The 57,671-nt window shown below is 54.1% G+C and carries 49 protein-coding genes (1 of these 49 running past the window's edge); 14 read left to right on the top strand and 35 right to left on the bottom strand.

Annotated features, from left to right (window positions below):
* The 4 genes from EDC30_RS05670 to EDC30_RS05655 form a co-directional block, all read right to left on the bottom strand.
* Nucleotides 1–747 carry the beginning of a helicase HerA-like C-terminal domain-containing protein gene (locus tag EDC30_RS05670; protein ID WP_132257838.1) on the bottom strand. Its footprint begins 798 nt before the window's first position, so only the first 747 of its 1,545 coding nucleotides appear in the window; it begins with the start codon at nt 745–747; its stop codon lies off the left edge, out of view.
* 87 nt (nt 748–834) lie between these two features.
* Nucleotides 835–1,536 (bottom strand): 7-cyano-7-deazaguanine synthase QueC, encoded by a 702-nt coding sequence (gene queC, locus EDC30_RS05665; protein ID WP_132257837.1) that lies wholly within the window; start codon nt 1,534–1,536, stop codon nt 835–837.
* A 54-nt stretch (nt 1,537–1,590) separates the two neighbouring features.
* A complete protein-coding gene (locus tag EDC30_RS05660; protein WP_132257836.1) occupies nt 1,591–2,352 on the bottom strand; it encodes a DUF3108 domain-containing protein in 762 nt (253 codons plus the stop codon).
* Between the two features lie 67 nt (nt 2,353–2,419).
* Nucleotides 2,420–3,571 carry a DUF3108 domain-containing protein gene (locus tag EDC30_RS05655; RefSeq protein ID WP_132257835.1) on the bottom strand — a complete coding sequence of 384 codons (1,152 nt, stop codon included), beginning with the start codon at nt 3,569–3,571 and terminating at the stop codon, nt 2,420–2,422.
* A 126-nt stretch (nt 3,572–3,697) separates the two neighbouring features.
* Here EDC30_RS05655 and EDC30_RS05650 point away from each other — a divergent pair, with 126 nt between their 5' ends.
* Both EDC30_RS05650 and EDC30_RS05645 read left to right on the top strand, forming a co-directional pair.
* Complete coding sequence (locus tag EDC30_RS05650) at nt 3,698–5,002, top strand: branched-chain amino acid ABC transporter substrate-binding protein (protein ID WP_132257834.1); 1,305 nt, start codon at nt 3,698–3,700, stop codon at nt 5,000–5,002.
* 112 nt (nt 5,003–5,114) lie between these two features.
* Complete coding sequence (locus EDC30_RS05645) at nt 5,115–6,518, top strand: cytochrome P450 (RefSeq protein WP_132257833.1); 1,404 nt, start codon at nt 5,115–5,117, stop codon at nt 6,516–6,518.
* 49 nt (nt 6,519–6,567) lie between these two features.
* Here the strand turns inward: EDC30_RS05645 and EDC30_RS05640 are convergent, their stop codons facing one another.
* The 3 genes from EDC30_RS05640 to EDC30_RS05630 all read right to left on the bottom strand — a co-directional run bounded on the left by EDC30_RS05640 (nt 6,568) and on the right by EDC30_RS05630 (nt 8,275).
* Nucleotides 6,568–6,933: a hypothetical protein gene (locus tag EDC30_RS05640; protein WP_132257832.1), complete on the bottom strand. Its 366-nt coding sequence runs from the start codon at nt 6,931–6,933 to the stop codon at nt 6,568–6,570.
* An 86-nt stretch (nt 6,934–7,019) separates the two neighbouring features.
* The gene (locus EDC30_RS05635) at nt 7,020–7,514 is read right to left on the bottom strand and encodes a hypothetical protein (protein ID WP_132257831.1); all 495 of its coding nucleotides are present in this window, start codon (nt 7,512–7,514) and stop codon (nt 7,020–7,022) included.
* 146 nt (nt 7,515–7,660) lie between these two features.
* Nucleotides 7,661–8,275 carry a PEP-CTERM sorting domain-containing protein gene (locus EDC30_RS05630; RefSeq protein WP_132257830.1) on the bottom strand — a complete coding sequence of 205 codons (615 nt, stop codon included), beginning with the start codon at nt 8,273–8,275 and terminating at the stop codon, nt 7,661–7,663.
* Nucleotides 8,276–8,788: 513 nt separating this feature from the next.
* Between EDC30_RS05630 and EDC30_RS05625 the strand changes: the two genes are divergently transcribed.
* The 5 genes from EDC30_RS05625 (at nt 8,789) to EDC30_RS05605 (ending at nt 30,470) form a co-directional block, all read left to right on the top strand.
* Nucleotides 8,789–26,173 carry an endonuclease toxin domain-containing protein gene (locus EDC30_RS05625; protein ID WP_132257829.1) on the top strand — a complete coding sequence of 5,795 codons (17,385 nt, stop codon included), beginning with the start codon at nt 8,789–8,791 and terminating at the stop codon, nt 26,171–26,173.
* Between the two features lie 3 nt (nt 26,174–26,176).
* Nucleotides 26,177–26,677, top strand: coding sequence for a contact-dependent growth inhibition system immunity protein (locus EDC30_RS05620; RefSeq protein ID WP_132257828.1), 501 nt, complete (start codon nt 26,177–26,179; stop codon nt 26,675–26,677).
* A gap of 593 nt (nt 26,678–27,270) precedes the next feature.
* Nucleotides 27,271–28,383 carry a site-specific tyrosine recombinase XerC gene (gene xerC, locus EDC30_RS05615; RefSeq protein ID WP_132257827.1) on the top strand — a complete coding sequence of 371 codons (1,113 nt, stop codon included), beginning with the start codon at nt 27,271–27,273 and terminating at the stop codon, nt 28,381–28,383.
* Between the two features lie 183 nt (nt 28,384–28,566).
* On the top strand, nt 28,567–29,970 hold the full coding sequence (locus EDC30_RS05610) for a hypothetical protein (RefSeq protein WP_132257826.1): 1,404 nt from the start codon (nt 28,567–28,569) through the stop codon (nt 29,968–29,970).
* Between the two features lie 11 nt (nt 29,971–29,981).
* Nucleotides 29,982–30,470, top strand: a complete 489-nt coding sequence (locus EDC30_RS05605; RefSeq protein ID WP_132257825.1) for a hypothetical protein — start codon at nt 29,982–29,984, stop codon at nt 30,468–30,470.
* Between the two features lie 128 nt (nt 30,471–30,598).
* On the opposite strand, the gene EDC30_RS05600 is transcribed toward EDC30_RS05605, so the two are convergent.
* A complete protein-coding gene (locus tag EDC30_RS05600) occupies nt 30,599–31,081 on the bottom strand; it encodes a helix-turn-helix domain-containing protein (RefSeq protein WP_132258140.1) in 483 nt (160 codons plus the stop codon).
* Between the two features lie 95 nt (nt 31,082–31,176).
* Between EDC30_RS05600 and EDC30_RS05595 the strand changes: the two genes are divergently transcribed.
* The 7 genes from EDC30_RS05595 (at nt 31,177) to EDC30_RS05565 (ending at nt 36,094) form a co-directional block, all read left to right on the top strand.
* A complete protein-coding gene (locus tag EDC30_RS05595; protein WP_341539865.1) occupies nt 31,177–31,416 on the top strand; it encodes a type II toxin-antitoxin system RelE/ParE family toxin in 240 nt (79 codons plus the stop codon).
* Complete coding sequence (locus EDC30_RS05590; protein WP_132257823.1) at nt 31,403–31,714, top strand: helix-turn-helix domain-containing protein; 312 nt, start codon at nt 31,403–31,405, stop codon at nt 31,712–31,714. The genes EDC30_RS05595 and EDC30_RS05590 overlap by 14 nt, the downstream gene beginning before the upstream one ends.
* A 252-nt stretch (nt 31,715–31,966) precedes the next feature.
* Nucleotides 31,967–33,004 carry a hypothetical protein gene (locus tag EDC30_RS05585; RefSeq protein WP_132257822.1) on the top strand — a complete coding sequence of 346 codons (1,038 nt, stop codon included), beginning with the start codon at nt 31,967–31,969 and terminating at the stop codon, nt 33,002–33,004.
* 316 nt (nt 33,005–33,320) lie between these two features.
* Complete coding sequence (locus EDC30_RS05580; RefSeq protein WP_132257821.1) at nt 33,321–33,851, top strand: tetratricopeptide repeat protein; 531 nt, start codon at nt 33,321–33,323, stop codon at nt 33,849–33,851.
* A gap of 38 nt (nt 33,852–33,889) precedes the next feature.
* The gene (locus EDC30_RS05575) at nt 33,890–35,068 is read left to right on the top strand and encodes a tetratricopeptide repeat protein (RefSeq protein WP_132257820.1); all 1,179 of its coding nucleotides are present in this window, start codon (nt 33,890–33,892) and stop codon (nt 35,066–35,068) included.
* A 19-nt stretch (nt 35,069–35,087) separates the two neighbouring features.
* Nucleotides 35,088–35,675: a tetratricopeptide repeat protein gene (locus EDC30_RS05570; protein WP_132257819.1), complete on the top strand. Its 588-nt coding sequence runs from the start codon at nt 35,088–35,090 to the stop codon at nt 35,673–35,675.
* A 38-nt stretch (nt 35,676–35,713) separates the two neighbouring features.
* Nucleotides 35,714–36,094 (top strand): hypothetical protein, encoded by a 381-nt coding sequence (locus EDC30_RS05565; RefSeq protein ID WP_132257818.1) that lies wholly within the window; start codon nt 35,714–35,716, stop codon nt 36,092–36,094.
* Here EDC30_RS05565 and EDC30_RS05560 read toward each other — a convergent pair.
* The 27 genes from EDC30_RS05560 to EDC30_RS05430 are packed head-to-tail and all read right to left on the bottom strand — an operon-like array spanning nt 36,078 to nt 57,186.
* A complete protein-coding gene (locus EDC30_RS05560; RefSeq protein WP_132257817.1) occupies nt 36,078–36,851 on the bottom strand; it encodes a sigma-70 family RNA polymerase sigma factor in 774 nt (257 codons plus the stop codon). The genes EDC30_RS05565 and EDC30_RS05560 overlap by 17 nt on opposite strands.
* Nucleotides 36,852–37,616, bottom strand: coding sequence for a flagellar type III secretion system pore protein FliP (gene fliP / locus EDC30_RS05555; RefSeq protein WP_132257816.1), 765 nt, complete (start codon nt 37,614–37,616; stop codon nt 36,852–36,854). It abuts the gene before it with no gap.
* 2 nt (nt 37,617–37,618) lie between these two features.
* Nucleotides 37,619–38,077, bottom strand: coding sequence for a hypothetical protein (locus EDC30_RS05550; RefSeq protein WP_132257815.1), 459 nt, complete (start codon nt 38,075–38,077; stop codon nt 37,619–37,621).
* On the bottom strand, nt 38,064–38,420 hold the full coding sequence (locus tag EDC30_RS05545; protein WP_132257814.1) for a FliM/FliN family flagellar motor switch protein: 357 nt from the start codon (nt 38,418–38,420) through the stop codon (nt 38,064–38,066). The genes EDC30_RS05550 and EDC30_RS05545 overlap by 14 nt, the downstream gene beginning before the upstream one ends.
* A gap of 13 nt (nt 38,421–38,433) precedes the next feature.
* Nucleotides 38,434–39,219, bottom strand: a complete 786-nt coding sequence (locus tag EDC30_RS05540; RefSeq protein ID WP_132257813.1) for a FliM/FliN family flagellar motor switch protein — start codon at nt 39,217–39,219, stop codon at nt 38,434–38,436.
* On the bottom strand, nt 39,219–40,436 hold the full coding sequence (flgF, locus tag EDC30_RS05535) for a flagellar basal-body rod protein FlgF (RefSeq protein ID WP_132257812.1): 1,218 nt from the start codon (nt 40,434–40,436) through the stop codon (nt 39,219–39,221). Before flgF ends, EDC30_RS05540 begins: the two co-directional genes overlap by 1 nt.
* A 13-nt stretch (nt 40,437–40,449) precedes the next feature.
* Nucleotides 40,450–40,857, bottom strand: coding sequence for a flagellar hook assembly protein FlgD (locus tag EDC30_RS05530; RefSeq protein ID WP_132257811.1), 408 nt, complete (start codon nt 40,855–40,857; stop codon nt 40,450–40,452).
* 15 nt (nt 40,858–40,872) lie between these two features.
* Complete coding sequence (locus tag EDC30_RS05525) at nt 40,873–41,577, bottom strand: hypothetical protein (RefSeq protein WP_132257810.1); 705 nt, start codon at nt 41,575–41,577, stop codon at nt 40,873–40,875.
* On the bottom strand, nt 41,543–41,989 hold the full coding sequence (locus EDC30_RS05520) for a hypothetical protein (protein WP_132257809.1): 447 nt from the start codon (nt 41,987–41,989) through the stop codon (nt 41,543–41,545). The genes EDC30_RS05525 and EDC30_RS05520 overlap by 35 nt, the downstream gene beginning before the upstream one ends.
* Entirely contained in the window at nt 41,986–43,320 is a 1,335-nt protein-coding gene (locus tag EDC30_RS05515) for a FliI/YscN family ATPase (protein WP_207907216.1), read from the bottom strand. The genes EDC30_RS05520 and EDC30_RS05515 overlap by 4 nt, the downstream gene beginning before the upstream one ends.
* On the bottom strand, nt 43,307–44,152 hold the full coding sequence (locus EDC30_RS05510) for a FliH/SctL family protein (protein WP_132257808.1): 846 nt from the start codon (nt 44,150–44,152) through the stop codon (nt 43,307–43,309). The genes EDC30_RS05515 and EDC30_RS05510 overlap by 14 nt, the downstream gene beginning before the upstream one ends.
* A 20-nt stretch (nt 44,153–44,172) precedes the next feature.
* Nucleotides 44,173–44,679: a hypothetical protein gene (locus EDC30_RS05505; RefSeq protein ID WP_165973738.1), complete on the bottom strand. Its 507-nt coding sequence runs from the start codon at nt 44,677–44,679 to the stop codon at nt 44,173–44,175.
* Nucleotides 44,676–46,151, bottom strand: a complete 1,476-nt coding sequence (fliF, locus tag EDC30_RS05500; RefSeq protein WP_165973737.1) for a flagellar basal-body MS-ring/collar protein FliF — start codon at nt 46,149–46,151, stop codon at nt 44,676–44,678. The genes EDC30_RS05505 and fliF overlap by 4 nt, the downstream gene beginning before the upstream one ends.
* Nucleotides 46,152–46,163: 12 nt before the next feature.
* Nucleotides 46,164–46,463, bottom strand: coding sequence for a flagellar hook-basal body complex protein FliE (gene fliE / locus EDC30_RS05495; RefSeq protein WP_132257805.1), 300 nt, complete (start codon nt 46,461–46,463; stop codon nt 46,164–46,166).
* Nucleotides 46,463–46,900 carry a flagellar basal body rod protein FlgC gene (flgC, locus tag EDC30_RS05490; RefSeq protein ID WP_132257804.1) on the bottom strand — a complete coding sequence of 146 codons (438 nt, stop codon included), beginning with the start codon at nt 46,898–46,900 and terminating at the stop codon, nt 46,463–46,465. The genes fliE and flgC overlap by 1 nt, the downstream gene beginning before the upstream one ends.
* A 2-nt stretch (nt 46,901–46,902) precedes the next feature.
* Nucleotides 46,903–47,274 carry a flagellar basal body rod protein FlgB gene (locus tag EDC30_RS05485; protein ID WP_132257803.1) on the bottom strand — a complete coding sequence of 124 codons (372 nt, stop codon included), beginning with the start codon at nt 47,272–47,274 and terminating at the stop codon, nt 46,903–46,905.
* 21 nt (nt 47,275–47,295) lie between these two features.
* A complete protein-coding gene (locus tag EDC30_RS05480) occupies nt 47,296–48,426 on the bottom strand; it encodes a flagellar basal body P-ring protein FlgI (RefSeq protein ID WP_132257802.1) in 1,131 nt (376 codons plus the stop codon).
* A complete protein-coding gene (locus EDC30_RS05475; protein ID WP_132257801.1) occupies nt 48,423–49,004 on the bottom strand; it encodes a flagellar basal body L-ring protein FlgH in 582 nt (193 codons plus the stop codon). Before EDC30_RS05475 ends, EDC30_RS05480 begins: the two co-directional genes overlap by 4 nt.
* A 1-nt stretch (nt 49,005) precedes the next feature.
* Nucleotides 49,006–49,974, bottom strand: coding sequence for a flagellar basal body P-ring formation chaperone FlgA (gene flgA, locus EDC30_RS05470; protein WP_165973736.1), 969 nt, complete (start codon nt 49,972–49,974; stop codon nt 49,006–49,008).
* A 7-nt stretch (nt 49,975–49,981) separates the two neighbouring features.
* Entirely contained in the window at nt 49,982–50,761 is a 780-nt protein-coding gene (flgG, locus tag EDC30_RS05465) for a flagellar basal-body rod protein FlgG (RefSeq protein ID WP_132257799.1), read from the bottom strand.
* Between the two features lie 9 nt (nt 50,762–50,770).
* Nucleotides 50,771–51,484: a flagellar hook-basal body protein gene (locus EDC30_RS05460; RefSeq protein ID WP_132257798.1), complete on the bottom strand. Its 714-nt coding sequence runs from the start codon at nt 51,482–51,484 to the stop codon at nt 50,771–50,773.
* Nucleotides 51,477–51,764 carry an EscU/YscU/HrcU family type III secretion system export apparatus switch protein gene (locus EDC30_RS05455; protein WP_132257797.1) on the bottom strand — a complete coding sequence of 96 codons (288 nt, stop codon included), beginning with the start codon at nt 51,762–51,764 and terminating at the stop codon, nt 51,477–51,479. The genes EDC30_RS05460 and EDC30_RS05455 overlap by 8 nt, the downstream gene beginning before the upstream one ends.
* A complete protein-coding gene (fliK, locus tag EDC30_RS05450; RefSeq protein WP_132257796.1) occupies nt 51,765–52,997 on the bottom strand; it encodes a flagellar hook-length control protein FliK in 1,233 nt (410 codons plus the stop codon).
* Nucleotides 52,994–55,039: a flagellar biosynthesis protein FlhA gene (gene flhA / locus EDC30_RS05445; RefSeq protein WP_132257795.1), complete on the bottom strand. Its 2,046-nt coding sequence runs from the start codon at nt 55,037–55,039 to the stop codon at nt 52,994–52,996. Before flhA ends, fliK begins: the two co-directional genes overlap by 4 nt.
* Entirely contained in the window at nt 55,039–56,124 is a 1,086-nt protein-coding gene (flhB, locus tag EDC30_RS05440; protein ID WP_132257794.1) for a flagellar biosynthesis protein FlhB, read from the bottom strand. Before flhB ends, flhA begins: the two co-directional genes overlap by 1 nt.
* Nucleotides 56,125–56,126: 2 nt before the next feature.
* Nucleotides 56,127–56,903, bottom strand: a complete 777-nt coding sequence (locus EDC30_RS05435) for a flagellar biosynthetic protein FliR (RefSeq protein ID WP_132257793.1) — start codon at nt 56,901–56,903, stop codon at nt 56,127–56,129.
* Nucleotides 56,904–56,919: 16 nt separating this feature from the next.
* Nucleotides 56,920–57,186, bottom strand: a complete 267-nt coding sequence (locus tag EDC30_RS05430; protein ID WP_132257792.1) for a flagellar biosynthetic protein FliQ — start codon at nt 57,184–57,186, stop codon at nt 56,920–56,922.
* Nucleotides 57,187–57,671: the final 485 nt, after the last annotated feature.

Here is a 57,671-nt window from a genome sequence, read left to right as displayed (position 1 = left end):
CTCCGACAGCATCCACAACAGGAAGGTCGAATACAGGCGCGGCGCATTCAGCAGCTTGTCCGCTGCAAGGATATTGACGACGCCACGGCCGGAAGCATCGGTCTGCAACAGGTCGTCGATATTCAGCATCGGCTCGCCAAAGAACAGATCACCGCCTTGTTCCTCGATACCGATGATGCCGCGCTGGATCGCGCCGATGCTGGCAGCAGAGATGTTGCCGTAAGTCGTGCGGTAATCGGCCGCATTGTCGCCGACGTGCTGCAGCATGGCGCGCAAATCCTTGATATCGAGCAGCAGTAGGCCATTGTCGTCGGCGATCTTGAATACGAGTTGCAGCACGCCTTCCTGAGTATCGTTCAGGTTGAGCATGCGCGCCAGCAAGGTCGGGCCCAAGTCGGAAATGGTGGCGCGCACCGGATGGCCCTGTTCGGCGAATACATCCCAGAATGTCACCGGGCAGGCGCTCCACTGCGGCTCTTCCAGGCCAAGCGATTCCAGGCGTTTTGTCAGTTTTTCACTGGGCGCGCCAGACTTGGCCAAGCCTGATAAATCACCCTTGACGTCCGCCATGAACACCGGCACGCCGATATTCGACAAGGCTTGCGCCATGGTTTGCAGCGTCACGGTCTTGCCAGTGCCGGTCGCGCCCGTGATGCAGCCGTGGCGGTTGACCAGGTTGGATAACATTTCCAGCGTGACGGCGGGCTCCTGGCGAGTGTTCTTGGCGATTGGCAGTGGAGTGGACATGTGGGCGCCCTTGGTGAAAAAAATGGATAACGACAGTTAAATGGTGCAATTATTATAATCAAGCGCGCCTGACGGCAAGCAGATGATTTATTGCTGCATGAATTGCCGGTAGCCGCGTGCGCGCAGCTCGCAAGCCGGGCAATGCCCGCAGCCATGCCCCCAGTCGTGCAACTGGCCGCGTTCGCCCAGATAGCAGGTGTGGGTGCCGGTGCGGATCAATTCCACTAGCGCCGGCCCGCCGACCTCCTGCGCCAGGCGCCAGGTGTCAGCCTTGTCCAGCCACATCAACGGCGTTTCCACCTTGAGCCGCGTTGCCATGCCGAGATTCAGCGCCACCTGCAAGGCTTTCATGGTGTCGTCGCGGCAGTCCGGATAGCCGGAAAAATCGGTTTCGCACATGCCGCCCACCAGGACGTCGAGCCCGCGCCGGTAGGCCACGGTCGCCGCCACCATCATGAACAGCAGATTGCGTCCCGGTACAAAGGTATTCGGCAAGCCATTGTCCTGCATGGTAATGGCAACGTCGCGTGTCAGCGCCGTGTCGGAAATCGCCGAGATCAGGCCCATATCGATCAGATGGTCTTCACCGAGCTTTCCATCCCATTCGGGAGACAGCGCCCGCATCTCGTTCAACAGGGCAGGGCGGACTTCCAGTTCAATGGCGTGACGCTGGCGGTAGTCGAAGCCGATGGTTTCCACCTTGGGATAGCGGGCCAGCGCCCAGGCCAGGCAAGTGGCGGAGTCCTGGCCGCCGCTGAAGAGGACGAGTGCGCCGGAATGAATGCTCATGGGAATGCTTAGTCAGTCATCAAGAAAGCATCATTATAGGCCGGCGCGGCAAGCTCATTTGCGGGTGATGCTGGCCAGGGTTTGTTCGATGACTTCACCATCCGGCTCGGAAAAGCGCAGCTTGACCGGATACCATTCCAAGGATGGCGCCAGCCAGATATCGAGCTGTTGTTCACGGCTGCCCGGTTCCAGCAGGCGCGCGATCTTGACTGCCTCGAAGCTTCCCATCGGCGTGGTGATTTTTTCGGTTTTGCCGACTTTGAAAGTCCAGGCATGCGCATCGGTGCGGCCGGCGACGAAATACATCCAGCTTGACCCTGATGTGAATTTTTTCGCCGAAGCGCGCGCATTGCCTACCAGCTGCCACAGGATGCTGGCACGGTCCTGTTCGCCGCCCAGCAATGGATAGCTTTCCGATGAGGCGGAAAACGTCAAGGTGTTATTGCTGCGGTCGAAGGTAACGGTGGTCGGTTTCTTGCGGAAGCTCTTTTCTACCGCCGTCACGGGCGCCAGGCCATAACTGTCGATGAGGCCCTCGCTGCTTGACGACTGCACCTTGCCGAATACTGCCGCACTGGCATCGACGCTGACCTGGAACTTGCCGCTTCCCGCGCGCCATTTCACCACGCCGCTTCCCTCCAGCGGGATGCCGCGGAAGCGCGCCTTGAGCGCATAGTTCAGGTCGGCCGACGGTGCCGGGTTGAAGGGGCGTTTGACGGCGGGATGCAGCTCGCCGGCCTGGAGCGGCAGGCTGGCGCTTGCGGCCAATACACCAGCGATAACCAGGCGGGAAAGAAGGGTAAAGGTCGATGTCATGGATCCGGTGCAGTATGGGCGAATGTTGCCGCGAATGAAGTGATGGTAAGTAGAACAATGGTATCCATCAGGACGCCGGTGCGTCTATGCCGGATAACAAGAGTTCGAGATATTCGCCATTGGATTCGGTATAACGCAGCTTGACCGGGTACCAGTGGTGCGAAGGCGCCAGCCAGATGTCGAGAGTCTGATCCTTGTCGCCGGAACGCGGGGCGCGGCGCATATGCCAGGCACGCAATTCACCCAGGCCAACCTTGGTGTCTTCTTCGCCGATGACCTGGATATTCCAGGTGCTGCCATCGCGCACGCCGGCAATGAACAGCGGAATCTGCGCGCCGGGTATAAAGCGCGCGGCGTCGCCGCGGCCGATGCTGGCCAGTTGCCAGATGATGCTGGCGCGGTCCTGCTCGCCGCCTTGCAGCGGAAAGGATTTCGGCGAGGTGGAAAAGCTGATCAGCTTGCTGTCGCGGTTGAACCATGTCTCGGTCTGCGCGCGGCGAAAGCGCTTTTCCGTGTAGCGCAACGGCGCGACGCCGTACTGATCGATTTGCCCTTGGCTGCCGAAATCAAGCAGGGAAAAAAACAGGATGCCCGCTTCGCCATTGATCGTGTACTGATTGCCATTCACTTGCCAGGCGATTTTTCCATGGCCATGCACCATTTGTCCTTCGCGCAGCGCCTGGACGGCGTATTCCAGCGTGGCGGAAGGCGGCGGATCGAACTTGTAACTGTTGTCCTTGGCGACGGGCGACGACGGCGTTGGGTCCACGGTGCCCAGGGCGGCAAGGTCCGGAATCACCAAGTCGGCGTCGTTCGACGGAGAAGTAACTGGCATGGCCGGTTGTGAAACCATCGCGGTGGCGGAATCGGACGCCGTCATAGCAAGAACGGGCGGAGTCGCCGTCGCCGGGGATGCTGCTGCTGGCTTTGGCACCGCAGTAGCCCTGGGGCGTGCCGGCTTGGGACGCGGCTTGGCGGCTTGGGGGCTGACAGGTATAGGCATCGGGCGCGGTGCCGGGGCGGGCGGCACGGTAACCAGCGAGGTTTGTATTACAACGGGCGCCTCGTCAGTCTTGCCGCCTGGCAGGCGCAAATTTCCGGTTGCCCAATTCAGCGTCAGTAAATGCAAGGCGACCGATAAAAAAAAGACCACGAGCCAACGACGCCAGGGCAAGGCGCTGCTGGCGCGTGTCTTGTCGGCGATGGCGGCAGAATTCATGGTGCGGGATGCCTGTCGTAGTCACGACAGTGTATCTGCATTCCTGTCGCCTTGCCCAATACAAACGCAGATGGAGTTGTTGCCAAGTAAAATTGGGCGTCCCAAACGTATCTTCTTTCTATCAGCATGCCTAAATTTTTATTTTCCCGTGTCTTATTTTTCCGGTTTTGGCCATTGCTGCTGGCTATTCTGTCATTGAGTGTCACGAATGTTACTCAGGCTGCAGCGCCGCAAATCAATGGCAAGCCGATCACGATTGCCATGATCGATGGCGTTTCCGGACCGTTTGCCAATGCCGGGGAAGCGGTGCGGCGCAACCTGCAAGTGGCGATCGATCGGGTCAATGGTCGCGGTGGCGTTCTCTTGCCGCAGGGTGCGCGACCACTGGCGTTGAAAGTGTTCGACAACAAGCAAAGCGTGGAAGAGTCGCTGATCGCCTTGCGCCAGGTGACGGACGACGCCATTCCTTTCGTTGCGCAGGGTAATAGCTCGGCCGTGGCGGCGGCGCTGGTGGAAGCCATTGCCAAGCACAATGCGCGCATGCCGCAGCAACGCGTGCTGTTGCTGAACTACGCGGCAGTCGATCCGGCGCTGACCAATGAAAAATGCAGCTTCTGGCATTTCCGTTTCGATGCCCATGCCGACATGCGCATGCATGCGCTCACCGAAGTGATCCGGGCGGATGCGCGCGCCAAGCGTGTATATCTGATCGGCCAGGATTACAGTTTCGGTCGTCAGGTCGCCCAGGCGGCACGCACTCAGCTTGCTGCCAAGCGGCCCGATATCGCCATCGTCGGCGATGAATTGCATCCGATCGGCCGCATCAAGGATTTTGCTCCCTACATCGCCAAGATCAAGGCAAGCGGCACCGATACCGTCATCACCGGTAACTGGGGTAATGATTTGACGCTGCTGGTGAAGGCCGCGCGCGACGCCGGTCTGGCGCTGAAGTTTTACACGTTCTACGGCAATAGTCTGGGTGCGCCGGCGGCGCTGGGAGATGCAGGCGTCGACAGGGTGTATGCAGTGGCGGAATGGCACCCCAACGTCGGCGGGCCTCAGAGCGACGCTTTCTATGCGGAGTTCAGAAAGCGCTATCCGCAGCCGGCGGATGATTATGTGCACTTGCGCATGCAAGTGATGGTGGAAATGCTGGCAACCGCCATCGAAAAGGCTGGTTCCACCGAAGCCGCTGCCGTGGCGCGGGCGCTGGAAGGCGCGCAATACCGCAATGCCTTTCATCAGGCCAGCATGCGCGCGGCGGATCATCAACTGATCCAGCCCCTGTATGTCTCGGTGATGAAAAAGCAGGCCGATGGCGGTATCCGTTTCGACAATGAAGGCAGCGGCTATGGCTTCAAGACCGAGCGCGTTTTGCCGGCGCCGCAAACCGCCTTGCCGACTTCGTGCCGGATGGTGCGGCCGAAGTGATGCAGTATCTTTACGGTTAGCCTTGAACTTGCCATTCAAGTATCATTTCGGCGCGCAGCACTGCTTTTCAAAATAACAAGCCGGCGCCGTTTTGCTACTTCCAGGGGAATTCATGGATACCACCGTAAGCATCAATACCAATAAAGTGCCGCCCGGCCCGCAAACCCGCTGGCTCGGTTTGCCGATGCTGCGCGCCATGCAAAAGGATGCGCTCGGCGCCGGCACGCAGCTGCGGGACGATTTCGGCGATGCGGTGCATTTCCGCATGGCGGGGCAATCCTATTACTACTTTTTCTCGCCCGAGCTGATCCGCGAACTGCTGGTCGAGCACATGGATGATTTCATTCGCCATGAGCGTCCGATCGAAGTGTTCTCGCAGGTCTATGGCGACAATGTGCTGACCACCGAAGGCGAACGGTGGAAGCGCCAGCGCCGCATTCTCATGCCGGGTTTTCTGCCCAAGCGGATGGCTGGCTACGTCGGCTTGATCACCGATGCCACGGTGGATGGCTTGCAGGCTTCGCTGCCGCAGACGAGCGGCGCCAGCACGACCATCGATGTCGACAGCTTTACCACCACGCTGACCATGGATGTGATTCTGCGCGTGCTCTTCAGCCACAAGGCCACTGAAGCAGAATCGCGGAAAGCATTCGACGCCACGCGCACCCTGGAGCATCAGGGCATGCGCGAATTGTTTTGGCCGAAGACGCCGCCCGACTGGTTTCCCTATCCTGGTCGCACAGAAAAGCTGCATGCCAAGGCGGCGCTGAAAAACCTCATTCAAAGTCAGATCGATCTGCGCCGGCAGGCGGCTGGCGACCATGCCGAAAAGACGGATTACCTTGCCATGCTGCTGGCCGCGCACGATGAAGAGGCGCAGAACGCGGCCTCCGCCACGCTGACCAATGAGGAAATCTGCGACAACTGCATGGTCTTGTTCGCCGCCGGGCACGACACGACCGCGACCGTGCTGACCTGGTGGATCGGCTTGATGGCCCGGCATCCCGAGTATGCCGCCAAGGTCCGCCAGGAAGTGGAGGAAGCCATCGGCGACAGGAATCCGACCACGGATGAGTTGTCGCGGCTGAAGTGGACCAATGCCTCCATCAAGGAAGCGATGCGCCTGTATCCGCCGACGCCGAACCTGTTTTTCCGCCGCGCCTTGCGCGACGTGGCAATCGGCGGCTGGCACGTGTCCAAGGGGGCGTCGATCAATATCCCCGTCTGGCATGTGCATCACGATGCGCGCTGGTATCCGGAACCGGAAACCTTCCGGCCGGAGCGCTTCATGCCGAATGCGCCGGAAATTCCGCGCGGCGCCTATCTGCCATTCGGCGCCGGGCCGCGTGTATGCATCGGCCAGCATCTGGCAACGATTGAGATGGCGCTGGTCGCGGTTTTCCTGATCCGTCAGTTCGATTTCGCGCTGGCGGAGGGGGCAGCCTTGCCCAAGCCAAAAATCGATATGGTCTTGAAGCCGGAAAAGACTTTACAGGTGACCTTCACTCGGCGTTAACACCGTGCAGGTGCTGCGCCGGTCAAGTTGATTGTCCGGCGCAGCTCGCTCACATCCGCGCGCCGCTGCTCCGGTCGACCCGGATGGCGCCGTGCCGGTGCAAAATATCGGCGGCTTTGTCGCTTTGCTGGTCATCCTGCGCGTCGACTGTCAGCATGATCTCGGCGCGGTATTCCGCATTGGCATAGTCGCGGTCATAGACTTCATCGTTATTGCTGGCAAAGATGAGTCCCGGCTTATTCTCGCGGTCCTTGCCGGCGTCGCCCACGGTGAAATTGCCTTTCGCCGGTCCGGCTTCCGTTTCCCTGGCATCCAGATGAATACAATCTGCTGGAAAGCCCGACGCCAGCAATTCTTCGCGGGCTAGATCGGCGGTGGCGAGATGGTCATAGATACTGATTAAGGTAGTGGCCATGATATTCCTTTGCGTTGTTCTCAAACAGGCAAGCTAGCCAATCTGACCATGGGCAACCTGATAAGTGCCGGAGCCGTCTTGCGGATTTACTTTTCCATCCGCTCCATTAGCAAGGTGCTCGCCGCCAAGCCGACTGCCAGTGCGCCAAATATCATCGCCATGGAGCGGCCGGACAGGCGCTTTTCATAGCCTGGCGTGAAGCGCTTGGGTACCAGGTAATAATCGGTAACGTAGGCGCCAGCCGAGACAGCCGCGGCGCTGATGGCAGGAGCAAAGGGAACCAGTGCAGGACGGCGTGCCAGCCAGCGCTTGACGGTGGGGTCGACCCACTTTTCATACACCGTTGCCCACATGATGGAGGCGGCATGGTTGAGCAAGAATCCGGTCCCGGTAAATTTCAGCGATGCGCCGTCACGCCGTCCTGCCTGGTCGCCCCACAAAATATGACTGGTGGCATTGATCGGGCCGGTATAGGAGCCGGCTTCCTTTTTGCCCGCCAGTGCTGCGGCAAGGGTAGTGGCAATGCCCGACACGGTGCCGGACAACAGACTGCGTTTAAAGACGGATGCATCGATGGGCATGGCGTTCTCCTGTTCAATAACGGCATGAGCCGGACTTGTCAGGTGATGCAAAGTTCATGCCTTCAGGCTTGGATGTATTAGTTTGGGAGCCATAAAAAAAAGCCCTGCATGTGCAGGACTTTTGAAGGATTCATTAGATTGGAGCGTTACCGCTGGCGGCGACGTACCAAGCCAAATCCGAGCAAGCCAAGTGCAAGCAGGGCTAACGAACCGGGTTCTGGAACTTCGTTCGTGAAGGCTTCATTGACGGTGAGGTCATCCAGGACGAAATGAGTGCCTGCGCCAGGAAACGCAGGGTTATCAACTCCACCGAAAGAAGTAAAGGTTACAGAAAGGAGATCGGCCCAGTCAAAAACAACCTGAAGTGCGCTTCCTGTATTGATAATGAAATCCTTGATTAGGGTATCGCCGTCAGCTGTGAGGCCGACGACATGCATGTTCAGGCCGTCATTCCATGCGGCTGTAAAAAATGCGCTATTCAGGATAAAGCTGGTGGCGCTGCTTATTGCGGCTGGCGTGCCGTAAGCGTTGAATGCGATCTTGGTCGGGCTGGCGTCGCCGTTACGGTAACCGGAGTCATCGCCCGAATTGGAATCCATGGATACGAAATTATTCCAATTGAATCCATGATAGCCGTTTGCAATGGTTGCTTGGCTGGCTGGCCGATCTTCAAAAGTAATAACTTCTGCTGATGCATGTAACGATGTCATGCCAGCCATAACTAACACGACCAGAGAAGCAAGCTTTTTAATGTTAATCATCACCGTGAATACCTAAAGAAGACTTTGCACATAAGCAATAAATATGCCTAAATACAATTTCTTTATTGGTCATGAGCTTGGCCTTAAGTAATTCTTATCTACATACTGTTTTTCGACGCGTTGCAAATATTGGCGATAAATAAAGCTTTATCTGAAGCTTATTTATTCTAAAGGTGATCACCGTTTGTCGAGCAGCTTCGTCGCAGTACTGTTCAATCTCCAAAGAAGGCACGTATTAGGTCGGGCTTTGAAACACTTCTGTAAGCATCACGCCAAATCATAAAAAGTTGCTTAGTAGAAATTTCATGGGCCGCTAAATTGCAATGCTCTAAATAAAATTTTCCGAAGTTACTTAACAAAAATGTAGATCGCAGGATAACTTCTAAAATTAGTTGCAAATAGGAAGTTTATTAAGTCTTTTATTGTAATAAATGCAATTCCGGGTGGCTGGTCTCTGTTTTTATTTGTTGGCGGCAGTGCTGCCTACTTTGATTGATATTTAGAGGATAAGAAATGGTCGCGTTCGTGAGCGGAAATAGCCTTGGCTTGTTCAATAGTTCGCTGGGATTGCTGGGCGGGCAAGGTGGCACGGGCAGCGCCAACTTAGGGCGCGCGAATGACCAGCTCTATATCAACACCGCCACCGGCAACCTTGTAGTGCAGCGTCGTGATGAAATCCTGGTTGGTCAAGGTATTGACCTGAGTCTGGTGCGTACCTATAACAGCCAAGGGCTGATGAATGACGATAACGGCGACAACTGGCGTCTCGGGATTCACAAACGCCTGCACACCCTTGCTGGCACCCTCAATGCTGCCGGAAGCTCGATTACGCGGGTGGATGCCGATGGCGCCGAGCTGACTTATAACTATGATGCGGCTCGTGGCGCATATATTAATACCGATGGTGCTGGTGCCTATGATGCTCTGCGCTACGATAGTGGCACCGGTCAGTGGACCTGGACCGATGGCGGCACCCAGGCGACGGAGACGTATGATTGGGTATCGGGTCAAGGCAAGCTGCTGGCTTCCAAAGACCTCGATGGTAAGGGATTAACGTACACCTATACCGGCAATTTACTGACACTGGTGACCAACTCGTCCGGTGAAAAGACTTATCTCGACTATGCCGACAATAACCTGACCCAGGTCCGTACCGTTCGTTCTGATAATACGACCGTCACCCGCACCCGCTACGGCTATGATGCCAGCAACCGTCTGGTTAATGTCACCGTAGACCTGTCGCCGGAAGACAATAGCATTGCTGATGGCAAGGTCTACACCACCACTTATACCTATGATGGTGCTAGCAAGCGCATTGCCGGCATTACCCAAACTGACGGCACGCAGATTGGATTTGTCTACACTGTCCAATCCGATGGCAGTGTTCGTATTACCCAGATTAACCAGGCAGTGGCTGGTGCAGTGCGCACCACAAAGTTGGCGTATGACCTAGTCAATCGCAAGACAACCATTACTGATCCGCTTAGCACCACCACGGTTTATACCTACGATGCTCAAGGGCGTTTAACCAATCTGACGGGGCCAGCCACCAATGTCGGTGCCAGCCAGTCGGTTAGCTACGGCTATGATGCCAAGGGCAATCTGACTAGCCAAACCGATGCGAATGGCAATGTCATCGCTTATGAATACGATGCAAATGGCAATGTCACCCTGCAGCGGGATGCAGCTGGCAATACCATTACGCGTACCTATGGCGGTCGCAATGAGCTGTTGACTGAAACGGTCTATCTGACGCCGGATCCGGATGGGGCTGGCGCTGGCCAGGCGGGTGCTCCGGTGACAACACGCTATAGCTATGATGCGGCGCTGCATCTGCGCTTCACCGTCAGCGGGGAAGGACGCGTGACGGAATATCGCTACAACGGGCAGGGGCAGCAGATAACCAGTATCGACTATAGCGGCACTGCCTATGGCGTGAGCGGTTTGGCTGTCACTGCCGCGCTGAGCGAAGCCGCCCTGGTGGCGTGGGTCGCCGATGCGGCGGTCGATAAGAGCAAGATCAGTCGGACGGATTACACCTATGACTTCCGCGGGCAAGTCGACAGCGTCATACGCTATGCAAAGATCGATGCGGCAGGCGCAGGGGTGGCCGATGGCACGCAATCGACCACGCAATTCGTCTACGATCAGGCTGGTCAGTTGCTCAAGACAATTGCGCCCAAGGGGGTGGCGACGACAGCCAATGCCACCGACTTTGTGACTAGCTATGTCTATGATGGCTTGGGTCGGTTGCTGTCGACGACCGATACGTTGGGCACGGTCACCCTGAACCAATATGACGATGCCAGCAACAAGACCGTTGCTACGCTGGCCAATGGTCTGGCCACCACCTCCACCTACAATGCAGCGGGTGAACTCATCAGTGTGGTGCGGGCCGATGGCGCAACTGGCCTTGGCTCCACGCTCTATAAATACGATGCCAATGGTCGCCTACGTCGAATCGTCGATGCTGCTGGGGTATCTACGCACCGACTGTACGATGAGGCGGGGCGCAAGATTGCCGATATTGATGGCGATGGCAGCCTGACGGAATACGTCTATAACAACAATAACCAGGTCATCCGTACCATCCAGTACGCCACTGCTGTCACCGCGGCTCATTTGGCTAGCCTCATGGATGGCAGCGGCAATCCGGTTGATGTTGTCTTGTCGACCATTCGCCCCGCAGCTACCGCGGCAGACCGTAGTAGCTGGAACATCTACGACGCAGCCAATCGATTGGTCAAGAGCGTCGATGAACTAGGCTATGTCACGGAAACCCGTTATGACGGCGCATCGCGCGTGACCGATGTCATTCGCTATGCCACAGCGGTATCGGTCACCGGCATATCTGCGTCTACCAAGGCCATGGATGCTGCCGTCACCCCAGTCGCGAATGGCGCAGAAGATCGCCGTAGCCGGAATTTATATGATGGCGACGGCAACCTGGTTGCCATACTGGACGCCGATGGTTATCTCTCTGAGAGCCAATATGATGCTGCTGGGCGCTTGATCCATACCGTGAGCTACGCTAACGTCACTAACAGTACGTACTGGAGCACCGGAACCCTTGCGCAACTCCGTCCGGCTGCCCATGCTGCCGACATTCATTCTTGGAACCTGTACGATGGCCAGGACCGTCTCATCGCTTCCATTGATGGTGAAGGCTACCTCACCGAATATGGCTACGACCTTAACGGCAATAAGACCCGGCAAACGCGCTATGCCAACAAGGCGCTGATTGCGCCGGCTGCGATCACCGGCGCCACCACGCTGACCCAGTTAAGGCCGACCACCCAGGGTGAAGATCGTACGACTAGCTGGACATATACCGACGCCAATCAAGTCAAAACGCAAACCAATGCCGAAGGCACAGTCACGCAATTTACCTATGATGCGGTCGGCAATCTGATCAAGACGGACAAGGCCTGGGGGGCGGCAGAGGTTCGTACCGAGCAAGTCAGGTACGACAAACTGGGGCGGGTGATCGCCGAGCTGACTGCTGAAGGTAGTGCAGCGCTGGCAGCGTTGGCTACTCCAGCTCAGGCGCAAATCGATGCTATCTGGACGCAGTATGGCATCCAGCACGTCTATGATTCGCTCGGGCGCAAGATCAGTACCACAGACCAGAATGGCAACAAGACCCTGTATTACTACAATGTCGATAGCCAACTGCTTTACACCATTAATGCGCAGGGTGAAGTTAAGCAAAATGTCTACAACAGCCTGAACCAGCTCACCCAGACAATTCAGTACGGCACGCGACTGGCTGCAGCCACGTTGTCTTCACTGATACCAGGTGTCGTCAACAGCACATTGAACAATGCCATCATGGCATTGACAAATAATGCAGTTGACAGCAAGGTCACCTTCGGCTACGACTTGCGCGGTCAGTTGGTGAGCAGCACGGACGAACTGGGCAACGTCAATAGTCTGACCTACAATGGTTTTGGTGACGTGCGCACAAAAGTCACCCAAATCGATGCCAATACGACGACCACGGCCCAATATGATTACAACCGCCGTGGCTTAATCACTAAGACGACGGACGATGTGGGGGGCTTGAACCGTCTCACCCATGCTGTGTACGATGCCTTCGGCCGTGTCACGCAAACGACCGATGGCAATGGCAAGATCAGCAGCGTAGCGTATGACCGGCTGGGCCGGACGGTACAGACTGTCGATCCGCTCAATGTCAACCGTTATACGAGTTACGATGCCTTTGACCGGGTTGTCACGGTAACCGACGGCAATGGCAACGTCACCACCACGGTGTACGACAAGACTAGTCGTACTACAACGGTCACGTCTCCGGAAGGCGTGCAAGTCGTCACCACGTATAACCGCCATGGCGACACCATCCAGGTCAAGGATGGCAATGGTAAGACCACCACCTATGTCTACGACAAGGATGGCAACCTCAAGAGCACGACGAACGACACGCTTGGCACGGCCGAAAGCAAAAACTACGACCATGCCGGGCGCGTAACGGAAACGACAGATGCCAATGGCACCAAGACGACGTACACGTATGACGCCGTCAACCGGGTGCTCAAGCGCACGGTCGATCCGAGCGGATTGAACCTGCAGACCAGCTATGCCTATGATGCCAAAGGGCAGGTGGTATCGGTCACCGATCCGAATGGAGTCGTCACGCAAAGCACATATGACTTGAAGGGGCAAGTGCTGACCGTGGCAGTTGATCCTGCCGGGCTGAATAACCGCACGACATATACGTACGATGCACGCGGCAAGACTTTGACGGTGGTCGAAGGGGCGGGGACCAGTGCCGCCAAGGTAACGCAATACACCTATGACAAGCTGGGGCGGCGCACCAAGGAACAGGTCGACCCGAACGGCTTGAATATCACCACAGTCTACAGCTACGACAAAAATGACAACGTCGTCGCAAGAGCCGATGCCAACAATAACGTTACGCGTTACTACTATGACGCTAATGATCGCCTGGTCTATACCGTTGATGCATTAGGGCAGGTCAAGGAAACCAAATACGACGATGCCGGCAATGTCACGCAAACCATCACGCATGGCAGGACGGTCATCGTCAGCGCGACGTCGACCCTGGCAGACGTGGCGTATGGCCTGAATCCGGCGCCTGTCACCTCGACCGCTACGAATCAGACGGACCAGCTGTGGCGCGACCCGACCCAGCCCTATACCTATACGACAGGCGCCACGCAAGATACGGCCACGCCCGCAACACAGCAGGTGGCTACCAGCAATGACGTGACCGCGGTGCCGGTGGCACCGAGCCAGCCGTACACCTACGTCAATGGCGCGAGTAACGACGTTGCGACCACAGTCACCCAGAACGTTGGCATGACGGTGGCCAATACCTCGCAGATTCAAAGCGCTGCCGTTGCCAATTACTCTGTGTACCGCAGTGGAGACTGGCTGGGCACCACTTCCGGCACGTCGATTGTGGCCGGCTATGTGTCCTGGGCGGATGCCACTCCGAGTACCGTGCGTGCCACTATCTACAAGGACGGCGCCTACTACGGGACGACATATACCGATGTAGGGTACTGGGTGCAGGAGCCGATTTACGGGTACGTGCCGGTTTACGGATATGTGCCGGTTTATGGATATACACCAGTTTATCTTAGCGATGGCGAGGGCGGATATTACGTAACGTATAACTATGGCGTGATTCGCCAAGACTACGTTGTGATTCGCCAAGACTATGTTGTGACCGGTTACCAAAACCGGTGGGTTGGCGTGCAGAACTGGAATGGTCAAGTCAATCTCAGTACCGGGGCGCTGCCATGGGGCACGTACACGATTGTATTGGAGGCGCGCGACGACTACGCGAATTACCAAGGCAACGGTGCGTATTACGACTATGACGGCACCTGGGCGTACTCCAACACGCTGTATAACGTCAAGATTGGTACCTATACCAATCCGACGACGGTGTCCTGGGCCACGTCTGCTCAGCCTGCAGGCACGACGGCTTCGTTCCTGTATCGCGCTGCTGGTAGCGGCAGCGGGTTCAGCTCGGCCACCATTGGTGTGTCCGGCGCTAATCAGTACGTGAGCCTCGCCGGCCTTGCTGCCGGCAACTACGAGTACCAGATTCGTTACACCGACAGCTACGGTCGGATCGTCAAATCCGCTACCGGCAACATGACGGTGGCAACAGGCGCTACCACCGGTCCCACCGCCTCGTTTACCTCTATCCAAGTCACGTCCACCGCGACAGCCGGCTCCTCGATCAGCGGCTATATCGCTGCTGCCGACGTGCCCAGCATCGAGTATGTCGATGCCGTGGTCAAGGATCGCATCACCGGTGCAGTGGTGTCCACCGCCCGCACCTACCCGGAGTTCGAAGCGAATTACAACGGCCACGTCAACCTCAAGGTCGGCGCGGCCCTGGCCAACGGCAGCTATACCGTCGAGATCACCGTTCGTCGCAAGAACGGCACTGTCGAACCCAAGCCGGCCTTCACCTATGAGCTGGGCGACCAAGGTTACATGCGCGACACCTTCAGCTGGGCGGCATCTTCCCAGCCAGCCGGCACAACAGTCAGCTTCAAATATCGCCCGGCCGGCAGCACTGGCGCCTACACCACGGCTACGGTGAGCGCCAATGGCGCCAACCTGCAAGTGGCGATGGACAGGCTGGCAACCGGCGATTACGAGTACCAGATTAACTATACCGATACGTACGGTCGTGTCGTCAAGTCCGCAGCCGGCACCTTCGTTTCCAGCAATACGCCGGCCAGCACGCAAGCGAGCACGAACTTCAGCTATACCAGCGTGTCCTCCGTGGCTGTCACCGGCTCGGCCATCACGGGCTATATCGCAACGGCGGATGTGTCCAGCATTGATAAAGTCAGCGCGGTGGTCACGGATGCCAACGGCAATATCGTCAGCACGGCCTGGACCTATCCGGAATTCGAAACCAATTACAATGGCCGCGTCAATCTCAAGTCCGACGGGATCCTCGCCGATGGCCGTTACACCGTTGCCATCACGGTGTATTACAAGAATGCGACGACAGTCAATAAGCCGATCTTCACCTATGAGGTTGGTCAGCAACCCAATGGCACCAAGCGCACTACCACGCTGAACTGGAGCGCGGCAGGGCAGCCTGCCAATACCGTCGCACAGTTCACCTATGCGCCGGTCGGCAGCAGCAATTATGTGGCAGCACCTCTGGCGTTCAATAACGGCAACTACCAAGTTGCCTTCGTCGATTTGGCTAACGGTACTTACCAGTACTTCGTGCGCTATGTTGATGGCAACGGTAGCGTGATCCGCGAAGCCACTGGGCAGTTCACAGCAGCCGCTTCCGGCAGCAATTCGGTTGACCTGACATTCGAGGCGAACCTGAATGTACCGGTGATGAATGAAACCGAGTCCTATGTCTACGACAAGGATGGACGCGTTGTCTTCATCATCGATGGCCTGGGTAACGTCAAGCGCAATGTCTATGATGCCAATGGCAATGTCATTCAAAAGATAGCTTACGCCACACCGATTGCCACCAGCACGCCGCTGACGCTGACGGCGGTAAGCGCCGCCATCGTAGCCAATGTCGCTGCCGACCAGACCTCCCGCCTGGTCTATGACGCCGGGAACCGGCTCATCTATAGTGTTGATGGCCTGGGCGCTGTCAAGCAGTACAGCTACGACAATAGCGGCAATGTCATTGCCACCACCGAATACGCTACGCCGATCAACGTGGCGGGGCAATTGACCCAAGCCTCCGTTGCTGCCGCGCTGGTGGCGTCTGGCGCAGACCGCACCGAACGCATGGTCTACGACGCCGCCGGCCGGATGATCTATGGCATCGATGCGGCTGGTGCCGTCACGCAGCATGTCTACGATGCCGATGGCAATGTCATTGCCACGACTGCGTATGCCAATCCAGTCAATCTGCCTGATCAGCCGACCGCCGCCGCTATCGATGCCGCTTTGGTCAAGAATGCCGTGGTCGATCGCACCACGCGCTTTGCCTATGATGCCGCCGGCAATGCCGTTTACCTCATCGATGCTCACGGCTACGTCACCGAGCGGGTGTATGACGCCGCAGGCAATGTCGTCAAGACGGTGAAATATGCCGCAGCCAGCAACATTGCAGGCAACCTGAGTGTGGCGACGATGCAGGATGTCGTAGCGACGCTCAAAAATGACGCTGCAGATCAAATCTCCCGCAGCCTCTTTGACGCCGTAGGCCGCAAGATTTATAGCGTGGATGCCGAAGGCTACGTCAAGAAAGCCGACTACGATGCGCAAGGCCATATCATTCGGGCGTACCAATATGCCCAGAAAGTAACGGTCACCGATACAGATACTCTGGAAAGCCTGGCCGCCAAGCTGCCAGCCGCGCCTGACGCGACGACGGTTGTAACCGAGACCACCTATGACAGGGCGGGCCGCGTCACCGACGTCAAGGATGGCGAAGGCTTCATCACGCACACTATCTACGATGCGCTGGGCAATGCCATCGAAGTCATCGAAGCCTACAACACCGCTAGCGCCGTGGTTACCCGCCGCGTCTATGATCAGCTAGGCCGCGTCACCGATGAAATCCACGCCTACGGCACCTTCGAACAAAGCACGACCCGCTATGTTTATAACTCCCTGGGGCAAGTGGTCGCTGAAATCGATCCGCGCGGCATTGAATTGACTGAAACCGATAGCGCGTGGGCACTCGCCGAGCGGTTGAAACTAGGCTATCTGGATCTGGCTACGGGCAATGGCAAGCTGGCTGCTAGCCTCACCGCTGCGGATAAGCAGGTGCTGTTGGCGCGCTACACTACGCAGCACGCTTATGACAAGCTGGGCCGCAAGGTGCAAGTCACCGATGCCCTGGGCGGCATCACCCGCACCACCTATGACACCTTCGGCAATGTGGTCAAGGTGGTTGATCCGCGCGGCAGCACGGGTTACTTCTATTTCGACAAGCTCGATCGCACCGTCGCTTACGTCGATCCGGAAGGCTTCCTGACCGAATCGATCTATAACGCCTTCGGCGAAAAGACGGGCGTGACGCAATACGCGAACCGGCTGCAGGGAACGTATTCGGAAGCCAGTCGTCCATCCGTGGTCTCCACCGTGCCAGCTAGCGGCGCATATGTGCTGATCGATATCGCGCGCGACCAGAGCACCAGCTTTGAGTATGACCGCCTGGGGCAACAAACCAGGAGCACGGACGCCGTGGGTAACTACGAGACGTATGGTTACGATGCCTTTGGCAACCGTATCGCGTTCCGTAATAAAGTCGGCGGCAATTTCAGCTATACCTATGACCGCCGCGGCTTGCTGATCAAAGAGACACTGCCAGTGACTACCAAGACAGCAGGTGGTGCCGTCATTGCTGTGGCTAACCGCTATGAATACGATGCGCGCGGCAACCGGATCAGGTCCATCGAAGCCGAAGGCGCCAAGGAAGAACGCATCACGCAATACACCTTTGATAAGCTCAACCGCCAGATCCGCCAGGAAGGGGCGGCGGTGTGGACCTATCAGGTCAACATCGGCTGGACCCAGAATGTGGTGCCGACCGAGACGCAAACCTATGATGCGCGCGGTAACCTGACGTCCAAGACGGATGCCAATGGCAACCGCACGGCGTATTACTATGATGCCCTGAACCGCAAGGTGGGTGAAGTCAGCGCTGCCGGCACGCTATCGGTGTGGGCTTATGACAAGGCCAACAATGCCGTGTCACAAAAGGTGTATGGCGATCCTGTCACGTTGCCTGCTGGCGCCGTGCTGCCATTCCCGGTCAACGCGGCCAATGTACGCGAAACCCAGTATGTCTATGACGCCAACAACCGCGAGATCCAGTCTCGTATCGGTGGTTTGGTGCTGGGGCGGCAGAACACCACCACGAACCAGTATGAGATTGGCGCGGCGTATGGGTTGGACAATGTCACCGTCACCAAGCAATACGATGCGGCCGGCAACCTGATCAAGCTCACCGACGGCAATGGCGGCATCACGTACTTCTTCTACGACAATGCCGGCCAACAGATCCTGACGGTGGATGCCGCCGGCTACGGTATTGCCCTCGAGCGCAGCATCAACAGCAACGTGGTCACCGAACGCAAGTTTGCCTTGCGCTATAATGGCACGATCAATGAGCTCAGCAACGCCCAGGCATTGATTGCCAGCTGGCCCACCGACAGCGCCGACCGGATTACGCAATATAGCTATGACAAGCTCAATCGCTTGGCCAGCGAAAGCGTGCTGAACGTAGCCTATGCTTCGGTCAATTCAAGCTCGGGTGCTGTTACGACAGGCACCGCTTCGGCGACCAAGACGTACCAATACAATGGCCTGGATAAAAAGACCGTTGAAATCGATGCCAATGGCAGCCGGAAGGACTGGGCGTATGACGCAATCGGTCGCTTGACGCGTGAACAGTTGCCGAGCTTTGTGGACTTTGAAGGCGCGACAGTGCGCGCTACTACCGACCTGGAATACGACGGTCTGAATAACGTAACCCGGCAAATCCAGCGCGGCAAGAACGATGCCACTGAAGCGGATGATCAGATCATTGCCTTTACTTATGCTGAAGGCGGTCGACTGATGTCGCAGACGGATGCCGTCGGCGTGGTGACGACCTTCGCTTACGACGCCAATGGCAACCTGACCTTCAAATGGTTTGCACGCCAGGACGCGGATGGCGCCTCGATCACGGATGGTTCGGTGCACATGTATGACGCCATGAACCGGGAAGTCAGCCGGCAGACCGCCTGGCAAAAGCCGAACGAAGCCTGGCAGTACGGCGACAAGGTGGAGACGCGCTATAACGCCTATGGCGAGATCACCGGCAAGCGCACCAATGGCGGTAATGCCAGCGGCGCTTGGCAAGAGGTCAGTGAATACAACGCGCTGGGCAAAGTATGGAAGACCAATTCCGGCGGCGGCTTGACCAAGGTGTATCTGTACGATGCCAATGGCAATGCCACGTTGTCGATTGAATCGGCCGGTGCAGATTTGACCATGCTTGAGTTGGACGCCATTCTGGCTAAAACCAAGGAAGCCGGCACGACTACGTTCGCTACGATTACCCTGTATAACCAGCGCAATCAAGTCACCAGCGTCATCCAGCCACGCATGGATGGCACGCGTACCGTCGCGGATGTACAGCAATTCTCTGCCCAGTCCGTCAGCTGGTATGCCGGCGGCAGCGGCACGATCACTAATGTCGGCAATTTGTTGTCGACTGCATCCACGGGCAGTGCGGCTGCGGCTAATCTGACTCAGGCGCAGCGCTACCAGCCAGTCACTGCAACGGTTAATTGGAATGCAGTCAAGAATCTACAGGCGGACCCGGAAGGCGGCTACATACAAGTAGATGGCGGTGTAGCTGTCAATTCAATCGACGTGGGGTTTTCTGCAGCCAGTATCGGCGCCCAGATGGGAGCATGGAGCTACGTGCGGGTACGCGTGGAATATAGCTTCAGTGGCGACACCAACAAATCCGGCGTGAGGGAAGTTGTTATATATGACCGTAATGCGACGGCTACATCCTTAAGCATCAACGACAGCGCCGCTCTTGGCAACGTTAATTTCACTTATCGCGTATTGGTGTACTACGGCTATAGCGTAGGTGGAGTCGGCGAGCAGTTGGTGGCGTCGAACGCCTATAGCGGTGTGATTGAGTCAACGACGGCAACGTATGTGTCCGATGGCGAGGGCGGATATTCCTATTCCGTTACGCAGAACTCTCCTTCAACGGGTGTCTTCAACACTTCGTTTGTTACAGCGGATCTCGGCGTGTTTGCATCTGTCGTGCCGTCAGCTGCCTACTCCGCAAACCAGAGCACGCCAGCATCTTCTGTGGTATCGACAGCCGTCACTTGGTCACCCAGTTCGCAGTGGGTATTCGATCCTCAGGTGGGCGCGCCAGTGATAACGTATGGCGGGATCGTTATGAACGGCATGACGGTATATGTGCCGACCTCAACGTTTGCCAGTGCGTTTGGTGATTGGCGCCAGGCACGAGTTGAAGTCACTTATTATTTTTCAGGTGATTACAATACTTCAGGTACAGTTAGCGTGCCAATTAACAGTCCCGGAACCTCGAGCGTCTGGGTGCCAATTAATGGGTCGACTACCGCCGGCAATGTAAATTTCAGCTATACGGTGAACGTCTATTATCTGCACGGGACATCGGGCAAAGAAGTCCGCGTGGCAACCGCCTCGAATGGCGGGCAAATGGCTTGGACGACACAGCAGCAATACGGAGATCCAGAAAGCGGCTATCTTTACAAAAACATCCAGAACTATACAACGACCTCATTTGATACCGCTGTCTGGGCAGACACGACGAACCTAACGTTCTTCAGTGGCGGCGACCTGCTGAACAAGCCTAACACCGAAGTATGGCTGTTCTACCGCAGCTCTCCATCGCAGCCCTATGTCGTGGGCCCTTTGTTGTATCAAGCGACTCAAAATCTGGGCTCTGGTACAGGTCAGTCGATTCCCGGCCTGTTTTATGCGCCTACCAGCTGGTTGTCGCCTGGAACAGAGGCAAAGCTGATGATAGTGAGCAATGGCGAAATTGTCGGCAGCTTTAACAACATCAGCTGGGGTAGTAACAACTTCCTTACTTCGGCGTCACGCAGCGCAGTGGGCGAAGTCTTCTTTGAATCCAATAACATCATCAATTTCTATGATCAGGATGCGCAATACTTAACCGTCCAGTATCGCCCGGCCGGCTCCAATGGCGCCTGGTCCGAATTCACGATGAGCCCAACCCGGGCACGCTGGTTCCGCTGGGGATGGGGTTCATCCGGCCTGTCCGGTTCGTATGACTTCCGCATCCTCCGTAAGGATGGCTCAGGCAACGTCACCAGCCGCATCTTCACACGCGTCAACCTGACTAGCACGCCGACGGCTACCGCGCTGAATCCGTATGTAGAGCCGCGCATCGAGTTTGGCGGCCAGCCTGCCGGCGGCACGAAGATGATCCTGCGTTACCGCCTGGCTGGTTCCGGCTCCGCCTTTACCACGGTCACGCTGACCAATCCAAGTGGCGGCATCTTCAGATGGGATGCCAGCAACGCCAATCTGCTCCCGGTCGCGTTGCCTGGCAACGTGTACACCTATGAGTATGAGTACGATACTTTGGATGCCGGTAATCAGCTGGTTAATTCCGCCAACGGGACTTTCCAGGTTACGCCGAACAACAGCGCTGCAAGCAACTTCACGCATTACAGCAAGCGCAAGCCTACTCAGGTATCGTTCTTCCCGGCGCAAGCCAATGCTGTTCGCCTGACTTTGCAATATCGTGTCAAGGGCAGCACCGGCCCTTACGCCACCCAGACGATATACCGCGCCAATGCGGGAACGGGCGACAGCATCACGCCATTCCAGTGGGATGCCAGCGCGATTACTCCAGCAAACGGTTCGGCACAGTACGAATACATCTACACACTCTATGACAGCGCCGGCAATGCGGTAACCAACCAGATCGGTGAAAACATCACCGTCGATGGCATTATCACGCTGGGCAACATCAGCAGCAGCGTAGCGGATACCGGCTGGGTCATCGTCGGTACGGTCGATGAAAGCGCCACCATCCAGCGCAAGCAGGAATACAACGCCTTTGGCGAAGTCGTCCGCGAGATCGATGGCTTGGGCAACGTCACGAACTACAGCTACAACACGCTCGGCAAGATGGTCTTGAAGCAAGACCCGACGACCGATATCACCGGCGCCAACGGCGTGACGACTCGGGGCACACCGGAAACCGCTTATTACTACGATCTCGCAGGCCAGGCCGTCGCTACCAAAGACGCGAACGGCTTTACCACCAGCCAGGTCTGGAACAATGGCTTGGCCAATGCAGCTGTTGCCACCGAATACCATCCGGATGGCGGCACTATCGTCAACCGCTACGATATCTTCGGCAACCTGCGCACCAAGCAGGACGAGATCGGTCGCATTACCCGCAACACCTACGACAAGAGCGGTCAGTTGATCCGCGTCGATCGCGCCGTGCGCAGCGGCTCGGAATACCTGGCCGGCCAGGCCGGGTGGGACGAGTACGAGTACGATAGCGCCGGCAACCGCATTGCTCACCGCAGTGTCCTGGGCCGCGAGCGTACTTATTACGATAGCGAAGGCCGCGTGATTAAGTTCACCAGCAACGAAGGCCGCAGCACGACTTACGCCTATACCTACCTGAACACCATTCTAGGCGCCGGTGGCAAGCAGGTCGGCGGCTGGCAAAAAACCACGACCATGATCGGCGGCCTGGTGTCGTACGAAAACAAGGATGTATTCGACCGGATGACCTGGCGCCAGGATTTTGGCGGCCACCAGTTTACCTATGCCTACAATAACGCAGGCTGGCTGACATCGCAGACTTCGTTGCAGGCCGACGGCACACCTGGCCAGAACATCACTTACGAGTACTACGCCAACGGCTACATCAAGAGCCAGACGGATCATGTCTACAAGTTGCGCTCGGATTACACGTACGACGCTAACGGCAACCGGATTTCCGAATCCTACCGTCGTACTGACGACCCGACCGGCATCTATGCCATGTCCGTCATCACCTACGACGAGCTCAACCGTATCAAGACCGTCAGCGATCCGAAGTACAAGATCACGTACAAGTACGACGCCGTGGGCAACCGCCGTAACGTCAACAGCTATTACAACAATGCTGTCGACGGCAACGGTACCTACCAGGATTTCTGGTACACCTACGACTCGATGAACCGCTTCACCACGACGATGGGGCAGCTATCCAATGGCACCATCGTCCTGGGCACGACCGGCAAGGCGATTTCCTACAACGCTGCCGGCGAGCGTGTGATGGCGGAATATATCGACAGCAATGGTGTCCGCACGGCCGAGCGTTATACCTACACGGCCGATGGCCAGTTGCAAGACACTTATATCAAGACGCAGGTCAACGGCGTCTGGGGTGCCGAGCGCCTCGGCGCGCGCCGCAACAATGACATGGCCGGCCGCGTGGTCGAATACTACGAGTACAAGACCGACGGCACGTTTAGCGCCAATTCGGTCCGTACCTTCGATAGCGACAACCGCCAGCTGACCGAAGTGGATCGTAACCAGGTCTACAACGGCTTGTACATGACTAACACGTATTCGTACAACGCCGACGGCACGCTCTACCAGGTAGCCACCACCAACGTGCAGACCACCCAATTGCGTACTTACACGTATCAATGGTGGGATGACGCCAAGCAGACTCAGATCAAGGTACAGGCTGCCAACGACTCGGCTCCCAACTGGGCGCCAGGCTATTCATACCTGTCGTATGACCTTAACGGCCACCTGTACCGCGCCACCGACGTGGCAGGCCGCCGCACCATGCAGTACATCACCGACGTCGATGGCCAGGTGATCTACCGCCAGGAAGTGACGGCACGTAGCGGCTCGCCCAGCGACTGGGATGCAGCCAAGAATGAAGTTGTCAACGGCGATATCGCCATCCGGCGCAGCTATTACTACGTCAATGGCAAGCGCATCGGCGATATCGGCAACGCCGGCACGCCGGCCAGCCAGGTGGACTATGCCGAAGCATTGTCACGAGGGGCGAATGCGTCCAACGACCAGGCTAACAAGAAGTTCTCGCCGGTAGCGTACGCTAACTTCGACGAGAACTACCAGCCGATCAATGACCTGTACCCCGGCATGTCGCCCACGGAATATACCGTGCAGCGTGGTGACGATTTGCGCACCATCGCCGCCAAGATGTGGGGCGACTCCAGTATGTGGTACCTCATTGCGGACGCCAATGGCCTGGCCGGTACCGAGCGCCTGCCGGAAGGATTGCGCCTTGTGATTCCGAACAAGGTCACCAACATCCACAACAATGCGTCGACCTTCAAGGTCTACGACGCGGGCGAGGCGATTGGCGATACCAGCCCGACCCTGCCGGATCCACCGCCGCCGCCGAAACCGAAGAAGGGGTGCGGCATCATCGGCCAGATCATCATGATTGTGGTGATGATTGTCGCGACCGTCTTGACAGCTGGCGCTTTTGCTGTGGCAGCTGGAGCAAGTGGCGGCTTGTTCTCAGCAGGACTTGGTGCTATTGGCGCAGGCCTTGGTGCTGGCGGAATTGGATTCACGGGGTTAGCTGTTGCAGGTGCTGTAGGTAGTGCAGCTAGCCAGCTGGTTGGCATGGCAATGGGCAATGTCCAAAAGTTCTCGTGGTCGCAAGTTGCTATGTCGGCAGTAACATCAGTTGTTGGCGCAGCAGTCGGGTCAGTAAATGTTGTTACTCAATTCAGCCCCTCGGTAAATGCAGCAATAAACGCGGGAATAAGTTCTGGAATAGGGAGCACTATTACGCAAGGTGTTGCAGTTGCTACGGGGTTGCAAAAGAAATTTGACTGGAAGGGTGTCGCTGCATCGGCAATAGGGGCAAGTGTGGGATCTGCCATCGGACAAGCGCTGAAAGGTTCTGAGATTGGAAGTGCGTTTAATGGCTTTGGAGGAAAGCTGATTTCCGGACTCGCAGGAGGGGTGGCTGGTGCGGTGGTTCGAGGCAGTAAGGTTAACTTCACAGGAACGGCAGCTGGTGTCTTTGCCTCTACGCTCGGAAACTCCATTGTTAATGGTCTAGGCTCAAATCAGATTGATCCCTTTAGCAGTGAATTTGACATTGCAACTGCTGAGGCACACAACCAAGTTGGTGCCAATGCCTTTGGCAATGCACTGGGGAACAGCCTGGCCGAAAACATCGGTGGCCCGAGCCAGAGTGAGCTGGAGCTGCAGCGGCGTGAAGATGCGCGTGATGCGGCGATGTTCGAAGCACTGGCTAAAACTGCACCGATGTCGGGTAGCGGCCTCAAGGTCACGGCTGCGCAGGCTGCCGCATGGGGACCCGGCTTTTCGTCAGAACGCGATTTCACTTTCCAAAAGCCAGACTATGCGTTAGTTAGCGAAGGTGAGCAGGTCCGACTTGCTCGCATTGAGGCGACGACTCCGGATAGCGGCAGGGTAGTCAGGGATTGGGACCCGGACGGAACCTGGGATAACGCAACAGGGCCTATGCCGACCAATGTGCCATTGGTTAGTAATCTCTTTGTGCAAGGCTTGAGTGGCTTGACATCGACAGTCGCAACAGCCTTATTGGGTGGAAGTGGGCCAACTAAGGTAACGGCAGAAGAATCAGCGAATTGGAGGGCTGCGAACCCGAATGCAGCTTTCGGACAGGGGCCAACAGCTCAATGGAATGTAGACCTGTCGACAGGTACGACCACCCGTGTAATTGGAACGACGCAGTCCTTCACCGAATCACTCAAAGATACATTCTCGCTTGGTCTGAGACCGCTTGGACAAAGTTTGGGTACGTTCTTCGGCGGGCTTACCGTTGCAGGGGATGAAAGCCTACCGCCTTCAGTTCGAAGTCAGGGTGCATTCGATGCTGGTGCAAATTCGTTATCGGTACCGGCAGCAGCACTCACAGTTAGTGCTCCACTGATAAAATTTGGTGGAAGCTCAGAAATTGATGCTGGAATCCGATGGGGCGGTGGTATCCAAACGCAAGGTATGCCTTGGGAAAATTACTTGTCCACTCAGTTGCCAGCTGGGTCAAGATTGCCAACCAACTTTAAGACTTTCGATTTCTTCGATGATATTTCAGGCACAGCCATTAGTGCAAAAACTTTGAATACTACAACTGCTGCGAAACTCGCTAAGCCCGAGCAGACTTTTACATCCTTAAAGGCAAACATTGATGCGGCGGCCAATTTCGAAAGCTACACACTGAAAGGTGTTAGCTTATCGTCTGGGGACATCGCTGCACGTCAAGTCCAAGTCGCTGTGCCGCGTGTGACAACGGACGCTCAGTGGCAACAGATTCAGCGCGCTATCCAATATGGACAGTCTAAGAATGTGCAAGTAGTTGTTACACCAACGAGGTAATTTGTGAACGAATTGATTCAAAAGAAGTGGGCTGCTATTTACGCAAATGATGAATTTATTTGCGTGCAAACTTGTTCAGGGCTACGTAGAACAGCTAGTGACCCGGAAGGTAAACTATTTATTCTTCGGCCAGAATCAGAGCCGCAAGAACTCGGGCAAGCACTTCAGGAAGCGCTTTCAGCTAGTCGCGTACTGAAGCCTGAAGAGATAGGAAGTTTCTTTGACACAACCGCAGTCGAGCATAGATATGAGGAATGGGTATCTACCTTGATGCAAAAATTCGAATATCCCGCACGGCAAAACCTATTTAAAAAAATGAAACACTGCCAAGTAGATAACTCGAACGGGGAGATATATATTCGTCCAACGTTTCATGAGAAATCGGAGGCTTGGAGTGGCAAGGGAATCGAAAAAACGGACTACGTCGTGATTGCAGAAAATGCATCCGCCCATGAACTGGGGAAAGCGGCACTACTTGCATTGAGCCGATGCATCAGTCGCTGACTTAAAGTCAATAGTGCATTCATAAAACCGCCGTCGCCCGACGGCGGTCCAGCCACGTCCCCTCCGCTGGAGCTGACCTCCAGCCCACCTCCCGGGCGCACGTTGACCGCCTAACGCAACGGCCCGACGCCCCTTTAATTCCCCTGCAAATCCCTGCCTTTTTACGCGCCGCCTCGGACGCGTTTCTCCGAATATAAATTCTGCTCGCTATGTGCTTGTAGACCTTGTTCGAGGTCTCCAGGCTGTCTGGCCGTGACTCGCCCGTCGGGCGGTTGCGGCGGTGGCTCGGCTCACCCCACGAGACACGGAGCATTCCATGCAAACCAGCATTCCCGCCCTGACGGGCCAGCAAGAGAAGTCACACACCTGTGCGGGCTGATTGACGCAGCCGGCCTCGACTACGACGGCCATCGGTCGGGGCTGGAAAACAACCGGTCGGATGCCGGTCGGCCCCTGGTCGCCCCGGTGTCGGCGGGCGGTCGCAGCGGGCAAACCCAGTCCCGTCAAGGCACGGCAGGCCAATTGCCGGAAGTATCCTCCGACACGCCTGCCTATGCCGACGGCGATTCGCCGGTCATACCGGTATAACGACCATGCGCAAGGATGGCGGCAAGCGGTTCATCAAGCCGGTCGGGAATCCGAACGATGCGCGCGGGCTGTATGCGGCCATGCGCCGTTACCTGGAACATCTGGCGGTCAAGGGCTACACCGAACAGGGGCGCTGGGGTGCCGAGCGCTACATCCGCGACTTCATCGACTGGGCCGACGCCAGGAGCGTAACCCATCCACAGCATGTGACGCGCTCGGTGCTGGAGCGCTACCAGCGCTGGTTGCACCACTACCGCAAGAAGGACGGCGCGCCGCTGTCGATTGCCAGCCAGCGCAGCAAGCTGGTGCCCTTGCGCGGGTTCTTCAAATGGCTGACCCGCAGCGGCGAGCTGGAAGCCAATCCCGCCTCCGAAATGGAGCTGCCGCGGCGCATGCGCCGCCTGCCTGCCAGCGTGCTGACCGCCGACGAGGTGGAGCGGGTGCTGGCCCTGGCTGACACGGCCAGCCCGATAGGCTTGCGCGACCGCGCGATGATGGAGGTGCTGTACTCGACCGGCATGCGCCGCATGGAACTGGCGCGCCTGGCCCAGACCGACATCGACTTCGAGCGCGCGGTGGTGTTGATTCGGCAAGGCAAAGGCAACAAGGACCGGCTGATACCGATTGGCAGCCGGGCGCTGTCCTGGGTGCGCCACTACCTGGACCAGGCGCGCCCGCAGCTGGCGTGGAACGCGCAGGACAACATCCTGTTCCTGGGCCTGTACGGCGAGTCGCTGTCGGCGACCTGGCTGTCGACCACGATTGCCCAGTACGTCGAGCGCGCCAAGCTCGGCAAGCATGGCGGCTGCCACCTGTTCCGGCACACGATGGCCACCCTGATGCTCGAAGGCGGGGCCGACATCCGTTTCATCCAGGCGATGCTCGGGCATGCGGAACTGTCCACCACGCAGATTTACACCCAGGTGGCGATTCGGCAGCTGCAGCAGGTGCATGCGACCACGCATCCGGGCGCATGCAGCCGCGTCAGAGCCGTGCCGACCCTGCCGGACGGCCTTGACCCTCAACCCGCCTCCGAAAACGCTGCAGAAGCGCTTCTGGCGGCGCTGGACGCCGAAGCCGACGAGGCCGATGGCGACGATTCCTCCCTGTTGCACTGATTCCTGCTTCGCGTCTGCCATGCAGTGCAAGGGATGAACCCGCCTTGCACCGCATTAGCCAGCGTGCCGGTTCCCACGCCGTCAAGGCCAAGCCCTGCGGGCGCTACGCGGCCTGGACGGAGCGACAGCCATAGGTACACCGCCGAAAACCGCACATCGGGGCCAAAAAGTTAGAATGCCGGCATGCTTGCCCATGCCACTCCGTCGAAACCCGCGCCGTTCCTGGGCGCGCGGGGGATTGGGCTACGACTCCATGTCGGGCCAACTGCATTTGGCAATGCGCTGGGTAATAGCCTGACGAGTGCAAATTGGGGAGGGAATGGGCAGCAGGGCGAGAAGGCGTCCACCTGGGATGCCAACAAGCAGGCTGCTTTGGATCGCTCCATCACCAGTCCAGGCTATTCCGAAGAGGATTATTGGAATAGCGCAGCAAGAACAACGGCCGATCAGTACGTCGACACTTATGGCGGCGAAGCGATCAATACACGCGACCGGTTGCAGTTGTCGTCAGGCTCAATAAATGGCGTTGACGCCAAGCTCAGCCCCTCGCAGATTAGTGATGCCGATATCGATGCGATGGCGGCGCGGGCGAGCGCACGCGAAAGTTTGACTGAGGATCAGAAAATCGCCATGGCTGCCGGCTTTGGGCCGTTGACGCCGGAAGCGGCGGCAAGCAAGGTGAGGATTCTCGATGCCCTAGCGAACCAGGCCGCTGGTGAAAGTGATAGACCTTGGACGTACGCACCCAACACCAGTGCGGGGCCGACTATTGCGAATGCTAAAGCACAAGGCATTTACTCGGGCGACGGATGGGTTAGCGACTTCGTGCAAGGGTACAGGTTCGGCAACGAGCGTAGCGTGATGGATGGTCCTGAAAGGCCTGCTGAAGCCATTGGTCGATATACAGGCGATGCCGTCACCTCGTTTGGAAACTTCTTTGCCGGCATAACCGGCAAACGCAGCATGGACTATGCGGTAGCGGATTGGAATGCTGGCAATTACGGCAGATCGGTCTTGCATGGCATGCAGTCGTTTGGCGAAGCCGGCATGACGGTGTTCGGCTTCGGGGTTGGATCGACGCGTTATGGCGTCGGGATGACGGCAGAACAGTATGCTGCTAGCAGAGCCACTTATGTCGAGACTATTGGGGCAAAAGGAGTAGGCCCTAGCATAGAGATTGCGCCTTATGGTGAAATGGTGAAGACGCCAGGAATTGGACAGGCGCACCATTTGAATCAAGACGCCGTGTTCAAATCCGTCATTAAGACTAATGACGGTCTTGCCATTCGGTTAGAAGGTAATGCTTTCACCGAAATTGGCTCTCCGCACTACAATGCGCACCGTTCACTCGAACGTTTTTATAATCAATTCCGCAAAGGCGGCGAGTTTTACGGTGAAGTTCCAACGAACTTGCAGTACAGTAAAGCCTTGCTGAATTCTTTGCAAGAGGCGGGACTAGCTCGTCAGCAAGCATTGGAGGCGGTGCGCGCTTCGATTGGCCAACGCGTGAATGCAGGTCAGTTGGGTGGGCTTGAAATTCCGCGTATTCCAAACAGAATTAATCAAGTTAAGCCGGGTGGCGGCTGATAAGGCGAGATATGGTCGACAAAACAGAACTTGATAGATTGAAAACGATTGATTGGTTGTCGAAGTGTGGCCAGTCGATAGGACGCAATTATCCTCTTCCTTACGTTGCGGTATCGTCGTGGGAGGAGGCGAACCGTCTTTGCACTGAGCCAAGCTGGGAGGCTGTTACGGAAGAAGCGCGTAGCGAATTGACGGAGTATTTGTCCATGCGTTTCCCGACTAAATATCAAGGCGTGTGGAATAAAGTAGTACGCGAACTAAGGCCTTATATTGATGAGATTGTTGTTCCTAAACTCAAAGCACGTCAGCAAGAGGTGAACTTTGGAGATGGGGTAATTGACTGTATTAAGTGGGACGTATTGCATGCGCTAATGACTGCACATTACGCGGTATGTTCGCCGCCGTCTTTTTACAGAGATCTTTGGGTCGTTTATGAAGATGGACATTTCCCTTGTGGTTGGGCTGGAGTGTGGCCCAAAGGGGAATTGCTGGTGTTGTGATTTTTATTTATGTGAAAATCATATGGATTGAGCAGGACTAGCTGTTTCTTCTCTTTGCAATAAAAAACCGCTCCCAACCCCATTAGCTGCCGGGGGGGGGAGCGGTTTCTCTTTTTAGCAGCTGGCCGCTACTTGCTTGTGTGCCTGTTGCGTCGCGCCGCGCGTGCTGGTTTCTCTGCTGTGGCAGGTGCGGTGCGCGTCGAATCCCAACGGCGCGTCTGGTACTTGATAATCAAGCTGTCCAGCACTTCCTTGACCACTAACTGTTCCTCCGGCGGCAGTTGGCTGACCGCCTCGAATTGCAAGCGCAGTTCGTCGGCGGGGCCGCGCTCATCCTCCTCGAAGACAAGCACATCTGCGCTCACCGATAAAGCGCGGGCGAGATTGCGGATCACCTCCAGGGTGGGCTGTGTCTCGTTCGACTCGTAGCGGCGAATCATCGTCACATGGCAGCCGGTCGCGTCTGCCATGTGAGCACGCATCCGGGGGGCATTGCGGCGCGTCAAGAGCGCCCAAGCCGCATTGGACAAGCTAAGCCTCAGCTCGGCCACGAAAACGTCGTCAGCGAGTTCTACTACGCCCTGGATGCGAGACCGACGAAGAAGATGCATCGCATCCGTCAAATATGCATCTATAGCACCTAGTGCTATAATCCATCCAAACACAGGGAGTTTTATAAGAATGCAAATCTTCCAGACGAAATGGTCTGCCGGCTAGGCAGCTAAGGACGGCTTGTCGGAGCAGTCGTTGCGTAATGCGGTGGCCGAGATGGAGCAAGGCGTTCTTCCTGTACGGCTTTGCCAAGAACCAGCGCGACAACATCGACGACAAGGAATTGAGAGCGTTAAAGCTGTTGGCGGCGCAATTGCTGGGATACGACCAGAAAGCACTGGAGAAAGCGGTCAAGGTGCGGGAATTGATTGAGGTGAAACATGAAAAAACATGACAAATTGCTAGACGTGCTGCACGGCACAGCCAAAGGCTTGCATGAGGCTGGCGTGATGGATGCAAAGACCATGCGCGAATTCGACGCGCTGTGTCTGCCGCCGGTGCAGGAATACAGCGCTGCGCAAATCAAGCGGCTGCGGCTGCGCTTCAAGGCCAGCCAGGCAGTGTTTGCCGCGTATCTCAATACCAGTCCATCGACGGTGCAGAAATGGGAGCAAGGACAAAAGCATCCGAACGGTCCCTCCTTGAAGCTGCTCAACTTAGTGGACCGCAAAGGATTGGAAGTGCTGAAGTAGGTAAGTTTCTAGCTCGTCAGGCGCGCGGCTTGCGCCCGCGTGGTCATACAATTGCACAGTCGTGAATTAACTCCTTATATTGAGGTACTAACGGTTTAAGAGACATTTGTGTCCAAAACAACGAAATAGGAAATTTTTAAAAATGGAGCGCATTTAATGGCCTTTTAGTTTTGCCCAAAATAAATTCCTGATATTCTGCCAATTCCAATTTATCGGTAGATTTTAGAAACTAACAATTACGGACAAGATGCCATGTATAAAATCGTCCTGATGAACCATTTCAAGTGCATGAGCCAGGCTGTGAAAGCCCAAGACGCTACGTGCACACTTGATATGGACAACTTCCACCTGACGATCGCGCGGGAAGGGCAGCGCGCTACCTTCGAGCCGCAATTCTTCGTGCGCAACGAGCGCGGTCTCGTTTTCACTCCCGAATTTGGCGACGATGTCATCAATTTCGTTGGTTGGCTGCCTTACTTTAACAAGCGCTGGCCTCTGGGTTACGACAAGCTCGAGTTCAAGAAGTGGGCGGTGAAAAATGGCCATCGCACGCCGCCTTACTGGCAAATCGTCGATGCGCCGATTCGCGATGTCTTGCGCAAGAAAAGCAAATCCTCCATCGGCCGCGGCATTTCGGGGCCCTACAAGGTAATTGAGCCGGGATCTCAGGAAGCCTTGTTGAGCGAAGGTGATTACTTCGAATCCTTTACCTTTGGCCGTATCTGCAAGGTCTGGTACTGGAATGGCAAAGTCGTCGCCGCCGAAGTTCGCAAGGCGCCGACCGTGGAAGGCGATGGCATCCGCAACATCAAGCAATTGGTCTCCGACCGTACCGACCCGTTCGGGCGCGAGATCAACTGGCATGCGGTGCAGTCAACCTTGCATTACCAAGGGTTTTCTCCTGCCTATATCCCTCAGTTAGGAGAGAAGATCGTAGTGGATTACCAGTACGCCTCTCGCCTGACCAACCTGACTTTTAACAACGATAACCTGGTGCTGGCTGGCCTGGCGCCGCAATACGCTGAACAGATGGCGCGCATGGGCGAAGACTTGTGGACGCAGCTGCCGCAGGAAATTCGTCAAAACACGCTGTTTTCGGTTGATGGCATGGTGGATGACGACGACCAGATCTGGTGGGTAGAAGCTAACTGTAATCCGCTGGTGCATCCGGATGCGTATCCGCACATGGTGGCAAGCGTATTAGAAGGCGGCGCAGCGACGAAGACTCCGGCTGAACCGCCAGCGGCTCCGCCGCCGTTCCAGCCGCCTCCGCCCTTTACGCTGCAATAAAGCGGGTATCTCAATCGCTTGATGTTGTTGTAATTTTAAGTAATCGGCTGCCTGGACCTTGTTCAGGCAGCCTTTTTTATATGGACTAAACAAATCCCGATTTGTGCGGATACCTTGTGAAAGGCCACGAGAAATCGAGATTGTTTTTTCAGTGCTGAGCGGCCTTTCATCTCCACGCCTATGCGATAGCAAGGTGCCAAGCTTCTCTTCATAGCATTCCAGTCTCGATTGATTACCCAGTCTGGCCTTGCCGGAATGCCGGTCGAATGCCGTTATTGGTAAACTTGTAACAATATAATCATAAGGAAACAGGCCAATGAACCAGTGGGAGAATTTGGAACACGATGAGCTGATCGCCTTGGCTCGCCTGGATATCGACCAGGGCAGGGTGGAGCAGGGTTTGCTGAAGCTGAAATATCTGCTGGCCGCTGACGCGGTACAGCCAGTCGTCTTGAGCATGGCGGCCCGCCTGTATGCGCAACTTGGCTTGTTCGACCGCGCCCAGCCGCTGTATGAGCAATATCTGGAATTGCAGCCGGACGCGCTGGAAGAGGAGTTCCAGCTCGGCATGGTCAAGTTCGACAAAGGCGAGGGTGACCAGGCTTTGGAAATCTGGGAAAGGGTAATGAAGCGGCAACCGACTTTTCCGCCGGGATTGTTCTTCAGTGCGGTAGTCTTGCGCCAGCAGGGTAAAATTGCCGACGCGCGGCGCAACCTCGATGTATTGATGCAAACGGCGCCGAATGACAACCTATATTACGGCCGTGGGCAGGAACTGTTGCAGGCAATCGAGAGAGACGTCACGCAACAGAGCCCTGCTTCCATGCCGATATATCAGGCCAGTTAACTCAGGCTAGTTAAGCCAGTTAAAGTAAATTAGCGCAAATGACAAACGTGAACGCTGCATTGGAAGATCGCCTGCATAAGCTGCTCGGCTATCTGGAAGCTGATCCGGAAAACTTTTCCCTGGTGTGCGAAGCAGGCGATTTGTGCCTGCAACTGGGGGATATGGCTAAAGCGCGCCCGCTGCTTGAAAAGGCGCTCGCCATGCAGCCGGAGGACGCCGGCGCGCAGTACCGCATGGCTGTGCTGCTGTATCGTGAAAAGGATTGGGAAGCCAGCCAGGCATTGACGAAAAAGTTGCTCGATGCCGGCCAGACGCATGCGGCGATCCGTTATCAGCATGTGTTGTCGCTGACGCGCCTTGCGCGGTTTGAGGAAGTCGAGCCGGTGCTGGCCTCGTTGATCGAAGAAAAGGCGGAATTCCCGGAACTGCCGCATTTGTATATCCGTACCCTGCATTACCTCGGCAAGCTGGAAGAGGCGACGGAATATGCCAACACCTATTTGCAGGGCAAGCCGGATGACTCGGTCGCCAATGGCATGCTGAGTCTGTTGTATCTCGACCAGGACCAGTTCGACCAAGCCGACGGCACTGCGCGCGAAGTGTTGAAAGCAGCGCCGGACAACTTGGATGCGCTCATTACTGCCGGTTCCACCGCGATGGGGCTGGAACGTTATGAAGAAGCTCGAGAACTCTTCGAGCATTCCATCGAAGTGAGCCCGCGTAACGGGCGAGCCTGGCTTGGCTTGGGGCTGGGATCGATGCTGGAAGGCGATTTGCCACAGGCTGGCAACAAGCTGGAAAAAGCCATCGAGTACATGCCCGAGCATCTCGGTTCCTGGAATACGCTGGCTTGGGTACAGATTCTGCAGCGGGATTTGGACGCAGCCGAAGCGACGCTGCAGAAATGCCTGGATATCAACCATAACTTCGGTGAGACGCACGGCAGCCTGGCGGTGGTGGCGGCGATGCGCGGCCAGTGGGATAAGGCCAAGGTTTTAACCGAAAAAGCCTTGCGCCTGCAGCCGGATTCGTTTTCGGCGCGTTATGCGCAAAGCTTGCTGATGGCCCAACGCGGTCGCCCGCAGCAGGCCAGCGCCTTGGTGAACGCCATGCTGGATAATTTCAATGCGCCGGGCGGCGGCAACCTGAACGACCTGATTCGCCGCTTTGCCACCCGCAGGCAAGGTAGCCAAGACAATACCAAGAAACCCCATTAACTCAGACCACACAGCCATTATGGAATTACAAACCTCCGATCTGGATGCCGACGAGTTGTTACACCTGGCGATACAGGCAAGCCAGTCCGACCGGCACGATCAAGCCATCACTTACCTGAAACGTGCAATGGCCAAGGCTCCGGAAAACGCTGATATCTATTATTTTTTGGGCGCCGAGCATGCGCAGATCGGCCTGTATGAGCGCGCCATGGAAGAAATGGCGCAGGCACTCGAGCTCAATCCTGCATTGCATACCGCGCGCTTTCAGCTTGGCTTGCTGTACCTGACTTCCGGTCGCGTCGAGCCCTCGCTGCAAACGTTGCAGCCCTTGGAGGAGTTGGGTGAGCAAAGTTATTTTTACTGGTTCGCTTTGGGTCTTGGCCACCTGATTCGCGACGAGTTCGCCGATTGTAAGCGCACCCTGGAGCAGGGCATCGGCTTGAACCAGGCCAATCCGGCGCTGAACAATGATATGCAGCGCATTCTTGATGCCATGAAGGACAAAATTGATGCGCCCACTGATGCGCCGGTAGAGGAAGCTGAGGCTGGTGGCGGTAATCTCTGGTTATCGGCTTATCAGAAAGATGATGACGAGACGCAGCATTGAGCACCTGATTCCGGCAGTCCAGGAAGTGACGGCATGGCATGACATCGATTAACCGCTTCGACCGCGCACTTGAAACGTTGCGCCAGGCGCTTGCCGAGCGCCCTGGTAAAAATGCCGCGGCAGGAAAGAGCAGCCAGGGCCGGGAAGTTGGCCGCGCTGCCGCGAGTAATCGTACGCAGCAACTACGCCGCAGAATCAAGGACAGACTCGCTTCTTTGGACCTCTCGCAACGAGCAGGGCAGGAAAAGGGAGCGACGATTTTTCTTGAAACGGTATTGGGCAATGAGTTTGGCGCGGAATTGCTGGAAGACCCGGCTTTTTACAATTTGCTCGCCGACGTACGGAACACGATGTTTGCCGATCAGGGAACGCAAAAAGATTTAGTGTCCCTGTTAATGGAGCTTAAAGGCTCAAATTAAGGTGGACGGTATCCGCCATACCTTTTAGACTTTTTAGCGCTTGCTTGTGCAACTGCGAGATACGGCCCTTGCTTAGTTGCATGCGAGTCCCAATTTCTTCCATCCCTAGCCCGAAAAAGTAGTGGTATTTGATCACGGCTTTTTCTTTCTCGGGAAGCAGGTCGACCAGTTTCTGCAGCAATCCTTCCAATTGCTTTACCGCGTGAACGGTATAGCCATCGCGTTCGTCCGTTTCAGTGTCATCGCAATACATGCCAGACCCTTCGAGCATGTAGCCGATGCTTAAGCCTACCGCCAGTTCCACCATGTCATCGAATAGGGTTTCCTTGGCCTTCGATTTTTCTGTGGCGCGCTTTTCCGTGATGGACTCGATGCGTTCCTTGCGTAAGCGGCTGAGCATACTGATCTGTGCATGCTGCTCGCTCAGCTTGGGAAGTTCGTTCAGTATCGCTCCCTCGATGCGATATTGCGCAAAAGTCTGGAAGGAGGCACCAAGCGCGGAGTCGTAGCGGTCGATGGCCTGGATGAGGGCGACGGATGCAGTGTGCAGGTAGTCGTCAAAAGGGGCTTCCAGGCCTTGGCGGCGCCCATAGAGTTTTGCCGCCAGCATGCGCGCAAATGGTAAATACAAATCGATGAGCTGCAGCCGCACAGCCGCATCCTTTGTGGATGCGAATTGCAGCCACAGCTCCTTTTCGGTGGCCTGGAACGCAGCAACGTTCTTGTCCCCGTCGATTTTTGCGCGACCAGCCGGCATTTAGTGGAAGCTTCCGATCATAGCGCGGACAACCAGATTCCATCCATCAATCAGTACGAACATGAGAACCTTGAGCGGCAGGGAAATGACGACCGGCGGCACCATCATCATACCCAGGGACATCAGCACGCTCGACACCACCAGATCGATCAGCAGGAAGGGAAGGAAAATCACAAAGCCGATCTGGAATGCGGTTTTCAGCTCGCTCAGCATATAGGCCGGGATCAGTTGGGTCATGCTGATGTCTTCGATTTTTTGCGGCGCGGGAGTCTGGGACAGCTCGACCATTAGCATCAGGTCTTGTTCACGGGTCTGCCGGATCATGAATTCCTTCACCTGGGCGGTCGCTATCTCCAGCGCTTTTTCCTGCTTCAGTTGTCCGCTGGTGTAGGGCTGATAGGCCTGCTTGTTAATCTGCTCCAGTACCGGCATCATCGTAAATAGCGTAAGGAACAGGGCCAGGCTGACCAGCACCTGGTTGGGTGGCGTTTCCGGCATGCCGATGGCGTGGCGGATCATCGACAGAATGATGATGATGCGAGTGAACGCCGTCATCGTGAACAGAATGGCCGGCGCCAAGCTCAGTAATGACAGCAGTATCAGCAACTTGATCGGCATGCCCAGATCCTGCGGCTTGCCTTTGGCGGAATCGGTAATCGAAATGTCGAATCCGCCGATACTTGCATCCGCAGCAGTCGCGTGGCCGGCAAGCGCCAACAACAATAAAAATGCCAATGGCAAGAGCGCCAACTTAAAAAAACGCATGATTAATCCGGCAGTTTATGGTTGGAAGGCTGGACTTGATGGCCGGACGCTGGATCGAGCGGTTCCTCGGAAATCGTCGCGATTGTATTCCCGCCGTGAGCAATCAGGATTTCCTTGTCGCGGTAGGTCACCAGATACATTGTCAATTGCGGGCTAAGCCGGATACGTTCCTTCAGCCGCACCGACGTTGGCTTCAGAAACGCTGGCCCGCCCTTTTTCTGCAACTGATTGCGCAGGTAATACAGGCCGGCTACTGCAGCGCCGAGGATTGCAAGGGTGATGAGCATCGTGAATAAGGATTGCTCAGCGAAACCTTGCGGTTCGCTCTTGAATGGAATACTGGCTGGGGCATTCGACCGGTCTTGTTGTGCCGGTTGCGTCGCAGCGGCATTCTGTGCGAATGCATTCCCAACGATTGCCAGGGCCAGGCACAGGCAAAAAAGTACCTTACGAATTAGCATGTTCGGCTTGGATTTCGGTGACCTGGATGCCGAAGCTGTCGTCTACGACAACAAGTTCACCTTTTGCAATCAGCTTGTCTTCAAGGTACAGGTCGATTGGCGCATTGGCCGGCACATCGAGCTTGAACGATGAGCCTTCTTTGAGAGCAAAGAGTTCTGCGACAGTTAATTCGGCATCGCCAACTACTGCGCGCACCTTGATTTTGACATTGCCAATCAGCTTGATGCCGTTATTGACCAGCGTTTTTCCTCTTGCGCCTTGCTCCTCGATCGGCTGCAGCGCAACCGGCTGTACTTCGATCTGATTTTCTTCGTTTTGATGGGGCTGGTGTTGGGAAGTCATTGCTATTCCGTTGTTAAGTAGTCAGTTCGATCGCTTTGTTGTTATCGCGTTTGCCGAGGTAGGCATGACAAATCACTTGCTGGGTGTCGGCCATTTGCACGGTAAACGGCTGGTTTGGTTTCAAGTTCAGACGAATCACGTTGCCAGGCCTGAGTTCCATCAGATCAGCAAGGCGCAGTTCGGCCTCGCCAGCCGTCACCTGGATTTTCAGTTTTCCACTGCCTATGAGCGCTTGTCGGGAGGACAGTTTCGCGCCAGTCTTGATGATGCCGGTAGTGCCGCTTAGCATCCGTGCAAGGCTTTGTGAAAGGTATAGATGAATTGTGCTGTCCTGGTCGGTAATAGTTGCCACGACAGTACCGCTGCCTTTACGAAGCAATTGGGATAGCTGTATTTGTTCGGATGAAGCAGCGTCATGACCTTGCAAAATGATTGCAAGCAGATCATCCAGAGCCTGTAACAAAACCGCCGATCCGACCGTGCCGAACAGGTCCTTTGACGTGGCTTTGATGACATGGTCTCCCGTGATACGCGAGTAGAGATGCTGCAACGTGCGACTTGAATAGGCAAGTTGGCAAGCGCCGCTGCTATGGCTGCGGAGCTCGAAGCTTCCCGCCAGGCCTTGTCTGCCGCTTTCAAGTGGTACAGCTTCATGGCCGTTGACAACGGTATCTGCGACGGGCAGGGCGGCAACAGTTATGAACCATTTATCAGCCCAGGCAGAAATAGCGCTATTCAATCCAGCCTGTATCGCAGCGAGGTCTTGCTTGGTAAAGATTGTGTACTTACAGACTTCCATTAACGGCGGCCTTTCAAGTCAAGCAATTGCTGCATCATTTCATTGGCAGCGCTTACTACCTGTGACGACGCCTGGTAGCCGCGTTGGGTAACAATCAGGTCGGAAAATTGCTGTGTCAGGTCGACATTGGAGCTTTCGATGCTGCCGCCGCTGATTCTTCCAAATACTGAGCTCTTTGCCGCGCCGATAATGGGTAGTTGATCCGTGTCGTTGACGAATAAGTTCCCACCTTGCTGATTCAGCGCAGGCAGGAAATTAAACCATGCAAGCGCGAGTTTTTTGGCATTGGCTGTCTGTCCATTGGAATAATTCAGAACGATCAGGCCCTCATCGTTGTAGCTTATCTTGTTCAATGAACCAACCGCATAGCCATCCGTAGACTGCACGCTCAGAGTCGACTCCGTTCCGGAAGAAAAATTGGTTGTGGCAGAAAATGTTCCTGGCTGACCGAAGTCGATGGTGATTTGCTGTTCGCTTGCGTCGGCTGGCGCGTAGGTGAAGGTGAATTTTTCGTATCCGGCTAGCGGCGAGCCGTCACCCTGGAAACGGACTTCGCCGTTCGCCACAACATTGCCAGCCTGGTTTTTCACTTCAATGAGCCAACTGCGAGGCGTGACTGTGCTGTTATTGGTAAAGATTAGCGTGAGCGGTTGATTTTGGCCATTGCTATCAATGGCATTAACATTGGATATTGTATGGCTGTTGTCTACATCGTTGACCGATAGATTGCCGCTCAATTTCACCAGGGTGGTTATCTTTGGCGGATTAACCCGGTAGTCCGAAATATTAAAATCTTCCAGACTGGTACCGGTATTGCTCATCACTGCGACCCGGCCACCGGTTGCCTTGGCAACGAGGTAGCCGTCTGAATTAAATTCAAATTGGCCAGCGCGGGTGTAATAGGTTTTATCTCCATCGCGCAAGATAAAAAGCCCGTTGCCGTCAATTGCTGCATCCTGATCGTTGCCAGACTGGCGAAGCTCTCCCTGCTTGAAAATTACCGTTGTGCCTGCGGTGTCGACGCCATTGCCAGAAGTAAATGAGGTATTGTTACCGTTACCTCCAAGATTTTGCTGGTTATAGAAAAGGTCCTCAAATAGCGTTTGAGTACGTTTGAATCCAGGCGTGTTCAGATTTGCCACGTTGTTACTGATATTGCTGAGACCTTTGGAGAACGTGGAAAGCCCGGTAAGGCCAGCATAGACGGAATCGAGCATGATCTATCCTTCCTTAGCGGATAACGGTGATCTGGGAAAGGGATATGTCGGTGACAAATGCCCCTTCGGCGGTTTTTACAGTGAGGAAGGGCTGCCCGTCGCGAAAATTCAACGTCGTTACCGTGCCGACGGTTCTGCCGGATTCGCCATCGACTTCCACTGTCTTGTTTAGCAAACCGACGGCCTGATTACTCGATTGCATCGTCAGTAGCGTATCAATACCGGCGTTCATTTGTCGCGTCTGTTCAAGCGATGTGAATTGCGCCAGCTGGGCGATGAATTCCTGGTTGTCCAGAGGTTTGAGCGGGTCCTGGTACGTCAGCTGAGTCAGCAGGATTTTCATGAATTCTTCCTGGCCGAGCGAATTGGTTGTGGAAGGTACTGCCTCTGCTGAGACGCCGCCGATTGATGTAACTGCCATGATCGTTCCTCCTATTTATCCAATAATTGTTTTGCCATTCAAGACCAGGCTGATCAATTGCTGGCCATCTTCCTGTACTGCTTGCTGAATCCGTTCTGCCATGCTTTGCACCTGTTCTTCATTCTGAAAAGTGGAGTCACGTATCCAAATGCTGACACCGTCGCCTGTATGTACCACATGGACATTCTTGAACGGCCACTTTTGTCTGTAATGTGATTCAAGCAGCGCTATGACTGATGCGAGCTCCATATTGGGCGATAGCTGCGCGCTGCGATGCGCCTGCACTTGCTGAGTGAGTTGCAGCGAAACGAGCGCATGGGTTGACAGGCTCCGAGGTTGGCTGAGGCCGGCAGCATCGCTGGCAACTGTCGGGCTGGAGTCAGCCACGACCAACCCGGCTTTTGCCGAGGCCGGCGCGGGTCGCTTGCCTTCCGATATCTGTGATGCGCTGCCCGGTAATTGTTCAGCATTGGTCTGCCTGCCGCCAGCGTCGGCTGTGAAGGCAGGCATGGATTCCCCGAATTTGACCGACCTGGTGTCCTTCAGTATTCCATTTTGCTCCTGCTCGAATGCCTTTCGCCATGCATCGGCTTTCGCAGTAAGCGAGGCGGTTTGTGGCTGCGACGGCAGGTTGCCTGGGAGTGGCGGCAGAATTTGTTGTGTCGTCATGCTGTATTTTTCTTTGTCAGCTGTTCTTTTGTCGGACAAGCCAAAGCTCATCGTCTTCCTTTTGCTGTATGCCTTGCATGGCAAGTCGAAAGCTACTTTTCAACCGGTCTTCATGCTTTTCCAGCATCTTTACTGACTGCTTCTTCTCTATTAGCCTGTCGTGCGCCTCTTTTTGTTGTTGCTCCAGCTCGTGCAGCACTGCTTCAATCTTGTCGCGTTCCGCCTGAACTGTCTGAACGTATAGGGCTGTCATCTTCCTTAAGTCTGGACGCACCGTGCCGGATTTGGATTCCGTTTCTACCAGTACTGTCTGTGCCTTCTGAATAGCTGTCTGTTTGCTTTGCAGGTCGTTCTGCACTCTTTGCACTGTCGCTGCAACCTGCCGCAGTTCGTCTACCGCAGTAGCCAGCTCCAATTCGCGCACTTGCTTGAGACGATCGAGGGGATATCGGAAATTTTTCATCGTCCCGCTCCCTGGAGTGTCTGTGCCAGTACATCCATGGCTTGAGTTCGCGTACTGGCTGTGTCAATTTCCTGGCGCAGGAAATTGTTCAGCTTGGGAAGCAGTTGAATCGCAAGATCGAGCTCGGGATTGCTTCCCTGCTTATACGCACCAATTTCAATAATGTCCTTACTTTTTTCGTAATTGCTCAATATGCTCGTGCCGCGTTGAACCAGAGCCTTTTCATTCGGTTTCATCAGGACTGGTGCAAGACGACTGATACTTTTTAACACATCAATAGCGGGAAAATGACCATGATTCGCCAATTCGCGCGAAAGGACAATGTGCCCATCAAGAATTGAACGCACGGAGTCGGCAATCGGGTCATTCATGTCGTCGCCCTCCACCAGGACGGTATAGATAGAGGTGATCGATCCACCATTTGCAGAAGCGCCGCAGCGCTCGAGCAGCTTGGGTAGATTGGCGAACACAGACGGCGTATATCCCCGCGCTGTCGGCGGTTCACCAATGGCCAGGCCGATTTCACGTTGAGCCATGGCGAACCGGGTAACCGAATCCATGATAAGCAGGACATCCTTGCCTTTGTCGCGGAAGTACTCGGCAATTGCGGTTGCGGTGTACGCTGCGCAGGAGCGCACCAGCGCGGGCTGATCCGAAGTGGAGACAACAATGACCGAGCGTTTCAGCCCCTCCGGGCCGAGGCTCTTGTCGATAAACTCCTGTACCTCTCGGCCGCGTTCACCGACCAGTGCAATGACGTTGATGTCGGCTTGCATATCCTTGGCAACCATTCCTAGGAGAGTGCTTTTACCGACACCACTGCCTGAAAAAATGCCAACGCGCTGGCCCTTTCCCATCGTGAGAAAACAGTCGATCGCTCGCACGCCGGTTTCAAGGATGTCACGTATCTTTCGACGTGATAGTGGATTCAGTGGCTCGTTTTTCAGGCTGATGTGGTCGGGCAAAGATCCCAGCGGCTTGCCATCGATCGGCTTACCCATGGCGTCGACAATGCGGCCGAGAATTTCATCGCCAACACTGATGCGTAACGGATGGCCAGTAGCAATCACTTCACTGCCTAAACCAATGCCGCGTAATTCGCCGTATGGCATCAATAAGACTTTTCCATCACGCAGACCGACGACCTCGGCATTGATTGGCTGAGTCTGCGAACGGGAGTAAATCTGGCACAACTCGCCCAGAAACGCATCCGGCCCATTCGCCTCGACGACCAGGCCAAAGAACTGCGAGACTTTACCGATGCGGCTAATCAATTCACCGCCTTTGATGGCAGTGACATAGCGGTGCAGATTTAGCTTATGCATCGTCATTTGTTTTACGTACGCCCAGTAAGGTTTCTTTCAACCGTTGTAGCTGGATTTCCAGGCGCGCATCCAGATTACCTGCCTCGGTTTCGATGAGACATCCGCCCAGTTGGACAAGGTTATCAGCTACTACACTGACGCTTTTGATAAACAAGCCGTCTGTATCTGGATCAGTTAACGTTTCCTTGACCAGTTCATAGTCTTTAGACGAAACCCGTACAATCAGCCGCTCGCGTCCCTTAACTTGTTCGATTGCTTGGCGAGTAACGGCATAGGCAATCTTCTTGTCAATGGCGGCCTGCCCAATAATTTTTGTAACCGCTTCAAAAACGACTTCTGCTGCGCTGTCTTCCATTTCTTGAAACAACGCCTCATCCAGGTTTTTAAGAGATTGAAATAACTCCTTCAATTGTCCCAATGCCTGATTCAGCTCTTTCTGGCTGCTGACTTTCGCCGTTTCGAGGCCTGCCTGGTAGCCTTCTAGTTTGGCCTTTTCGTACGCTTCCTGAAGGAGATTCTTTTCTTTCTCTTTTTCTCTTTCCTTCTCTTTTTCCAGGTCGTGCGCCTTTGTTCGCCCTAATTCAGGATGTGGTTCCTGAGATATTGGTTTTGGTACCAGCTTTTCCAGCGTGGCGTCGTTCAGGATCGGCTCGGAAGCGACCTTCGTCACAGAGATGTCAGTAGCCTTGGTCGCCGCTGCCGGTTTGCCAAGCTCGAATTTGGCATCCTGCTTAGGTTTTCCCTGGCCTTGTCCCGATTGCATTCCTGTCTTGGGCTGGCGTACATCGAGAGAAAATGCGTTCTGTGAAACACGCGTCGTTTTAATGATTGGGTCCATTACACATCCAGCAATGAAGATTAGCCTACCCTGGCGGCTACTTTATCGGATTGGCTTGTAAGCCATGCAGCTGTTAATTCATCTGCAAAAAATTGCGCAAGCGCGCTAAATGCAGCAGCCTTGATTGCATGGCACTGGTCGATTTGCCGAGACAGGCGGTCACGCTCGGACTGCTCTAGCGATAGCCAAACTGTCGATGACCATTCCCATTGATGTGCATACAGCAGCATCGCCTTCAGGCGATCAGGCAAGGAGCTAAGCTGTCGCTTGACGAGTTCGACGTCCGCCTGATTGATATTTTGGATAAGATCTTCCGCCAGTTGCACGTCGCCGACGCTGTGGCTAGAGAAATTGGTGGCGAGGTCTTCAGTGGTAACAAGACCAAGGCTGTCCAATTCTTTGAGCAAATCACGCAAAATGTTTTGCTGATTTGGTTCAAATTGCCCGAGTATCCACTTTCTATCTTTTGGATGGAGCCCGTGCAGCTTGAGGGCTACCATCCGATAGGTCTGAATTTCATTCATCATGCATTTCCTGCTGCACGGTCATTGGATTGCGCAAGCCATTGCTGAATTTCCTTCAGAATTTTCTCTCTTTGTGCTGGCGTCAGGCGTTTGGATGCGGACTGGCGCTTCCATATCAGTCCTGCAATCACTACGACCAACACAAGCAATGCCAGTACGACAGGAATGAAATACTTGTCTGATTTAGGCTCCTTTGCCTCGTTTGCTGTGCTCGCTGTTCGTCGTGTCTCGGGAGATGGCTCGGGTGTTCGCGCCACTGTGGCTTGCTCAGTCCCTTGCCCCTTCACGGCAAACTGGTCCAACGGATATACGGCCAGTGCATCGCCACGAGCATTGTTCAGGCCGACAGACATGGAAATGACTTTGGATAGCATTTCCACGCGAGCTGGATCGACGTCGTTGGGAAGAATTACTCCGACACTTAGGCGCTTGATTGACCCGGGAGCGGATACAAGCTGCTCAATTTTCCGGCCATGCATATATTCGATTTCATCCGTCGTGGACTCGACGGTGGAAGAATCTTCATCTGCTGCGGTCATCGACGCCTGTGTTGCCGATGCTTTTTTCGGTTTTGGCATCATTCGAGCTTGGCTTTTTCTGCGACTGACCGCGCCGTCGACATCGCCATTGGCAATGGTGGCCGGCAGAACATCTTCGCGGGTTACCTTGAGGCTGTCATGGTTTAATGTCACATCGACACTGACGATCGCTTTTCCTGGTCCAAATGTCTTATCAAGAATTGCTGCGATCTTTTTAGTGAAATATTCCTCGGTTTGCTGCTTGATTGTCAGTTTGCTTTCGATGGACCTGGCTTCCTCCTGATCCTTATCGGTTACACGGGTAAGTGCAACGCCACGATTGTCGAGAATCGTTACGGCTGACGGCTCGATATCCGGCACGGCAGCTGCAACCAGCCGCTGTATGCCCACAACCTGGTTGAGCGCAAGTTTATAGCCTGGCTTGGTCGTTACCGTGATGGACGCTTTCGGCTGTTTGTCACTCTTTTTCAGGATGCCTGACTCCGGCACTACAAGGTGCACGCGTGCCGACTCAACTTCTTCCAGTCCCATGATGGTTCGAGCAATCTCTCCTTGCAGCGCACGTTGATAATTGATGCGTTGGGCAAAATCCGTCATGCCGAAGTCAGATTCGTTGAAGATTTCGAAGCCGACCGTGCCTTTCAAGTTGACGCCTTTGCCCATTAATTGGAGTCGAGTTTTGTATACCTGGCTTTCCTCTACGAGAATCGTCTTGCCATCATCCTGCAATTGATAAGGAACCTTCATGCGATCGAGCTCGCTGATGATGATGCTCCCATCCTGAGGATCAAGATCGGAAAATAGGACTTGATAATTAGTCGAGAACGCCCAATAACTCGTTGCGATAAACAGAGCGGCGATCAAGACCACACCGATGAGCAATCCGGTTCGCGAGGCACGGGAGAGACTCAAAAACCATTCTTTTGAATTATTCAACACAACTTATCCTTACATCTGCATGCGCAAAACGTCTTGGTATGCTTCAATGACGCGATTACGAACCTGGACCGCGAGCTGGAAGGCCAGCTTGGCTTCTTCCATGCCAATCATGATCTGATGCAGATTTTCGGTATCGCCTGTAGCAAGCCGGGTAGCCAGTTCGTCGCTTTTGGCGATGACACCATTCAGCTCTGTCACCTGGTTTTGAAGCCAATTGCTGAAAGGCTGATTAACAGCTTGTTGACCAGCCTGCGCAAGTTGCTCAAGGCTGATGCCAGCAGGTATAAACTCGATTGCAGGAATGCTCATTATCGGTTGCCCCCAATATCCAGGGCTTTCAGCGCCATCGCCTTGGCCGCATTTAACGCTGACACATTGGCTTCATAAGCGCGAGTGGCCGTCATCATGCCAACCATTTCAGTTACCAGGTTGACGTTTGGATAGGCGACAAAACCTTGGTCATTGGCATCCGGATGGCCCGGTTCGTAAGACATGCGTGCTGGCAGCTTCAGCTCTTCCACAGTGGCCGACCGTAGCCCGCTTGACACAGCCTCAGCGGAAAGCTGTTTCTCAAAAGCTGATGGGGCAAGGTCGTTGCTCGCCACCGCGCGCATTGGCCGATACGGACCGCCTTGCGCAGTCCGGGTCGTGTGCATATTTGCGAGATTGGCTGAGGCGACGTCGGCGCGCATGCGCTCAAAAGCCATGCCTGCGGCGCTGATTTCAAATGAAGCTAAATAATCCATGATTAGCGCCTCCCGTCATTGATGGCCAGGTTGGTGAGTTCAAGCTTTCCATTTAAAGCTTTGAGCAAGGCCTGGTAATGAATAAAGTTTTGTGACATGCGGACCATTTCCTGATCTACCGACACTCCAGTCCCAGCGTTCGGATCTGCCTCAATACGTGGAGAAACGCGGCTAGCGATATCCGGCCGCAAGGAATTCGGTGATCCAGCCAATTCCTGGCGCAACTGATCTTCAAAACTGACACGAAGTGGTTGGTAATTTTCAGTATTGCTGTTTGCAATATTGGTGGCGGTAACTTGATGCCGCATGCTCGCGGCATCAAGTGCGGCTTTCAAAAGTTGGTAGCCAGAACTGGCTAAGGCTTCGATCATCATTGTTATATTCCCCCTTTTTTATTATTGGATAATTAATTCAGCACGTAGTGCACCTGCTGCTTTTATGCCCTGCAGGATTGAAATCATGTCGCGTGGGCTTACTTTTATTTTTCCAAGCGCTTGAACCAAGTCGGATACAGTATTGGAGCTGCGAGTTTGTATACTGCCCATGGATTGCTCTTGAACATCGATGCGAGTTTGAGGAACGACTTCAGTGCGGACGTTAGGAAGGGCAGGGCCGACAAAGCTCGGTTGAGAGACGAGGTAGTCCGTCACGATGGAGACCTTCAGGTCGCCGTGAGTAATCGTGACCTTGTTGATCCGAACATCTCCACCGGCAACCACTACGCCAGTACGTTCGTTAACTACAACCTTGGCGCGTTTGTCGGGCTCAACGCTTAATCCTTCCAGTTTTGTCAGGAACGACACCAGTCGCTTGGACTGATAGTCTTGCGGCACCATGACTTCAATCTTGCCGCCGTCAATTGCGGTGGCAAGCGATTGTCCGAAGGATCGATTAATCGCGTCTGCCACTCTGCTGGACGTGGTGTAATCCGGCTCCGCAAGTACGTAGCGAATGGTCTGGTCGGAACGCAAAACGTCTGCGCCGACTGCAACTTCCACATTGGCACCGTTCGGAATAGCACCGACGGTTGGGTGGTTTTTCTGGACTACATTGCCGTTCAGGTCGTATTTGTAGCCGCCGATTGAAAGCGACCCTTGGGCAAGTGCATAGACTTGTCCATTCGGTCCTTTCAACGGCGTCATCATCAGAACGCCGCCAAGTAGGCTACGCGCATCACCAATCGATGTGACTGAAACATCAAGCTTATCGCCTACGCTTGCAACAGGCGGCAGCGTAGCTGTGATCATCACAGCCGCGACATTTCGGCTTTGTACTAACTCTGAAGTGACTGCAATATCAAATTGTGACAGCAGGTTGGCCAACGACTGGCGTGTCGTCTTGTTGCGCAGGGAATCGCCGGTTCCAGCCAGACCGGTGACCAAGCCATAGCCAACCAACTGGTTGTCGCGCCAGCCTTCTATGCGGCCCAGATCTTTTAAACGCCCTTGTTCCGACGCATGCACTATTGTCGACATTGCCAATAGTAGTGGCAGGGCGAGTTTTTTTAGTATGCAAGCAAATTTCATATTAAGCCCAGCCAATTCAAAATGCGAGTAATAATGCCCGGCCGCTGTCTGTCGCCGAGAATGCCTTCACCGATATAGCTAATCTTTGCATCGGACAGTCGAGTGGAAATAACCGTATTGTTTTCGCCGATATCGCTTGGCCGTACTTTGCCTTCCAGCTTGATCTCCTGTGTTTCATCATTGACAGCAATGACTTGCTCACCACTCACGGCAAGGAGGCCGGAAGGCTCGATGGTTTTGACAGTGACGGTAAGCTGGGCCAGCAATCTGCCAGTTCGCTGGATCCTTCCTTTTCCTTGGGCCTCATCACCCGCACTAAGCGCGCCTTGTTTGTTGGTGTTATTAGCCACAACGCTGTAGTTGACGCCAACACTTTTGTCGGAGCTGGTGCCGGCAGTAGCGGTAGCGCTGGCATTTTCATACACGAGCACCGTCAAGTTGTCGCCGACGCGATATGCTCGTTTATCGGCAACCAGTGCGCGGAACTGTTCAGCCTGATACAGGTTCTCTGCTCGTGCAAGTAAGCTGCTCGCAATAAGCGCCAAGCCAATGCTTGCATACCTAATATTTTTTAGCATGTTATTTCACCTCGACTCGCCCATGCGCGACTATCTTTGCTGGATAAAATTCTGTTGACTGTGGGTCCGAAACTTTGATGAGTTGACCTAGGAACCCGTCAGATTGCGCGATCACCGTTTTTTCAATCAGAATGCCGTTGCTTTTTACTTCAACCAATACTTTTTGGTTGCGTACGACGTGCGGTACAGGTTCTACATCGTGGCGGTAAAAAATCGCTTTTGCGGCAATATTCCTACGCACTCGAAGCGAAGCAGGTTCCGTTTTCGTGTCTAGCAAGTCCAAGCTACGCATAGACTCGTCAAATGGGCGTTCTACCAATTCATAATCGCCTTCTTGTACTACGTCTCCTGCGGCCAATTGCCGTGTTGCGCGAAATGCAGGAACAATCATATCGATTGCGGCGCTAACCGTGATGCTGTCGAAGCGTCGATTGCCGACAATAAGATCGACGACTACATTAATCCGGCGGGCGGCCTGCAACGGAGCTGCAAGGCGTGCCTTAAGTTGTAAGTCACCATCTGGCACCAATATAGAGTTGGAGCCAATATGCAAGTTGCGGATAGCAAACTTAATGCGCTTGCGGTGCAGCTCATCATGTAAAAAAGCTTTTGCGGCTTCGGCAATGCGTTCAGTCGGCACCTTTTCTCCAGCTAATATCACTGTGACAGCCGACGCACCGGTTAGCCGCAACTGATTACGCAAGGCCGGTTGTTGACGACTAACCAAGCGCATGATCTGCGCTGATTCAATGCGTATCGGCCGATTCACATGCATGACGGTAGCAACCAAAGTTTCGCCTAACGCTTGCACTATGGCGCTTTCCGCATCCTCATCAAAGCTGACGACCTCGGCCAGGCTGACTTGCCGAGAGCTTACTTGAGCATTCTCCTTGAGGCGCGCCACAACTTCCGCCTTCACAGGGAAGATAAATACGCTAAATAATGCAATGATGAGGAAACGGGAAAACATCGCTCGACTATCGGCGCAAATTGTTACTGATGCCGAGCATCTCATCGGACGCTTGGACGACCTTGGCGCTGACTTCATAAGCGCGTTGCGCAAGAATGAGGCCAACCATTTCCTCAACGAGCTTTACGTTGGAAGCTTCCAAATAGCCTTGAGAAATTTGTCCAAATGAATCCACTCCCGGAGTTCCAGCCACAGGCTCTCCTGCATTCTCAGTGGTGATATAAAGATTTTCACCGATTGGAGCCAATCCGGCGGGGTTGATAAAGTCAACCAGCTCGATTTGTCCGGCTTCTATACGTTCGCTTTCATTGGGCACGCTAACCATGACACGCCCGGAAGCATCGATCAAAATATCCTTTGCGTCGCTGGGAATTTGAATGGAGGGACGTAATGGATTTCCGTCAGACGTTGCGAGCAGCCCTTCCGGAGTGACTTGCAAGGCACCACTACGGGTATAAGCGCTGCTGCCGTCTCGCAGTGTGACTTCCAGAAAACCTTTGCCATTAATGGCGATATCCATCGGTGAATCGGTTTTTTTGAGCTCACCGTTCTGAAACAGTTTTCCCATTTGCATAGCGGCGACACCCGATCCAAAGCGTTGTGCTGCTTCGGGCGCGGCCGACTCTACTCCCAGCCTTCCCAATTCGCGGTACATCAAATCCTGAAAGCTGACGCGATTTTTTTTGTATCCCGGCGTATTGACGTTGGCCAGATTGTTCGAAATGGCATCGACATGAAGTTGTTGCGCATGCATGCCGGTGGCACCAATATATAAAGACTCGATCATTGTTCTTCCTTAGAATTCACCCAGTTTGGAAATTGCGCGTTCATTCATGGCGTCATACATCTGAATTATTTTTTGCCCGGTCTCGAAATGCCGCATGGTCTCGATCATCTTAACCATTTCAGCAGCCGTATTTACGTTGGATGTCTCAAGATGGGATTGTCTTAATGCTATTTTTTCCTCAGCCTTGATTGCCGCGCCAGCCTGAAGAAATTTTCCTTCCCCAACGGCTTGCAGCATGCGGGGATCTTCGAAGTGAACGATCTTGAGTTGGCCAATTGGCTTGCCGTTTTCAATGACGTTGCCTTGGCTGTCAATGGTCGGCTGGCTGGTTGTGAGGCGAATGTCGCCAGATACGCCATTGACGATGTCGCCGGACTGTGTGACGAGCCTTCCTGTCGGGTCGAGTGTGAAATTGCCCTGGCGCGTGTAATATGCCTTGCCGTCACGGATAATCTCAAAGAAGCCATTGTTCTCGATTGCTAGGTCCAGTGGATTGCCAGTATGTCGGAGGGCTGATTGCTTCATGTCGATCTGGCCTGATGCTGATGGCAGGTCGGCACTGAACGCACCATTTCCGGAAACCATGCTGGCGAACGCAGCCGTCAATGGGATTTCTCGTTTATAACCAGGCGTTAGCGCATTGGTCAGGTTTTGGCTGATACTGCTGAGACGCTGCATATCGTTTGTCATGCTCAGCGCCGCAATCGTAAAACCATCAGGCATGGTCACTCCCTTTCATTTTTTCGTTCACTGCAAATACATGGGTCAGCACAACTGCTACTACTTGGAACAGCGCAGGATCGATTGCGCTATCGACCGGCAATCTATACAGCTGCTCAAGCAGGGCAGGGTCGCGTACCAACCGCGGCCCTTTTACTGATAATGTACTTTTCAATAATTCATCTGCAACCGGACCTGCCCCCTTGACTGTAACAGTCGGTACACCAAGGTCTGCTGTATATTGCAGTCCAACTACGCGTGTCGGTGCTTTGGTTGTCATCATCTACACCAGCATTGACAAGCTGTCGGTGTTGACAACCATATCTACGACCGGACGCATGATGTTTTGCCAAACTGGTGATGGCTCGGCGTGATAACGAAGCTCGTCAACCCGGTAGTTCAATTGTTCCAACTCCCCTTTTAAATGGTGGTTATGTGCTGCTAGAGACTGCATACCCGTGTCAGAGTCTGAAAGAAACTGTACTTGCAGGTTTTGATTCACTACCTTAATTACCGCATCAATCTTCCCCAGATACTCCATCTTCAGTGTCAAGCGAATGACGCGAGATCGCAGCTCTGATGGCATGTCGGCTCGGTCTTTCTGATCGAAGAGCGCCATTTCCAGCTCCACCAGCTTCCCATCAACGACAAAGGGCACCACCATTGTGCGATGTGCAATGGCACCGCCTGTTTGCACATTCATTAGCCATTGCAATACGGACTGGTTAAGACTTCCGCCAGAATCTTCTTCAGATTCCTGAGTGACAGTTTGTACTGCCGCTGCTGCTTGCGGCGTCTTTTGCTTGGCAATGGTGTCAATAATCGCTGTGCGCGCGTGATCCAAGGTTTTTTCTGATTTCTCCTGGATGTACGCGGCAAGCAGCTGTAATACGCTATCATCTTTAGCAAGAAGATTCACTTCGGCGAAGTCCGCTTGCAAATGCAATACATCGCCTTTCACCGATGCATGCAACCGCGCATCATTTTCCAGGTATTTGGCAAGATCAACAGCCAACTCGGTAGTAACTGGTACGCCTAACTTGTGTAAAAAAACCGATGCGGTCAGTACAAGCTGAGGGTGGCTGGTTCGACCAGCTGCACGAATCAGTGCATTCCAGGTACGTACATCAAATATGTTCTGATGTTGCGTTAGAAATGCTTTTAGGTCGTTTTCCAGATTGCTCTTGCTCCAGTCAATCTGCATGGCAAGTTGTGCTGCTTCTGCTTCTGCTTCTGCTGTGCCTGCATCCACCATTTTTTCAAGAACAATCCGCTCGTCCAAACTGATGATCTTGCCCCGGAATACTTCGCCCTGGCGCAATGGGATGGCGCTGTCAACGATATGCTGGTGACCGTTTAAATCAACAAGGTAACTGCCGTTTTGATGGACTCGCAGGACTTTAGCAAGAAGGATCTGGCCCAGCTGCAGATTTTTTGCCGGATCAATGTCGGGAGCGCTTGACAGCTTGCCATGCGCCAGCTGCGATAACGGCGGAATCATGGGAGCGTTACTCATACAGTCACCACCCCAAATGCGCGCAAATTAACGGTATTAGGAATTTCCGACATCGAGACAATTGATAGTTGCGGAAGCAGTCTTTCAGTAAGGCGCCGCAAGTGGCGTCGTAACTCCGGGGCGCAGAGCAGAACTGGTTTTGCATTATTCTTGATCATGCGCTCAACTTGACCGGCCAACCTGGACAGCAACTGCTCTGCGAATTGTGGCTCGAGGACTAACGTGGATTTCTCGTTGATTGCCCTTACACTGTTTGCAATCGTTTGCTCGATAGCTGGGTCTAACGTAAGAACACTGAGGTCACCACTGCGGCTCGTCAAGCTTTGGCAAATGATTGCGCCCAGCTTTTGGCGTACCAATTCGGTTAGGTATTCTGGATCTTTGCTCTGCTTGCCATGGTCGACCAGCACTTCGAGAATCAGCTCCATATTGCGGATCGAGATTTTTTCCTTCAGTAGATTTTGCAGAATCTTTTGTACTTCGCTTAGCGTCAATACGGTTGGAATCAACTCTTCAACCAAGCCGGCATTATTTTTACGAAAACTGTTCACCAAGCGTTCGGTTTCTACACGGCTGAGCAGCGAAGAGGCGTTCTGTCTGATGACTTCGTTGAGGTGAGTGATGTAGACAGTCGCAGCGTCAACAAGCGTATAGCCGGCTTGTCGTGCCTCGGTTCGCTGCGACTCCAGTATCCAGAGCGCAGGCAAGCCATAGGTTGGGTCTTTTGTTTCTACGCCTTGGATCTTGCGCACATCGCCTTCGGGATGGATTGCCAATATGCGATCGTTGAGGATTTCTCCTTGGGCGACTGCTATGCCATACGTCATGATTTCATAAGAATTAGAGGGGAGCTTTTTGTCATCCTTGATACGTATTTTGGGAATGATGAACCCTGCTTCCAATGCATAGGATTTTCGGAAGCTGGCTATCCGCTCCATCAGCAGGGCATCTTCGCCATTAATCAGAGGAACCAAGCCTTGACCGACTCGAACTTCAATTGGCTCTACCGTCAATAAATCATAGATATCGTCGCTTTCTTCCGTCTCTTCTTTTTTTGTTTCGTCGGCTTTGTCGCCAGTACGTGCTTTGGCTTTCAGGGCAAAATAGGCAAAAGCACCGAAAATCAGCGCGAGGATTGCGGCTGGGGCAGCTGGGATACCGGGCAAGCACATGAGAATAAGTAACGCAGCGATTACCATGAACAGAGTTTTGGGAAACGATGCAAGCTGCTTGACGACTTCTGCACTCAGGTGCTTATCCGACGCCGATCGCGTCACAATAATGCCTGTGCCCAAGGCAATTACCAGGGCAGGAACTTGGGTTACGATGCCGTCACCGATTGTCAGAAGCGTAAAGGTGCGTAGTGCTTCGTCCCACTTCATGCCCTGCTGCATAACACCGATTGCCCAACCGCCGATCATATTAATCAGCAGGATGATAATGCCAGCGATCGCATCGCCTTTGACGAATTTACTTGCGCCATCCATCGCCCCGTAGAAATTGGCTTCTTTTTCCAGGGTCTTGCGCCGCCGTTGGGCTTCTTCCTGGTTGATGAATCCCATATTTAAATCGGCATCGATGCTCATCTGCTGGCCAGGCATGCTGTCCAGCGTAAAGCGTGCCGCCACTTCGGCAACGCGCTGAGCGCCGCTGGTAACAACTACATATTGAATAATTACCAGGATTAGAAAGACAATCAGGCCAATTACATAATTGCCGCCTACAACGTAATTGCCAATGGTACCGATAACTTTGCCGCCATCTGCGCTGGATAAAATTAGTCTCGTTGCTGCAATGTTGAGCGAAAGACGAAACAGCGTTGTTATCAGCAGCAGTGCAGGAAAAGTAGAGAACTGTACCGGCTTTTCCATGTAAAAAGTTAGAAGCAGTACCAGCAATGCGAAACTGAGGTTTAGTAGCAACAGAAAGTCGAGTAGACGGGAAGGAATCGGCGTAAACAGAACAACGAGAATCCCGACGGTCAAGAGGACCAGTGCAATATCTGCGTTCTTGCCTAGAGTTTTTTTTAATGATTCAAACATCACGCGGCTCCTTTTCTTGCTGTATTCTGAGCATTACGTTTTGCATATACCCACATCAGCAGTTTCGCCGCAGCTGGATAAAAGACTTCTGGAATTTGAGTATCGATCGCTGTTTGGCGGAATAGGGCTCGCGCAAGCCTTTTATTTTCCACCACCGGAACTTGATGACGGAACGCCATTTCACGCATTAATTTCGCGAGCTGGCCTGCTCCCTTAGCAACTATCATGGGTGCAGCCATGTGTTCCCGGTCGTAGCGTAATGCGATGGCTAGGCGAGTCGGGTTGGTAATAAGAACGTCGGCTTCTTTTACGTTTCGCAGAGATTTACTACGCTTGCGAGCTTCCCGCTGTAATTCCCGAATTTTTGATCGGATACGCGGATCGCCCTCCCTCTGCTTGTATTCGTCTTTAACCTCGCGCCGACTCATCATCATTTTTTTAAAAAAATCACGGCGAGTATAAATAAGGTCAATCATCGCCAGTGGCAATAGCGCGAGAAGACACCATTTGATTAGAGAGGTTGCTTCATCAAGCACTGCAACCGGATAACGTCGAAACTCGGATTGTCCTAGGCCGAAGAGTACTGGAAGAATCGAATGAATGAATAGGTAAATTGTTGCGCCTAAAGCAGCAATCTTCAGTACGCTTTTAATCGTCTCAACGACGATTTTCATGCTGAAAAGCCGCTTAAATCCCTCGGCAGGATTAATGCGCTTCCAGTCAGGCTTTAACGGAAAGGTACTGAAAATGGGGCCAGTCTGGAAAAGATTGGCGAGGATACCGGCAACTAATATCAGTAGAAACAAAGGAAGGCAAATCAATAGAGCATGAAAAAACAATTGAACAACCCACTGTGTAAACTGTTTGGGTGCAAAGTTAATCATGCCGGCATTCGACAATATATATTGGCTTAGCCTGAGTTGAGCGGCAAGCATGCTTTTACCCCAAAAGGAAAGGGCAACCACGAGCATCAGCAACACGGCGAAAGAATTAATATCCATGCTCTTTGCGACCGAGCCGCGTTTTTTCGCTTCTTTTAGCTTGAACTCAGAAGCCTGCTCACTCTTTTCTTGTTCTTCTGCCATGCTTAATTCACCAGAACGGCTTCCCAGAAATTAAAAACTTGCTCAAACAGTTTTTTGATCACGGGTTGCATATAAAGAACCGCTATCGCAAGAGTAACCAGACCGGCAAAAATTTTCACAGTCATTGACAATATGAAGACATTAGCCTGAGGGAGAACTCGCGAAGCCACACCCATGCCAATATCGACCAGCAGTAGGCAAACTACCGCTGCACCAACTAAAACCAACCCTAGACTGAAGCTGAGTCCGAAGTGGTGAACAATTGCATCAAGCGGAACTTCACGCAAGCTTGCCCCTAGTGGAGCAAGGTCGAAAGATTTTGCGAGACCACGGAGTGCGACATGGTGCGCATCTACTGCTAAAAACCACGCGATTGCATAAAGATGCAGTGCGACGCCGAGCAACGGTGCATTCGTTCTTGTGCTTGGGTCAAAAAGATTAGCTAGGCCAAAACCAATCTGCATATCAAGAACTCGGCCCGCAACCATGAACGCGGAAAAAGCGGCTAATAATCCCAGCCCAAGCAGCCCTCCCCAAACAATTTCGTTTAATACAGCGATCAATAAATTGATTGGATTATTTACAGCTGTGTTTAGGTGAAGGCCAGTCATTGAAACCAAAGCAGCTGAGAAGGCAAATACAAAAAGTACTTTGATCCTTGCCGGTAAACCTGTACTTCCTAAAACAGGCGTCATAACCAAGACCATTCCGATTCGGATGCTAACCAAAATGACCGCGATCATCCACGCAGATGCCAAATGGACCATCAAATTTTGCATGGTGGAAAGCTGCTAATTAAAAATAACTGGGTATATTCATAATTAGCGTAGTTGCAAATCCTAAAATTCTTTTAATCATCCAAGGCCCAAGAATTAAGATGGCAGCTACAGTTGCAGCTAGCTTGGGAATAAAGGTCAATGACATTTCTTGAACTTGGGTAATAACCTGAAAAATGCTAATTAAAAGGCCCACAATTAGTGCAATGCCCAACATTGGGGCTGCGACGATGACGGCCGTCCACAACATTTGTGCGATAAGCTGGGTAGCTAAGTCAACGTTCATGATTTTTTTCAAAGCGCAGCTTTTGGTTTTGTGAATAAAAACGGAAGACAGATTTTGCCAAGCAACTTTCAGTTTGCCTATGAGATTTTTTGTTTTGCTATTTAACGGTAATAAGAAAATTGGACCACTTATGTCTAGATTTAAAAAAGCTCAATTCATAAAGAAGTAGCTCAATCGCAATTGTTGACGTCTGGCAATTTTTATCCAAAAAAACATCATTAAAAACAAAGACTTATTTTTATTGAATTTGGCTGAAATTTAAAATTAATTCGCTTTGACGCTTTGATTAGTTTCTTAAATAAGCCTTTATGGAATTAGTATGTAGATATAAATAGCCAAATCTGTAGCAAAATTGAGACGAGTCAGCTTTACTTAGATACTTAAGTCGAATTGACCTGCTACCCGATTTAGTCCGAAATGGACATGGAGTCTGCGGTAATAAAACTATCTGCAAACTGGTCTGGTGCCAGGTAGCCGAGCGAGCT

This window comes from Paucimonas lemoignei (assembly GCF_004342585.1).
GTDB classification, from domain to species: domain Bacteria; phylum Pseudomonadota; class Gammaproteobacteria; order Burkholderiales; family Burkholderiaceae_D; genus Paucimonas; species Paucimonas lemoignei.
Note: the sequence above shows the minus strand (reverse complement) of the source record. Positions and strands in the feature narration are given on the sequence as shown.

What these genes read in the sequence shown, in the direction of transcription:
- EDC30_RS05530 (WP_132257811.1), bottom strand. Translation starts at nt 40,857, where the DNA reads ATGGCAGTTACATCAATCGGCGGCGTCTCAGCAGAGGCAGTACCTTCC.
- flgC (WP_132257804.1), bottom strand. Translation starts at nt 46,900, where the DNA reads ATGGATTATTTAGCTTCATTTGAAATCAGCGCCGCAGGCATGGCTTTT.
- flgA (WP_165973736.1), bottom strand. Translation starts at nt 49,974, where the DNA reads ATGTTTTCCCGTTTCCTCATCATTGCATTATTTAGCGTATTTATCTTC.
- EDC30_RS05485 (WP_132257803.1), bottom strand. Translation starts at nt 47,274, where the DNA reads ATGATGATCGAAGCCTTAGCCAGTTCTGGCTACCAACTTTTGAAAGCC.
- EDC30_RS05480 (WP_132257802.1), bottom strand. Translation starts at nt 48,426, where the DNA reads ATGAAATTTGCTTGCATACTAAAAAAACTCGCCCTGCCACTACTATTG.
- fliP (WP_132257816.1), bottom strand. Translation starts at nt 37,616, where the DNA reads ATGCGTTTTTTTAAGTTGGCGCTCTTGCCATTGGCATTTTTATTGTTG.
- EDC30_RS05650 (WP_132257834.1), top strand. Translation starts at nt 3,698, where the DNA reads ATGCCTAAATTTTTATTTTCCCGTGTCTTATTTTTCCGGTTTTGGCCA.
- EDC30_RS05565 (WP_132257818.1), top strand. Translation starts at nt 35,714, where the DNA reads ATGACATCGATTAACCGCTTCGACCGCGCACTTGAAACGTTGCGCCAG.
- EDC30_RS05610 (WP_132257826.1), top strand. Translation starts at nt 28,567, where the DNA reads ATGCTTGCCCATGCCACTCCGTCGAAACCCGCGCCGTTCCTGGGCGCG.
- EDC30_RS05525 (WP_132257810.1), bottom strand. Translation starts at nt 41,577, where the DNA reads ATGAGCTTTGGCTTGTCCGACAAAAGAACAGCTGACAAAGAAAAATAC.
- EDC30_RS05630 (WP_132257830.1), bottom strand. Translation starts at nt 8,275, where the DNA reads ATGATTAACATTAAAAAGCTTGCTTCTCTGGTCGTGTTAGTTATGGCT.
- fliK (WP_132257796.1), bottom strand. Translation starts at nt 52,997, where the DNA reads ATGAGTAACGCTCCCATGATTCCGCCGTTATCGCAGCTGGCGCATGGC.
- EDC30_RS05455 (WP_132257797.1), bottom strand. Translation starts at nt 51,764, where the DNA reads ATGATGACAACCAAAGCACCGACACGCGTAGTTGGACTGCAATATACA.
- EDC30_RS05645 (WP_132257833.1), top strand. Translation starts at nt 5,115, where the DNA reads ATGGATACCACCGTAAGCATCAATACCAATAAAGTGCCGCCCGGCCCG.
- flgF (WP_132257812.1), bottom strand. Translation starts at nt 40,436, where the DNA reads ATGCTCGATTCCGTCTATGCTGGCCTTACCGGGCTTTCCACGTTCTCC.
- EDC30_RS05655 (WP_132257835.1), bottom strand. Translation starts at nt 3,571, where the DNA reads ATGAATTCTGCCGCCATCGCCGACAAGACACGCGCCAGCAGCGCCTTG.
- EDC30_RS05540 (WP_132257813.1), bottom strand. Translation starts at nt 39,219, where the DNA reads ATGGAAGTCTGTAAGTACACAATCTTTACCAAGCAAGACCTCGCTGCG.
- EDC30_RS05660 (WP_132257836.1), bottom strand. Translation starts at nt 2,352, where the DNA reads ATGACATCGACCTTTACCCTTCTTTCCCGCCTGGTTATCGCTGGTGTA.
- EDC30_RS05515 (WP_207907216.1), bottom strand. Translation starts at nt 43,320, where the DNA reads ATGACGATGCATAAGCTAAATCTGCACCGCTATGTCACTGCCATCAAA.
- EDC30_RS05545 (WP_132257814.1), bottom strand. Translation starts at nt 38,420, where the DNA reads ATGACTTCCCAACACCAGCCCCATCAAAACGAAGAAAATCAGATCGAA.
- flgG (WP_132257799.1), bottom strand. Translation starts at nt 50,761, where the DNA reads ATGATCGAGTCTTTATATATTGGTGCCACCGGCATGCATGCGCAACAA.
- EDC30_RS05585 (WP_132257822.1), top strand. Translation starts at nt 31,967, where the DNA reads ATGTATAAAATCGTCCTGATGAACCATTTCAAGTGCATGAGCCAGGCT.
- EDC30_RS05460 (WP_132257798.1), bottom strand. Translation starts at nt 51,484, where the DNA reads ATGCCTGATGGTTTTACGATTGCGGCGCTGAGCATGACAAACGATATG.
- EDC30_RS05475 (WP_132257801.1), bottom strand. Translation starts at nt 49,004, where the DNA reads ATGCTAAAAAATATTAGGTATGCAAGCATTGGCTTGGCGCTTATTGCG.
- fliE (WP_132257805.1), bottom strand. Translation starts at nt 46,463, where the DNA reads ATGAGCATTCCTGCAATCGAGTTTATACCTGCTGGCATCAGCCTTGAG.
- EDC30_RS05640 (WP_132257832.1), bottom strand. Translation starts at nt 6,933, where the DNA reads ATGGCCACTACCTTAATCAGTATCTATGACCATCTCGCCACCGCCGAT.
- queC (WP_132257837.1), bottom strand. Translation starts at nt 1,536, where the DNA reads ATGAGCATTCATTCCGGCGCACTCGTCCTCTTCAGCGGCGGCCAGGAC.
- EDC30_RS05520 (WP_132257809.1), bottom strand. Translation starts at nt 41,989, where the DNA reads ATGAAAAATTTCCGATATCCCCTCGATCGTCTCAAGCAAGTGCGCGAA.
- EDC30_RS05550 (WP_132257815.1), bottom strand. Translation starts at nt 38,077, where the DNA reads ATGCTAATTCGTAAGGTACTTTTTTGCCTGTGCCTGGCCCTGGCAATC.
- EDC30_RS05625 (WP_132257829.1), top strand. Translation starts at nt 8,789, where the DNA reads ATGGTCGCGTTCGTGAGCGGAAATAGCCTTGGCTTGTTCAATAGTTCG.
- xerC (WP_132257827.1), top strand. Translation starts at nt 27,271, where the DNA reads ATGCGCAAGGATGGCGGCAAGCGGTTCATCAAGCCGGTCGGGAATCCG.
- EDC30_RS05580 (WP_132257821.1), top strand. Translation starts at nt 33,321, where the DNA reads ATGAACCAGTGGGAGAATTTGGAACACGATGAGCTGATCGCCTTGGCT.
- EDC30_RS05430 (WP_132257792.1), bottom strand. Translation starts at nt 57,186, where the DNA reads ATGAACGTTGACTTAGCTACCCAGCTTATCGCACAAATGTTGTGGACG.
- flhB (WP_132257794.1), bottom strand. Translation starts at nt 56,124, where the DNA reads ATGGCAGAAGAACAAGAAAAGAGTGAGCAGGCTTCTGAGTTCAAGCTA.
- EDC30_RS05600 (WP_132258140.1), bottom strand. Translation starts at nt 31,081, where the DNA reads ATGCATCTTCTTCGTCGGTCTCGCATCCAGGGCGTAGTAGAACTCGCT.
- EDC30_RS05505 (WP_165973738.1), bottom strand. Translation starts at nt 44,679, where the DNA reads ATGATGAATGAAATTCAGACCTATCGGATGGTAGCCCTCAAGCTGCAC.
- EDC30_RS05605 (WP_132257825.1), top strand. Translation starts at nt 29,982, where the DNA reads ATGGTCGACAAAACAGAACTTGATAGATTGAAAACGATTGATTGGTTG.
- EDC30_RS05510 (WP_132257808.1), bottom strand. Translation starts at nt 44,152, where the DNA reads ATGGACCCAATCATTAAAACGACGCGTGTTTCACAGAACGCATTTTCT.
- EDC30_RS05575 (WP_132257820.1), top strand. Translation starts at nt 33,890, where the DNA reads ATGACAAACGTGAACGCTGCATTGGAAGATCGCCTGCATAAGCTGCTC.
- EDC30_RS05570 (WP_132257819.1), top strand. Translation starts at nt 35,088, where the DNA reads ATGGAATTACAAACCTCCGATCTGGATGCCGACGAGTTGTTACACCTG.
- flhA (WP_132257795.1), bottom strand. Translation starts at nt 55,039, where the DNA reads ATGTTTGAATCATTAAAAAAAACTCTAGGCAAGAACGCAGATATTGCA.
- EDC30_RS05560 (WP_132257817.1), bottom strand. Translation starts at nt 36,851, where the DNA reads ATGCCGGCTGGTCGCGCAAAAATCGACGGGGACAAGAACGTTGCTGCG.
- EDC30_RS05635 (WP_132257831.1), bottom strand. Translation starts at nt 7,514, where the DNA reads ATGCCCATCGATGCATCCGTCTTTAAACGCAGTCTGTTGTCCGGCACC.
- EDC30_RS05435 (WP_132257793.1), bottom strand. Translation starts at nt 56,903, where the DNA reads ATGCAAAATTTGATGGTCCATTTGGCATCTGCGTGGATGATCGCGGTC.
- EDC30_RS05590 (WP_132257823.1), top strand. Translation starts at nt 31,403, where the DNA reads ATGAAAAAACATGACAAATTGCTAGACGTGCTGCACGGCACAGCCAAA.